At 40.1% G+C, this 57,671-nt stretch carries 47 protein-coding genes and 1 pseudogene (1 of these 48 running past the window's edge); 17 read left to right on the top strand and 31 right to left on the bottom strand.

What is annotated here, in order from left to right; genetic code table 11:
• The 3 genes in view from rsmG to B5X70_RS11250 are tightly spaced (at most 42 nt apart) and all read right to left on the bottom strand, a layout consistent with a single transcriptional unit that may run on beyond the window.
• Positions 1-30, bottom strand: the 5' portion of a protein-coding gene (rsmG, locus tag B5X70_RS11260; protein WP_079558005.1) for a 16S rRNA (guanine(527)-N(7))-methyltransferase RsmG. 594 nt of this gene lie to the left of the window's left edge; 30 of the gene's 624 nt are visible here — the first part of the coding sequence; the start codon lies at positions 28-30; the stop codon falls past the left edge of the window.
• Between the two features lie 42 nt (positions 31-72).
• Positions 73-681, bottom strand: coding sequence for an RNA polymerase sigma factor (locus tag B5X70_RS11255; RefSeq protein ID WP_079558004.1), 609 nt, complete (start codon positions 679-681; stop codon positions 73-75).
• Complete coding sequence (locus B5X70_RS11250) at positions 672-1,811, bottom strand: glycosyltransferase (RefSeq protein ID WP_079558003.1); 1,140 nt, start codon at positions 1,809-1,811, stop codon at positions 672-674. Before B5X70_RS11250 ends, B5X70_RS11255 begins: the two co-directional genes overlap by 10 nt.
• A 111-nt stretch (positions 1,812-1,922) precedes the next feature.
• On the opposite strand from B5X70_RS11250, the gene tgt reads away from it, so the two are divergent.
• The 4 genes from tgt (at position 1,923) to B5X70_RS11230 (ending at position 6,583) form a co-directional block, all read left to right on the top strand.
• On the top strand, positions 1,923-3,053 hold the full coding sequence (tgt, locus tag B5X70_RS11245; protein WP_079558002.1) for a tRNA guanosine(34) transglycosylase Tgt: 1,131 nt from the start codon (positions 1,923-1,925) through the stop codon (positions 3,051-3,053).
• A 270-nt stretch (positions 3,054-3,323) separates the two neighbouring features.
• Entirely contained in the window at positions 3,324-4,433 is a 1,110-nt protein-coding gene (locus tag B5X70_RS11240; protein ID WP_079558001.1) for an LptF/LptG family permease, read from the top strand.
• 273 nt (positions 4,434-4,706) lie between these two features.
• The gene (locus tag B5X70_RS11235) at positions 4,707-6,251 is read left to right on the top strand and encodes an acyl-CoA carboxylase subunit beta (RefSeq protein ID WP_079558000.1); all 1,545 of its coding nucleotides are present in this window, start codon (positions 4,707-4,709) and stop codon (positions 6,249-6,251) included.
• Positions 6,252-6,262: 11 nt separating this feature from the next.
• Positions 6,263-6,583, top strand: a complete 321-nt coding sequence (locus tag B5X70_RS11230; RefSeq protein WP_079557999.1) for an acyl-CoA carboxylase biotin carboxyl carrier protein subunit — start codon at positions 6,263-6,265, stop codon at positions 6,581-6,583.
• 31 nt (positions 6,584-6,614) lie between these two features.
• On the opposite strand, the gene B5X70_RS11225 is transcribed toward B5X70_RS11230, so the two are convergent.
• Positions 6,615-8,636 carry a S9 family peptidase gene (locus tag B5X70_RS11225; protein ID WP_079557998.1) on the bottom strand — a complete coding sequence of 674 codons (2,022 nt, stop codon included), beginning with the start codon at positions 8,634-8,636 and terminating at the stop codon, positions 6,615-6,617.
• A 300-nt stretch (positions 8,637-8,936) separates the two neighbouring features.
• Between B5X70_RS11225 and asnS the strand changes: the two genes are divergently transcribed.
• Together asnS and B5X70_RS11210 are read left to right on the top strand one after the other, a co-directional pair.
• Positions 8,937-10,376: an asparagine--tRNA ligase gene (gene asnS / locus B5X70_RS11215; RefSeq protein ID WP_079557996.1), complete on the top strand. Its 1,440-nt coding sequence runs from the start codon at positions 8,937-8,939 to the stop codon at positions 10,374-10,376.
• Positions 10,377-10,776: 400 nt separating this feature from the next.
• Positions 10,777-14,115, top strand: coding sequence for a sensor histidine kinase (locus tag B5X70_RS11210; RefSeq protein WP_143255070.1), 3,339 nt, complete (start codon positions 10,777-10,779; stop codon positions 14,113-14,115).
• Between the two features lie 96 nt (positions 14,116-14,211).
• Here B5X70_RS11210 and ispE read toward each other — a convergent pair whose 3' ends face one another.
• Positions 14,212-15,027, bottom strand: a complete 816-nt coding sequence (gene ispE / locus B5X70_RS11205; protein WP_079558073.1) for a 4-(cytidine 5'-diphospho)-2-C-methyl-D-erythritol kinase — start codon at positions 15,025-15,027, stop codon at positions 14,212-14,214.
• 170 nt (positions 15,028-15,197) lie between these two features.
• Between ispE and dnaB the strand changes: the two genes are divergently transcribed.
• A complete protein-coding gene (dnaB, locus tag B5X70_RS11200) occupies positions 15,198-16,742 on the top strand; it encodes a replicative DNA helicase (RefSeq protein WP_079557994.1) in 1,545 nt (514 codons plus the stop codon).
• Between the two features lie 2 nt (positions 16,743-16,744).
• Here the strand turns inward: dnaB and B5X70_RS11195 are convergent, their stop codons facing one another.
• From B5X70_RS11195 to B5X70_RS11180, 4 genes are read right to left on the bottom strand one after another with little or no spacing between them, the layout of a single operon-like run.
• Complete coding sequence (locus B5X70_RS11195; RefSeq protein ID WP_079557993.1) at positions 16,745-17,443, bottom strand: YjjG family noncanonical pyrimidine nucleotidase; 699 nt, start codon at positions 17,441-17,443, stop codon at positions 16,745-16,747.
• Between the two features lie 22 nt (positions 17,444-17,465).
• Positions 17,466-18,335: a Cbp1 family collagen-binding glycoprotein adhesin gene (locus B5X70_RS11190; protein WP_079557992.1), complete on the bottom strand. Its 870-nt coding sequence runs from the start codon at positions 18,333-18,335 to the stop codon at positions 17,466-17,468.
• A gap of 26 nt (positions 18,336-18,361) precedes the next feature.
• Complete coding sequence (gene rsmI, locus B5X70_RS11185; RefSeq protein ID WP_079557991.1) at positions 18,362-19,039, bottom strand: 16S rRNA (cytidine(1402)-2'-O)-methyltransferase; 678 nt, start codon at positions 19,037-19,039, stop codon at positions 18,362-18,364.
• A 7-nt stretch (positions 19,040-19,046) separates the two neighbouring features.
• Entirely contained in the window at positions 19,047-19,826 is a 780-nt protein-coding gene (locus tag B5X70_RS11180) for a hypothetical protein (protein WP_079557990.1), read from the bottom strand.
• A 92-nt stretch (positions 19,827-19,918) separates the two neighbouring features.
• On the opposite strand from B5X70_RS11180, the gene B5X70_RS11175 reads away from it, so the two are divergent.
• Together B5X70_RS11175 and B5X70_RS11170 are read left to right on the top strand one after the other, a co-directional pair.
• Positions 19,919-20,503, top strand: a complete 585-nt coding sequence (locus B5X70_RS11175; protein ID WP_079557989.1) for a thymidine kinase — start codon at positions 19,919-19,921, stop codon at positions 20,501-20,503.
• Positions 20,500-22,971, top strand: a complete 2,472-nt coding sequence (locus B5X70_RS11170) for a bifunctional UDP-N-acetylmuramoyl-tripeptide:D-alanyl-D-alanine ligase/alanine racemase (protein ID WP_232468379.1) — start codon at positions 20,500-20,502, stop codon at positions 22,969-22,971. Before B5X70_RS11175 ends, B5X70_RS11170 begins: the two co-directional genes overlap by 4 nt.
• Before the next feature lie 211 nt (positions 22,972-23,182).
• Here the strand turns inward: B5X70_RS11170 and B5X70_RS11165 are convergent, their stop codons facing one another.
• The 3 genes from B5X70_RS11165 to B5X70_RS11155 all read right to left on the bottom strand — a co-directional run bounded on the left by B5X70_RS11165 (position 23,183) and on the right by B5X70_RS11155 (position 26,315).
• Positions 23,183-23,890, bottom strand: coding sequence for a Crp/Fnr family transcriptional regulator (locus B5X70_RS11165; protein WP_079557988.1), 708 nt, complete (start codon positions 23,888-23,890; stop codon positions 23,183-23,185).
• 127 nt (positions 23,891-24,017) lie between these two features.
• Positions 24,018-25,676, bottom strand: a complete 1,659-nt coding sequence (locus B5X70_RS11160) for an NAD+ synthase (RefSeq protein WP_232468378.1) — start codon at positions 25,674-25,676, stop codon at positions 24,018-24,020.
• 24 nt (positions 25,677-25,700) lie between these two features.
• Positions 25,701-26,315, bottom strand: coding sequence for a porin family protein (locus B5X70_RS11155; RefSeq protein WP_079557987.1), 615 nt, complete (start codon positions 26,313-26,315; stop codon positions 25,701-25,703).
• A gap of 241 nt (positions 26,316-26,556) precedes the next feature.
• Here B5X70_RS11155 and gldB point away from each other — a divergent pair, with 241 nt between their 5' ends.
• Genes gldB through B5X70_RS18330 form a run of 3 tightly spaced genes read left to right on the top strand, consistent with a single transcriptional unit; the run spans position 26,557 to position 28,960 of the window.
• Entirely contained in the window at positions 26,557-27,582 is a 1,026-nt protein-coding gene (gene gldB, locus B5X70_RS11150) for a gliding motility lipoprotein GldB (RefSeq protein ID WP_079557986.1), read from the top strand.
• Positions 27,583-27,617: 35 nt separating this feature from the next.
• A complete protein-coding gene (locus B5X70_RS18335; protein ID WP_232468377.1) occupies positions 27,618-28,403 on the top strand; it encodes a nitrilase-related carbon-nitrogen hydrolase in 786 nt (261 codons plus the stop codon).
• Between the two features lie 8 nt (positions 28,404-28,411).
• A complete protein-coding gene (locus B5X70_RS18330) occupies positions 28,412-28,960 on the top strand; it encodes a 5-formyltetrahydrofolate cyclo-ligase (protein WP_234995080.1) in 549 nt (182 codons plus the stop codon).
• 44 nt (positions 28,961-29,004) lie between these two features.
• Here the strand turns inward: B5X70_RS18330 and B5X70_RS11140 are convergent, their stop codons facing one another.
• The 5 genes from B5X70_RS11140 to B5X70_RS11120 all read right to left on the bottom strand — a co-directional run bounded on the left by B5X70_RS11140 (position 29,005) and on the right by B5X70_RS11120 (position 34,032).
• Positions 29,005-29,172 (bottom strand): DUF362 domain-containing protein, encoded by a 168-nt coding sequence (locus B5X70_RS11140; protein WP_079557985.1) that lies wholly within the window; start codon positions 29,170-29,172, stop codon positions 29,005-29,007.
• A 128-nt stretch (positions 29,173-29,300) separates the two neighbouring features.
• A complete protein-coding gene (locus B5X70_RS11135; protein WP_079557984.1) occupies positions 29,301-30,500 on the bottom strand; it encodes a M20 metallopeptidase family protein in 1,200 nt (399 codons plus the stop codon).
• Positions 30,501-30,598: 98 nt separating this feature from the next.
• Positions 30,599-31,699 carry a TlpA disulfide reductase family protein gene (locus tag B5X70_RS11130; RefSeq protein ID WP_232468375.1) on the bottom strand — a complete coding sequence of 367 codons (1,101 nt, stop codon included), beginning with the start codon at positions 31,697-31,699 and terminating at the stop codon, positions 30,599-30,601.
• A 66-nt stretch (positions 31,700-31,765) separates the two neighbouring features.
• A complete protein-coding gene (gene meaB / locus B5X70_RS11125) occupies positions 31,766-32,881 on the bottom strand; it encodes a methylmalonyl Co-A mutase-associated GTPase MeaB (RefSeq protein WP_079557983.1) in 1,116 nt (371 codons plus the stop codon).
• Between the two features lie 68 nt (positions 32,882-32,949).
• Positions 32,950-34,032 (bottom strand): DUF1573 domain-containing protein, encoded by a 1,083-nt coding sequence (locus tag B5X70_RS11120; RefSeq protein WP_079557982.1) that lies wholly within the window; start codon positions 34,030-34,032, stop codon positions 32,950-32,952.
• Between the two features lie 297 nt (positions 34,033-34,329).
• Here B5X70_RS11120 and B5X70_RS11115 point away from each other — a divergent pair, with 297 nt between their 5' ends.
• Positions 34,330-34,920 carry an LPP20 family lipoprotein gene (locus B5X70_RS11115; protein WP_079557981.1) on the top strand — a complete coding sequence of 197 codons (591 nt, stop codon included), beginning with the start codon at positions 34,330-34,332 and terminating at the stop codon, positions 34,918-34,920.
• Between the two features lie 65 nt (positions 34,921-34,985).
• On the opposite strand, the gene B5X70_RS11110 is transcribed toward B5X70_RS11115, so the two are convergent.
• From B5X70_RS11110 to B5X70_RS11085, 6 genes are all read right to left on the bottom strand, one after another.
• On the bottom strand, positions 34,986-36,269 hold the full coding sequence (locus tag B5X70_RS11110) for a DUF2851 family protein (protein WP_079557980.1): 1,284 nt from the start codon (positions 36,267-36,269) through the stop codon (positions 34,986-34,988).
• A 264-nt stretch (positions 36,270-36,533) separates the two neighbouring features.
• Complete coding sequence (locus tag B5X70_RS11105) at positions 36,534-36,686, bottom strand: type II toxin-antitoxin system YoeB family toxin (RefSeq protein ID WP_079558069.1); 153 nt, start codon at positions 36,684-36,686, stop codon at positions 36,534-36,536.
• Positions 36,686-37,132 (bottom strand): hypothetical protein, encoded by a 447-nt coding sequence (locus B5X70_RS11100; RefSeq protein WP_079557979.1) that lies wholly within the window; start codon positions 37,130-37,132, stop codon positions 36,686-36,688. Before B5X70_RS11100 ends, B5X70_RS11105 begins: the two co-directional genes overlap by 1 nt.
• 47 nt (positions 37,133-37,179) lie before the next feature.
• A complete protein-coding gene (locus tag B5X70_RS11095) occupies positions 37,180-38,178 on the bottom strand; it encodes a TolB family protein (protein WP_159450003.1) in 999 nt (332 codons plus the stop codon).
• A 48-nt stretch (positions 38,179-38,226) separates the two neighbouring features.
• A complete protein-coding gene (locus B5X70_RS11090; protein ID WP_079557977.1) occupies positions 38,227-39,081 on the bottom strand; it encodes a TraB/GumN family protein in 855 nt (284 codons plus the stop codon).
• Positions 39,082-39,120: 39 nt separating this feature from the next.
• A complete protein-coding gene (locus tag B5X70_RS11085) occupies positions 39,121-39,804 on the bottom strand; it encodes a hypothetical protein (protein ID WP_079557976.1) in 684 nt (227 codons plus the stop codon).
• A gap of 336 nt (positions 39,805-40,140) precedes the next feature.
• On the opposite strand from B5X70_RS11085, the gene B5X70_RS11080 reads away from it, so the two are divergent.
• The 4 genes from B5X70_RS11080 to B5X70_RS11065 all read left to right on the top strand — a co-directional run bounded on the left by B5X70_RS11080 (position 40,141) and on the right by B5X70_RS11065 (position 48,085).
• Positions 40,141-41,418, top strand: a complete 1,278-nt coding sequence (locus tag B5X70_RS11080) for a KamA family radical SAM protein (protein ID WP_079557975.1) — start codon at positions 40,141-40,143, stop codon at positions 41,416-41,418.
• A gap of 36 nt (positions 41,419-41,454) precedes the next feature.
• Positions 41,455-43,149: a diflavin oxidoreductase gene (locus B5X70_RS11075; protein ID WP_079557974.1), complete on the top strand. Its 1,695-nt coding sequence runs from the start codon at positions 41,455-41,457 to the stop codon at positions 43,147-43,149.
• Between the two features lie 220 nt (positions 43,150-43,369).
• Positions 43,370-45,472 (top strand): M3 family metallopeptidase, encoded by a 2,103-nt coding sequence (locus B5X70_RS11070; protein WP_079557973.1) that lies wholly within the window; start codon positions 43,370-43,372, stop codon positions 45,470-45,472.
• 675 nt (positions 45,473-46,147) lie between these two features.
• Positions 46,148-48,085 (top strand): TlpA family protein disulfide reductase, encoded by a 1,938-nt coding sequence (locus tag B5X70_RS11065; RefSeq protein ID WP_079557972.1) that lies wholly within the window; start codon positions 46,148-46,150, stop codon positions 48,083-48,085.
• Between the two features lie 246 nt (positions 48,086-48,331).
• On the opposite strand, the gene pyrF is transcribed toward B5X70_RS11065, so the two are convergent.
• From pyrF to B5X70_RS18620, 8 genes and pseudogenes are all read right to left on the bottom strand, one after another.
• Positions 48,332-49,153, bottom strand: coding sequence for an orotidine-5'-phosphate decarboxylase (gene pyrF / locus B5X70_RS11060; RefSeq protein ID WP_079557971.1), 822 nt, complete (start codon positions 49,151-49,153; stop codon positions 48,332-48,334).
• Positions 49,154-49,313: 160 nt separating this feature from the next.
• Positions 49,314-50,402 (bottom strand): peptide chain release factor 1, encoded by a 1,089-nt coding sequence (gene prfA, locus B5X70_RS11055; protein WP_079557970.1) that lies wholly within the window; start codon positions 50,400-50,402, stop codon positions 49,314-49,316.
• A 119-nt stretch (positions 50,403-50,521) separates the two neighbouring features.
• Positions 50,522-51,691, bottom strand: a complete 1,170-nt coding sequence (locus B5X70_RS11050) for an AIR synthase related protein (RefSeq protein WP_088328839.1) — start codon at positions 51,689-51,691, stop codon at positions 50,522-50,524.
• A 63-nt stretch (positions 51,692-51,754) separates the two neighbouring features.
• On the bottom strand, positions 51,755-53,719 hold the full coding sequence (gene porE, locus B5X70_RS11045) for a PorE family type IX secretion system protein (protein WP_079557969.1): 1,965 nt from the start codon (positions 53,717-53,719) through the stop codon (positions 51,755-51,757).
• A gap of 157 nt (positions 53,720-53,876) precedes the next feature.
• Complete coding sequence (gene lpdA / locus B5X70_RS11040; protein WP_079557968.1) at positions 53,877-55,271, bottom strand: dihydrolipoyl dehydrogenase; 1,395 nt, start codon at positions 55,269-55,271, stop codon at positions 53,877-53,879.
• A 122-nt stretch (positions 55,272-55,393) separates the two neighbouring features.
• Positions 55,394-56,536, bottom strand: a complete 1,143-nt coding sequence (locus B5X70_RS11035) for an AI-2E family transporter (protein WP_079557967.1) — start codon at positions 56,534-56,536, stop codon at positions 55,394-55,396.
• A 56-nt stretch (positions 56,537-56,592) separates the two neighbouring features.
• Positions 56,593-57,246, bottom strand: coding sequence for a 3-keto-disaccharide hydrolase (locus B5X70_RS11030; protein WP_079557966.1), 654 nt, complete (start codon positions 57,244-57,246; stop codon positions 56,593-56,595).
• A 163-nt stretch (positions 57,247-57,409) separates the two neighbouring features.
• A pseudogene (locus B5X70_RS18620) lies at positions 57,410-57,671 on the bottom strand (hypothetical protein); the annotation flags it as partial.

The following is a 57,671-nucleotide window of genomic DNA, read 5'->3' as shown; positions in this document are numbered from 1 at the left end:
GGAGAAGTATTGATAAAGAGGATTTGTCATTCTGCGTTAAAATCTTGTATATTGCTGTCTTGAGGGGATATGCTATTTTTTTACTTCAGTGTTTTTGAGAGTGTTGAAAAGGAGTTCCCGCGCTCTGAATAACTGAGCTTTGACTGTTCCTAATGGCAAGTCCAGCTCTTCTGATATCTCTTCGTATGAGTATTCTTTAAAATAGCGAAGTTCAATCAGGGTTCTGTATCGCGGTTTCAGTTTTTTTACCACTGTACGCATCAATACAGCTTTTTGTGCACGTATGAGATTCTCTTCCGGGTCGGGGGTTTCATCCTTTAAATGGATATGTGTATCCATTTCCTTTTCTTCAGAGAATGATCCGTCTATGGAGATATGATTAGAGCGTTTCTTTCTTAGATAATCAATGCAGTTGTTTGATGCTATTTTAAATAACCAGGTACTAAAGGCATAACTGGGTGAGTATTGGCTGAGATTCTTGAATGCTTTTCCAAATGCTTCGATTGTAAGATCTTCTGCATCTGTTTTGTTGTTGATCATCTTCAGGAGCATAAAGTATATAGCATCTCTGTAGCGAGCCATTAACTCAGCATAGGCCTTTTGATCACCACTTTCAGCTCTTTTTACCAGATCAAGGTCATACCTGGCCTTTTCCGACAGATTGGGATTTATTACTTCCATTTACTTTTCTTTCTACTGAACAGGTTAGCTAACTGCGCCCATAGCAAATACCAGGGATGAATAAATTCAAAAATCAGCATCCACCAGTGCAGTCTTCCCTGTGCAAGTTTAATAGAAATATTTCTATTAAACAATAACCTGATAACGAACATGAACAGGAATAGCCCTGCTGCTATTATTGCAAAAGTATTAAAAATTATTAAAAGAATAGTGAAGGCGATCAATATTTGTCTTGTAATAAGGTCACTAAAAAGTGCTCGTTTAATGCTGCCTTTGTAATAAGGAGCTGTTGTGAGATGACGCGCTTTTTGCCTCCGCCACCCACTCAGGTTCCCGGGAGGAGTGGAAATGGTCTGTGCCTCAGGGTTTATGATGATCTCAGTGTTGTGTTTATTCGCAACAGATTGAACAAAGAGATCATCATCCCCTGATAATATGTGACTATGGCTCTTTACTCCATTGTTTTTCACAAACAATTCCTTTTTATATGCCAGATTTCTTCCAACCCCCATATATGGTTTTTTACTTAATGCATAACCCAAATATTGAATGGCGGTAACAAAGGTGTCGTATCTGGTTAAAAGGTTGGCGAAACCGGATTGTTTTTCATATGTACCAACTCCTAAAACAATTTCCTTGCCTTCCTTAAAGCCTTGCATCATGCCAGAAAGCCATTTCTCGGAAGTTGGGTAACAATCTGCATCGGTTAAAACCAGGTGATTGTTTTTTGCCGCTTTAACCCCAATTGTGAGTGCCAGCTTTTTACCATGAGAGAATTTTCTGTCAACTGGGATATTGGTATAGTAAAGGTGAGGATATTTTTCTTTTAACCTTGCCAGTACCATTTCAGAATCGTCCTCGGAACAGTCGTTAACCACAATTACTTCAAACTCGGGATATTCTTGTGTGAGAACTTTGGGTAAAAATTTCTCCAGGTTTTCAGATTCATTTTTTGCACAAATGATAACTGATACAGGTTTCGTGTTCGTTGCCTCTGTTTGTATAGCTGGTAATGAATGAAATGCGAGTGGTCTAATTCGAACCAATAGAAACCACAACTGTATGAACCAGCTAATAACGAAGAGACCCGATATAATCAGTTCAGTTGTTGATGCGGATGAAAAGTCCATATAACGTTACAATTTTAGCCAAAAATGCGATTTTTTTCTCTCGCAGACAAATTAAAATTATGTCATTGGCAAATTGTATCTTTGCGCTTCTTATAATAGAAATATATTCGAATGGACTTTGTATTGCACAAAAAAGATGCTTTCTCGAAAGCACGTGCCGGAGAAATAACAACTGATCATGGAAAAATTGAAACTCCGGTTTTTATGCCTGTCGGGACTGTTGGATCGGTTAAGGGGATTCATGTACGTGATCTGGAGCAGGAGGTAAGGGCACGGATTATTCTTGGAAATACTTATCACCTATATTTGCGTCCTGGAATTGATGTTTTGAGAAAAGCCGGAGGGTTACATAAATTCAATGGCTGGGGAAAGCCGATTCTTACTGATAGTGGGGGATTTCAGGTGTTCTCGTTAAGCCATCGCAGAAAATTGAAGGAAGAGGGAGCTGAATTTCAAAGTCACATAGATGGCTCGAAGCACATTTTTACACCTGAAAATGTGGTTGATATCCAAAGGGTAATCGGAGCAGACATAATCATGGCGTTTGATGAGTGCCCGCCTGGAGACAGCGATTTCAATTATGCCAAAAAATCGATGGAATTAACACACCGATGGCTATTGAGAGGGATTGAACGTTTTGACTCAACTGAGCCGCTTTATGATTATGGACAGACTTTTTTCCCGATCGTTCAGGGAGCAGGGTTTCCTGATTTAAGGCGTCAATCTGCAGAGTTTATAGCAAATCAGAATCGCGAGGGAAATGCCATTGGCGGTTTGGCGGTTGGAGAACCCGAAGAGGTGATGTATGAAATGATACAGGTTGTCAATGAAATCCTTCCCGAAGATAAACCACGATATTTAATGGGGGTAGGCACTCCGGCCAATATACTTGAAGCCATCAGTCTGGGAGTGGATATGTTTGATTGTGTGATGCCAACACGAAATGGACGAAACGGAATGCTATTTACGTCAAAGGGAATCATAAACATCAGAAATGAGAAGTGGAAGGATGATTTTTCGCCCATCGACCCGGATGGCAACTCTGCTTTCGATTTGATTTATTCGAAAGCTTATTTGCGTCACCTTTTTATTGCTGGAGAGATGCTTGGTCCCCAAATTGCTTCAATCCATAATTTGTCATTTTATATGTGGTTGGTTGATGAGGCCAGAAGGCAAATCAACCAAGGCACGTTTTTTGAATGGAAAGAACAAATGGTAAAGCAATTAAAGGTAAGATTGTAGTTTGTAATATTTAGTTTTTGGTTCTGTTTATCAGAACCAAACTATATCATTAATCTGTTTTTTAGATATCGGTTTGTTAAGATTTTTTATTTGCCTGTTTGTCAGATGTGTGAACTGAATAATAGTTGTTCAATTTATAGATTATAAAGGGTTTGAGCACATCTAATATCTAGTAATCTAAAAGTCTTGCGCTCTATTGATTCGGAGATTGTTCATTTTTTTGTTCCTTTGTAAATCCTTGTTCAAAAAGGTAAATTATAACAACTGCTGATGGAGAGTTGGTACACTAAGTTATTTGGCTTAAAAAAACTGGATGTTTATATACTCCGGAAATTCCTTGGTACATTTTTCTTTGCTATTTTATTAATCATTAGCATATCGGTTGTATTCGATTTGGCGGAGAAGATTGATGATTTTCTTGAAAATGCTGCACCTTTGAATGCCATTGTGTTTGATTATTACGCAAACTTTGTCCCCTACTTCGCCAATTTGTTTACGCCACTGTTTGTTTTTATTGCGGTAATTTTCTTCACTTCAAAAATGGCTTACCAAACCGAAATCATCGCCATTCTTTCAAGTGGGGTAAGTTTTAGGCGTTTAATGGTGCCATATATTGTCGGGGCTTTTATTATTGGAGCATTCTCTTTTGTTTTGGGGTCATATGTGATTCCTCCGGCCAATAAGGTTCGCCTGGATTTTGAAAGCACCTATGTGCGTAAAAGGCGCGAAACCGGGATGAATAATATACACATGCAGATTGAACCAAACGTTTACGTGTACGTGCGGAGATACTCCTCTTTGCGTGAGGTGGGTGATGATTTCAGTCTGGAGGTCTTCGACGGAAAACAGTTAAGAAAGAAAATTACAGCACAATCTGCTGTTTATGATACAGCGACCTCTGGATGGTCTCTGAGGAATTATGTGAAAAGAGAATACATCTCTCGCGAAAAGCAGATCATTACCGAAGGTAGGGAGATGGATACCATCCTGAACATGCGTCCAGCCGATTTGAAAGAGGAACGCAAGTTTTTTGAAACCATGACCACGCCTGAACTGACAACATACATCGAAGAACAACAGCAGCGCGGGGTAGGTAATGTGGAAGAATTTCTGATTGAAAAGCATCGACGACAAGCATCTCCTTTCTCGGCTTTTATTTTATCCATTATGGGATTGTCGCTTGCTTCACGGAAGGTGCGAGGAGGGATGGGGCTTCATATTGGGATTGGTATTGCTCTGAGTTTTGGATACATTTTATTTATGACGGTGAGCACCACTTTTGCCATCAATGGCAATATGAGCCCCTGGCTTGCTGTGTGGATTCCTAATTTTGTTTTTGCTTTGGTCGCTGCCTATCTTTATCGCCGTGCACCCAAATAGTTAACTCTGAATCATTACATGGAGTTCTATTTATTGAAGTAGATAATAAATTTTATTAAATTTATTATCTCATGAGAAATCTTGCCTTTCCCATGTATTAAAAATGTCTTTTGTATTTTTCTGAATATTAACGGTTTGTTGTTTATCTGTGAAAAAAAGTCAATAAAAATGCAGCCTGTTGGGGTTAAAATTTGTAATTATGCACCTTCAATTGGTTTGTCAGTTTTAGTGTATTTTGCTGATAAACATTAAATTAACCAAAACTAATTGAGTATGTCATTGAAAAAGCACATCCTTGATCTTCGTAAAAGAAGAGAAAAGGTTCAGTTGGGAGGTGGCGAAAAAGCCATTGAGAAGCAGATGGCGATGGGTAAAATGACCGCCCGCTCGCGTATTTTAGCTCTACTCGACAATGAATCTTTCACTGAGTATGACCTTTTTGTTGAGCACGAAGCCCGTGACTTCGGAATGGACAAGAAGCAGTTGCATGGTGACGGTGTGATTATAGGAACCGGAACCATTTATGGAGCACCGGTTTGTATTTTTGCACAGGACTTTACTGTTGCCGGTGGATCTTTGGGCTTAATGCACGCCCGTAAGATTACAAAAATTATGGATCACGCATTGAAAATGCGGGTTCCTTTGATTGGAATCAACGACTCTGGTGGAGCCCGTATTCAGGAAGGAGTAAATTCTCTTGCGGGATATGGTGAGATCTTCTATCGCAATACCATTGCTTCCGGAGTTATTCCACAGATTTCTGTAATATTAGGACCATGTGCAGGTGGAGCAGTTTATTCACCTGCGTTAACGGACTTTGTCTTCGTGGTTGATCAGATTTCTAAAATGTTTATTACCGGGCCAAGCGTTATTAAAACGGTACTTGGTGAAGAAATTTCCATGGAAGAACTGGGTGGTGCGCGAGTGCACGCGGAAATTACAGGTAATGCTCATTTCTTTGCCGGAAGCGAAATGGAGTGTTTTGAACAGATTAAAAAGCTCATCACCTTTATTCCCTGGAACAACACACAAAAGGCGAGAGCATTTCCTCCAAAAGAGCCTAAGTTTAAAGGAAATATTGAGGACATTATTCCAGCCGATCCAAAGCAGCCTTATGATGTAAGGGATGTTATTAAAGCCATTGTTGACGACTCTGATTTCTTCGAAATTCAGGAGTTTTTTGCTCCCAACATTGTTATCGGATTTGGCCGTATGAACGGACAAACCACCGGTTTTGTAGCAAACCAGCCATTGGTTTTGGCAGGGGTGCTCGACTGCGACAGTTCCGATAAAGCTGCCCGTTTCATTCGTTACTGTAACGCATTTAACATTCCGATCATTACCCTTGAAGATATGCCGGGATATTTGCCGGGTGTTGATCAAGAGCATGCCGGAGTTATTCGCCATGGAGCAAAAGTGCTTTATGCTTATTCTGAGGCTACTGTACCAAAAATTACAGTGATATTGCGAAAAGCATATGGGGGAGGTTATATTGCCATGAACTCACGTCACTTGGGAGCAGACTTTATGTTTGCCTGGCCAATGGCTGAAATTGCAGTAATGGGACCTGAAGGAGCTGCTAACATTATCTTTAAGAAAGAGATTGAAGAGGCAGAAGATCCCGATGCAATGCGTGAAGTAAAAGTTCAGGAGTACATTGAGCGTTTTGCAAATCCATATGTAGCGGCAGCTAAAGGGTACATCGATTCCGTAATTGAGCCATCAGAAACCAGACATTTGCTGTTACATGCCATTGAAGTGTCCAGCAACAAGAATGATCAGAGACCATACAAAAAGCACGGAATTCCACCATTTTAATATGCACAATCATGGAAGATAAAAAGCTTGAGCTGGTCGATTTTGCCGTGACTGCGCGTAAATACAAGACCTTGCTTACCATTAAATATGCAACCAGAAAACCTTATAAAGCTCCCGATCCGAAAGAGATTAAATCTTACATACCGGGAACTATTATCGATATTAAGGTTAAGCCCGGTGCTAAAGTAAAAGAAGGCCAAATCCTTTTAATACTTGAAGCTATGAAGATGATGAATAAGGTGTTGATGCCTTTTGACGGAAAGATTAAGAATATTCATGTTTCCAAGGGAGAAAAGATACCTAAGAATCACTTGATGATTGAATTGGAATAAAAAAATGCCCCGCAATTGCGGGGCATTTTTTTTACTTTAAATATCTCTCCAACCAGTTGTGAAGCTCTTCATACCAGAAAATTGAATTTTGAGGATTTAAAATCCAGTGATTCTCATCAGGATAATAGACCAATCTGGCATCCAATCCCATCGATTTGTAAATCCCATATATTAAAAAGCCATGAGCCACTGGCACCCTGTAGTCCAGCTCTCCATGAATAACCAGCATCGGGGTTTTAAAATTGTGTGCAAATTGCGCAGGGTTGTTTGCATTAAGCTGATCAAAGTTTTCCCAGGGAGAGCCGCTGTATTGATAGGCTCTGTTTCCGGAGTAGTCTGATGCAAATTGCAAATGCAGATCGTAAACTCCTGCATGATTAACCAGTGCGGCAAATCGATCGGTATGACCAGCGATCCAGCTTACCATATATCCTCCATAACTGCCTCCGGTGGCAGCCATTCTGGTTTCATCAACAATGCCGCGTTCAATCAGGTAATCGGTCGCTTTCATGATGTCCTCAAAAGGCTTAGGAGCATGTTCTCCGTGTATGCTGATGGCAAAGTCCTGACCAAAACTGGTGGAGCCATGAAAATTTGGCATGGCCACTATGTATCCGGGGGCTGCAAATAATTGGCTGTTCCACCGGAAATGAAATGAATCGCCAAAAATACTGTGGGGGCCACCATGGATCATCAATACCAAAGGATATTTTTTATTTGGGTCGTAATCGGGTGGGTAGTTGATGAACATTTGCACATCGCGGTCTTCTGCACCCTTATAGGTTACATTCTCAATAGAACCCCAATTTATGGTTGCAACTAAATCATCGTTAAACCCGGTCATTTTCTCTGTCTGTCTGTTGCGCAGATTTAACCTGTATAGTTCTGGTGCCGCGCTTAGGTTGTGATGATTAAAGATAAGATGCCGGTTTCCTGCCAAAGCTGCCCCACTGTTGGTGCCTGAGCCGAATAACTCTGTGTGTTGTCCACCATTTGCAGGGATGCTGAAGATGGAGGTCATTGAATTATCTTGTGCATGAAAGTAAATGGTGCGTCCGTTTTCGCTAAAAAACCAATTTTCACAGGATAGATCTATGTGATCGGTTAGCCTTTGTTTGTTTCCGGTTGCAACGTCGTAAAGAACCATGACGGTTTTATCCGCATAGAAATGGTAGATTTCTTTCGCTCCGTAAAGAATTTTTTTCCCGTCGGGCGAAAATACGGGATTCATATCGTCAGCAGGATTGTCTGCCGTAATATTGGTTAATTCTCCTGATCCATTAGTTGGAACCAAGTACAGATCGTAATTTAATCTTTCATAGGGAGGTTCGGTTGAGTTCATGCTTACCACAATGGTTTTTCCGTCAGGGGCAATATCGTAATTTACCCCACCCATCATATTGAAAAAGTTGTTGGTACCGGGCATCAGGTCAGTAACAGTTTCCGAATTCAAATCAACGGTAAAAAGTCGTGGATAAAATCCGTCGGTAATCCATCTGTCCCAAAACCGATACATAACATTTTCGGTTACTTTTGCGGTTACTTTGTTCTCTCTGCTTTGTTTCTGGATCTCCTTTAGCTGATCCCAATCTCCATCATAGTCGGGATGGATGTTGGCCCCAAATGCAAGTTTTTTTCCATTGGGGAACCACTTAGGGGCAAATACTCCAACAGGGAGATCTGTAATTTTTCTGGGTTCACCGCCGTATAGCGGCAGAATAAAAAGTTGTGCGGGGTTATTGTTTCGACGCGAAACAAATGCAATATATTGACCATCCGGCGACCATGCAGGAGAGTTTTCACTTCCATTAAAGGTTAACTGTCGGTAATTCCCATTCTCATTGTTCATCAGATAGAGATGAGTTTTGGAATTGTTCTCTTCAATGCAATAGGTCGATACAGGAAAGACTGTTTGTTTTCCGTCTGGTGAAACTGTTGGGCTGCCAACCCGGGCAAATTCCCAGAGATTTTCGGCAGTAATCGGGCTCTTTTCTGCAATGGAGTGAATTAACAATCCAAACATCATTGCAGCCATCATGCTTAATACCTTCATTTTTTTGTAAGTTTTAAATGATTTTGATGCACAATATAAAAAAGCAGGGGCATTTATTCAATGACAGGCCTTTGGTTTTGGGTATTTTAACATCAAAGCGTATATTTTTATTCTATTCTCTCTTTTCTCTGTATCTAATTGATTATTTTTACAGTCCGAAAAGTTTTGTTTACATCCCCTTTAATAGTTTTTTTATTAGAAGAGATCTGTGCAAATTCATTTTCATGAATCCGCACATGGAAAAAGAGATGTTTTAAATTTTCAGAATTTATTTAACTTATAGTAATAACCTGACTGAATATGCGACGCACAAAAATTGTTGAGGTACTTAAAAGTGAAGAAACTGGTAAGGAGTTTTTAGTAAAAGGCTGGGTCAGAACCAGAAGAGGAAATAAGCAGGTGAGCTTTATTGCAATGAATGATGGATCAACTATTCATAACCTTCAGATTGTAGCCGATGTTGAATTGTTTGGAGAAGAGTTGTTGCGTCGTGCAAATACCGGAGCTTCACTGGCTGTTGTGGGAGAGTTGAATCAATCGCAGGGAACCGGACAAAATGTTGAGCTGCTGGCAAAGAAAATAGAAGTCATTGGCGACTGTGATGTGAATGAGTATCCTCTGCAACCTAAAAAGCATTCGCTGGAATTCCTTCGTGAGAAAGCGCATTTGCGCTTTCGAACCAATACTTTCAGTGCCATTGCAAGAGTTCGCCATGCCATGATATTTGCTGTTCATAGCTTTTTTTCATTAAAAGGTTTTGTGAATATTCATACACCCATCATCACATCTTCTGATGCAGAAGGAGCAGGTGAGATGTTTCAGGTTACAACACTCAATCTTGATAACATTCCTAAGAATGATGATGGAGCCATAGATTTCTCCAAAGATTTTTTTGGTCGTCCCACTAATTTGACGGTTTCCGGACAGTTAGAGGGAGAGTTGGCTGCCATGGGATTAGCTGATATATACACCTTTGGCCCCACATTCAGAGCTGAGAATTCAAATACAACGCGTCACCTGGCTGAGTTTTGGATGATTGAGCCGGAGATGGCTTTTTACGATTTGAATGACAACATGGATTTGGCTGAGGAGTTTCTGAAATACCTGATTAGATATGCTTTGGATAATTGTGCTGACGATTTAAATTTTCTCAGCAATAGGCTTAAAGAGGAGGAGAAGAATAAAAAAGCCGATGAGAAAAGCATGGAATTGATTGAAAAATTAAAATTCGTGCTGGAAGATGATTTTGTGCGATTGACCTATACGGAAGCTATCGAGATACTGCGTAACAGCAAACCCAATAAAAAGGGACAATTCAAATATCCAATTGAAGGATATGGAGCCGATCTGCAAAGTGAGCATGAGCGTTACCTTGTTGAACGTCATTTTAAGAAACCTGTTATTCTTACCGATTATCCCAAGGAGATCAAAGCTTTTTACATGAAGTTAAATGAGGAAAACAAAACGGTTAGAGCCATGGATGTTTTATTTCCACAAATAGGGGAGATCATCGGAGGTTCGCAACGGGAAGAAAACTACGACAAACTGGTGGCAAGAATGGAGGAAATGGATATTCCTGTTGAGGAGATGTGGTGGTATCTGGAAACCCGCAAATTTGGAACCGTACCACATAGTGGATTTGGTCTTGGATTTGAAAGACTGATGCTGTTTGTTACCGGGATGGGTAATATTCGGGATGTCATTCCGTTCCCAAGGACTCCAAAAAATGCTGAGTTTTAATTTCGTCTTTAGAGAACTTTATAATATGTAAACAGTCTGTTCGTAATACGAACAGGCTGTTTTTGTTTAAAATAGGCATTCAGCTTTATAGAATCTAATAATCAGTTTTCAAAAAAAAGCAATTATTTGAAAAAAAATAACTGTTTTTCAAATAATAATATGTTAAGCTACTTGGATAGATGATGCTATTTAGTTTGTTATTTAAAAACAGACATTTCAGTTTATTGTGTGTTTTTTACACCGTCGGAATTGATTAGGAAAAATCTATTGTTTACAAGGGAGTCGCTTAATTAATATTTATGCATGACTTGGGGCTGATTATGAATAGATAAAGGATTAAAAAAATGATAACATTTTTTAATTTAATCACGTATAATGCAGTAATGATTAAAGGTGAGATGTGAAAAGATTACTCAAAAGTGTGGTAGTTATTTGGTTGGTGTTGAGTGTCCAAATTGGGTTTGCTCAGTACCCCGATCTGTATTTTAAGCGATTACCCGACTACGTAAATCTTTCAAGCCATTATGTAACACATATGGCTCAGGACGATGACGGGTACATTTGGATAGGCACCAGGGATGGCTTAAATCGATTTGATGGTCATGAGATACGGGTTTATCGGGCAGTTGATAATCAATTGAACGCTGGATTAGCAGGTAATCAGATTGAGCATCTGTTGGTTGACTCGGCTAACAGGTTATGGGTTGTATCTTCTGACGTAATATCGGTTTACAACCGAGAGTATGATCGTTTCGATATAGTAGCGAGTCCACATCATCCTGCAGGATTAGAAGAATTCTACTTCAATCATATGGAGATTGATTTGTATGGGCGCCTTACACTCTGCACCGGTAATGATTTATTCTACTTTGATGACGCAACAAAGAGTTTTCAACATCTCCTATCAACCGCTTTAGGTTATATTTATTCTTATGCATTCGACAAACAGGGCGGAATATGGATTGGTCATTACAACTCTGGCGGAGTTTCGTATTACTCCGACTATGAAGCAGATGTGCCTTTATTTGTTTTGGAAGCCACTCTTCATCCAAGCCGGGATCAGATTTCAGTAATCGATCTTGAAGTTGATGACCAATTTCTTTGGGTTGGAATTGAGCACGGTGGAATTGCCCGTGTAGATAGAGAGACAGGAGCTATTCAAAATTATTTCCATGATACTTCGGAAAGGTTTGTTACCCGATTTTTTACTGATGCAACGGGTACATTGTGGTCGGTAGATTATAGCGGAATGAAGGTATACGTTGAAGAGGAAGATCGTTTTCATGGGTATTATCACGATTCTCATATGCCCGGATCAATCAGGCCAAACCTTAATGGTGTTTTTCAGGACATTCAAGGAAATTATTACACTTATTATAATGGAGAGGGAGTTTATACGAGTTCTGTTGCCAGAGGATTTCAATTGTATAATGAGAGTGATTATTACTATTGGCATGTAAGACAAAGCAACATCAGTGCTGTTCATGAAGATGTTTATGGTAATTTGTGGCTTGGCGGATTTAGTGGAGGACTTACAGTTTTTAATTGGGGAAGCGGTGAAATTCTCTGGTATCCTTCTACAGAAAACATTCCCGGTAAGATTGGACGAGGAAGTGTTTTGTCTATTTTTCAGGACTCCAAATCCCGGATGTGGCTGGGAACGCACAATGGCGGGTTACATTTGTATGATGAAAGCAGCAACCGGTTTGAGGCTTGGAGAGCCGATGGTAGCAACGGCAGTTTAAGTAATAACGATGTAAGAGCAATAGCCGAAGACTCGCGAGGAAACCTCTGGATTGGAACCCATGGAGGAGGTGTTAACCAGTTTTTAGTAGATGAGAATATTTTTGTTCTCTATAATGAGTTAAACAGTACTTTAAATTCCGAATGGATTCACTATTTAATGGTTGACCGAGATGATAAGCTTTGGATCGGGACAGCTTATGGTTTATGTGTTATGGATATAGAATCTCAAGAATTCAGGAGTTTTTATGCAGAACCTGGGAATCCCGAAGCAATACATGGTAATCAGGTTATCACCATTCTTGAGTCGGGTAATGGAACCATTTGGATTGGAACCAATAACGGATTATTCCGTTTTAATAAGACCAATGAAACTTTTATCCGTTGTGATCAGGATTTCAGAAATAGTTATATTACCAGCATTGAAGAAGACCAGAACGGAGAATTGTGGGTTGGGACTCTTTTTGGTTTACACCGATACAATCCTGAAACCGGTGATTTGTTCCATTTTGATGAAAATGATGGAATACAGGGCCCCGGGTTTAATAATAATGCTTCTTATTTTAATGGTGAAGATATTCTCTTTTTCGCCGGAAGTGGCGGTGTCAACGCATTTAATCCTGATAATCTTCACTATAACAGCACTCCTCCAGAATTAAAATTTTCGAAATTTTTGTTATTTAATAGGGAAGTTACAGATTATGAGTCGAGTTCGGTTCTCAATAAAGAGATCAACTGGGTGGATGAAATAGTTCTTGACCATACTCAGAATTTTTTCAGTTTCGAGTTTGTTGCGCTTAATATGATTAACTCTCATCGCAATGAGTATGCAGTTATGATGGAAGGTTTTGATGATGGGTGGGTTTATATTGGTTCTCGACGTCAGGTGTCATACACCAATCTCAGCCCGGGAAGGTATGTTTTTCGTGTAAAGGCCGCAAATAATGACGGAATATGGAATGAAGAAGGCATTTCAGTGAAAGTTAGAATTCTACCCCCATGGTATAAAACCGTTTGGTTTTATACAGCTATTACTCTGGTGATTTTAATCCTTATCATTTCAATATTTCGAATACGTACAGCCAATTTAATAAAGCAGAAAAAAAGATTAGCACGCATAGTTTCAGAGCAAACGCGGAAATTGCGAAAAAGCAATCGCGAATTAATGCATCGGGCAACAGAGTTAAACAGGATTAACAAGATTCTGGAGGAACGGCAAAAACTGATAACAGATCAGCGTGAAGAACTGGAGAGTCAGGCTGATCACCTACAAAAAAGCAACAGGGAGTTAATTAAACTGATCAACACCAAGGATAAGCTCTTTTCAATTATTGCACACGATTTAAGGTCTCCTTTCAACACCATTCTTGGGTTTTCATCACTTCTTTCCGAATTCAGCGATCAGGATGACAGAGAGCAGGTGAGGGAGCATGCCCGCATAATTCATGATTCATCTTTGGTGGTGTTTAACCTGTTGGAAAACCTGCTTTACTGGGCGCGTACCCAGACCAACGACATACAATTTTCTCCTGTTCATACAGATTTAAATGAAATTGTAAACGAAAATTTCATTCTGATTGATGATGGTGCAAAAAAGAAAGAGATTGAGGTTGATGTTTCGGATTATCAAAATCTTCCAGTGTTTGCCGACATCAATATGATGCGAACGGTGATTCGAAATTTATTAATTAATGCTGTGAAGTTTACACCGCGGGGTGGAAAGATTTCTGTGTCATCGGAGGAGATCAATGATCGTGTATTTATATATATAAAGGATACGGGAGTAGGTTTGGGTCCTTCTGATATAGATCAAATTCTGACATTGGGAGCCTCTTCGAGCACAAAAGGTACCGAAGGGGAGAAAGGCTCTGGTTTAGGTTTGGTTTTGTGTAATGAGTTTATACAGAAAAATGGAGGCAAATTGCTGATTGAAAGTAAACCCGGCTTAGGCAGTAGTTTTGGTTTTTCACTACCGAGGGGAGTGAAAAAAATCTAGAGTCAAGTCTGAATTGTCTCCAGCGCTCACCCCTAGCCCCCAAGTGGGAACGCCAAACACACCATACAACTCCGTCATATTCTGGTTTATATGATGCTAGCTGATTTCCTCCAGATGAGTAACATATGAAGATGACCAGATGATTTCAGGTTTATCTTTGAATAATCCATAAACCGCAGAACCGCTTCCTGACATGGAAGCGTAAATGGCTCCATTTCGGTAGAGATTTTCTTTAATGTCGGCTATTGCTGGATATTTTCGAAATACAGTATCCTCAAAGTCGTTTTTGAGAAACTTTCTCCACTCTTCAACAGGTTTGGTTATAATTGCATTTATTGGGATGGATGGAGATTTTGGTATAATTCCACCATATGCTTCGGCAGTTGATACATGAATGCCCGGAGCTACAATTAAAAGCCAAAGGCTTTTTAATTGAAGTGAAATTTCTGAGAATTCATTGCCTATTCCTCTTGCCATGACTGCCTGGTTTTTAATGAAAAAAGGACAGTCAGCTCCCAAGGTAGCAGCCATCTTTTCCAGAACAGAATAAGAAAAGTTTTTCTGGAACTGCTCGTTCAGCAGTTTCAGCATGAATGCAGCATCTGCTGAACCGCCACCAAGTCCGGCCCCAAAGGGAATAACCTTGTGAAGGTGTATTTTAAGCGGAGGAATTGATGTGTGTTGGCGCATGTATTCTAAAGCCTTTAAGCAGAGATTGTTGTTCGCTGCACCATCAATTTTTAATCCTGAAACGGAAAACTCATCAGTGTTTTGAGTTGATGGAATGACTTCCAGAACGTCATTCCATTTATTTACTGGAAAAAAAATGGTTTCCAAATTGTGGTATCCATCGTTTCTTTTGGAAACGATGTTCAAACCCAGATTTATTTTAGCATTGGGAAACACTATCATCCTTGAGATTTTTATAAAACATCCAAAAACAAAAGTAGTTATTTTTAAATCAAATGCTCCGATTGTTAATAACTCTGTTAACCTGTTGTTGATATGAATTTCTGAAATGGTTTTTATCCCCATTCACTTTTTCATACCTTTGTAATCCTTTTCAAAAAATATTTTTATCAATGGCCGAGAAACGTTATAACAATAAAAAGAAGTCCCCCGATTTGATGGATTTAGGCATAGGAAAAATGCCGCCACAGGCCATTGAACTTGAAGAAGCCGTATTGGGAGCCATGCTTCTTGAGAAAGATGCATTTACCAATGTGTCTGAGATTTTAAAGACCGATTGCTTCTATAAGGAAGCTCATCAGCATATTTATGAGGCCATAACAAGCCTTTTTGCCCGTCAGGAACCGGCCGATTTGCTCACCGTAACCGAAGAGTTACGCCGAATGGCAAAACTGGAAGAGGTGGGTGGAGCTTTTTATATAACCCAGCTTACCGGAAGGGTTGCCTCTGCGGCCCATATTGAATATCACTCCCGAATCATCTATCAGAAATATCTGCAACGTGAAATGATTCGCATTTCCGGTGTTATTCAAACCAAGGCTTTTGATGAGTCTGAGGATGTGAATGACTTGCTGGAAGAGGCAGAAAATTCGCTTTTTATGCTTTCTCAGGGAAGCATGAAGCGTGATGCAACGCAAATTAGTCCGGTGATTAACGAGGCCATTGAGATGATTCAGGTGGCCAGTAAGCGGACAGATGGTTTGAGTGGTGTTCCCAGTGGATTTACCGAACTTGACAGAATGACATCAGGTTGGCAGAATTCCGATATGGTTGTAATTGCTGCGCGTCCTGCCATGGGAAAAACTGCATTTGTTCTGTCGATGGCACGAAACATGGCAGTGAAATACAATCAGGCTGTGGCTGTGTTTTCTCTTGAGATGTCAAATGTACAGCTTGTTAACCGTTTAATAGTTGCAGAAACCGAATTAGCAGCTGAGAAAATTAAAACAGGGAAACTTGAGCCATACGAATGGGAGCAATTGGATCATAAAATTAAATCTCTGGTAGATGCACCGATATTTGTGGATGACACAGCTGGTTTGTCAGTATTTGAACTGAGAGCAAAGTGCCGCAGGTTAAAGAAGCAGCATGATCTGAAAATCATCATTATTGATTACCTTCAGTTGATGAATGCCAGCGGGATGAACCCAGGCAACCGTCAGGAAGAAGTGAGTATGATTTCTCGTTCATTAAAAGGTCTTGCCAAGGAACTGAATGTTCCAATTCTAGCACTTTCGCAGTTAAACAGGGGTGTTGAAAGCCGAACCGGGGAGGGGAAGCGTCCGCAACTTTCCGATCTTCGTGAATCGGGAGCCATCGAACAGGATGCGGATATGGTTCTTTTCATCCACCGCCCTGAGTATTATAAAATTACCGAGGATGAAAACGGTAATTCACTAATCGGAATGGCCGAAATTATAATTGCCAAGCATCGTAACGGAGCCACAGGTGATGTTCGTTTGAGATTCCGTCCGGAAGTAATTCGTTTCGAGGATGTTGATGTCGATGGATTTGGTGGAGGATTCGGGGCTGAATCAGACTCCATGCAGGTTTTCAGCTCGAAAATGAATGAAACCATCTCCACAGGCAGTCCTGCACCCGGCTCCAAACCCGACTTTGGCTTTGGGGGTAATTTTGAGAGGGATGCTGAGTTTTAATTTTACAAACAATCTAATAGTTCCCGCAGCGATCTGATCTCCATAAAAACCACCTCATTATGAGGTGTTCCAGCAGGGTTAAAATATACGTGATCCAATCCGAAGTTTTTGGCTCCGGCGATGTCGGTTTCAAGACTGTCGCCTATTACCAAACTCTCTTTTTTCTTTGCGTTACAGCTTCGTATGGCATGTTCAAAGAATTCTTGTTTAGGTTTTGGTGCACCAATTTCTTCCGAAATGAATATTTTTTGAAAGAAGGGTTTTAGTCCGCTCTTTTCCATCTTAACATGCTGTGCCTCTATGAATCCGTTGGTAATGATGTGAAGATTGTATTTTGGATGCAGATACTCCAGAAGTTCAATTGCACCGGGAATAAGTGCTGTTTTTTTAGAGTTTTCCGCCACAAAATCAAAAGAGAATTTTCGTGCCATTTCAAAATCGTCAAGACCGGAGGTTAAAAACGTATTATGGAACCTCCCTATGGCAACTTCCGGTTTTCTGATTTCTCCATGTCTGTATTTAAGCCATAAATCGGCATTTATTGGCTCGTAGGTGTTGAAAAAAATGTCAAAACTGTCAAAGTGTTTATCCAGATTGTACCGCATAAACAACTCTGACAGTGTATGTTTTTCGTTTGTGTTAAAGTCCCAAAGGGTGTGATCAAGATCAAAAAAAAGATGTTGATACTGCTGAATGTACATTACTATGTATTAAACTCCTGTGTTAATTTACCTGAATGACCAGATAACGCGTTATACTCCAGAAAAGTTCCGGATCTTCTATTACCAAAATCAGATTTCCTTCCTCTCCGGTAACCATTTGGAATGACCCTGACGGATGATTTGAAAGCACTTCAGCTTTTGATGTGTAAAGCTGTATTGTGTCTTTTTCCCTGATGTCAATTTGCTGGAAATAACTTTTATCGAAATCTTCCTTCAGTATTCTGGTGCTTCCAAAAAACAGGAATCCTTCACGGGTTAAAATGTTTTGGTCACGAAGTTCACGACGGGTTCCCATGGTGTACCAGGCCCGGTTATAGTGATCAGTGGTTTGATCGAGGCGTTGACGGGTGGCTTCGCCGGCCTTGCGGATGGAGTCCATCTCGAAACTGAGATCCATGATCTCCAGATTCAGATGGTCAATGACAAGTTCTCTTTGTTGAAGTTGCTCCTGAAGCAAAACAATTTGTGCTGATTTTTCCTGAAGTTGCTCATTTAATCCGGCAATCAGACGGTTTACTCTATTGTTCTCAACACCTGAGTTTCTGAGTTGCGCTTCTAGTTGCTGAATTCGATCCTTGTTTTGAACCATCAACTCATATATGAGTTGAATGTCTTCGTTGATTTGTTCACCGGTTCGACCACGCATATCTCCGGATTCAGCCTGAACCGATATAATTTGTTCCTTCTCTTTAATCAGGCGAAGGTTTTCATCAATATCACCGAGTGTCTCAACCAACTGGTTTAATTGGATCTCTTTTTTGGCTGTTTCCACCAAAAGAGAGTCGTTCATCTGCATCAGCTCGGTACGGGAGGGGCCCGATGTGCATTGCCATAAGAACGGCATCAGCATGAGTAAAATTAAATTTCTCATATTCTTAGATTTATGGGTGTAAATTGTTATTGTTCTCTGTTTCCTTCAATGACCAGCACGATTTCCCCCTTGGGAGGATGATCGGTATAATATTTTATTAATTCTTCCAGGCTTCCTCGTTTAATTTCTTCATAAAATTTTGACAACTCTCTGCATACAGCTGCTTTTCTTTCCAATCCAAAAAACTCGGCAGATTGATTCAGCGTTTTTACCAATCGGTGTGGTGACTCGTAAAACACCATGGTTCTTTCTTCCTGCTGCAGTGCCGTTAGTTTTTTTTGGCGTCCTTTTTTGGGAGGAAGGAATCCTTCAAAGCAAAATCTGTCGTTTGGTAATCCTGCCATCACGATGGCAGGAATAAGCGCCGTTGCTCCGGGTAAGCATTCAACTTCTATGCCATTGGTAATACAATGATTTACCAGAAGGTAGCCGGGGTCTGAAATGCCTGGTGTTCCGGCGTCTGAGACCATTGCAGCAGTTTCCCCACCTTTGATGCGCTGTGTAATTTTTTCTACAGTATTGTGTTCATTGAATTTATGATGAGAAAACATTTTGCTCTCGATCTGGTAATGCTTTAGAAGCATTCCTGTTGTGCGTGTATCTTCCGCGAGAATGAAGTCGGCTTCCTTTAAAACACGTAAAGCCCGGAGAGTAATGTCTTCCAGATTGCCGATGGGAGTAGGTACGAGAATTAATTTGGCCATTTCAGGATTATTTGGGGAATCTTCTTTTTATCAGTTCTCTAAAAGATACCACTGCTTCATTGTTTTGGTCCCAGTTAAAGTTTCCGGATAAAAAAGAGACAGCAGATTCAAATGTGGCCATTTGATTGATCTGATCAATGGTTTGGTTAAACAGTTCGGAATTATTCCCGAAAAGTTCTCTTTGAAAGAAAAACCGGTCGTTTATGCCGATTGCTTTTCGCAGATCAACAATGGGTTGTTGAAACTTTGGAAGTGTTCCGGAATCGTGGCCAGTTCCCAATTTCTCATTGAAGGATTGTTTGTCTTTACCTAATATTTCACCAAGTACAGTTCCTTGTGTTGATGGCTCATTTTTCTGTGTCACTTTTGCCGTTTCCTGTTTGGACGGTTCAGCCGGTTTAGGAGAGAGTTCGGGTGATTTAGTTTTTTCTGGAGTGGGTGCAGGTGGCGAAGGTTTTTCTTTATGCTGGATTTCAGGCTCAGGAGATGGAGTTGTTTTAACTTCCTCTGCAGGTTCATTGATGATCTCCAGCACAGGATTTTCCTCTTTCGTTGGTTTGGGTTCTTCTTTAACAGGAGCGGGTTGCGGAGTTTTTGGCAGATCTATTTTTTGAGGCGCATTAAGTCCTTCAAAGAGTGCAATTTCATCCAGAATTCCTTGGGTTTTACTCTTTGTCAATTGTATGTATACGGCAGGGACGTCCTCTTTTCCGGAAAAGGTATTCAGCAATGTTTCCAGCTCTTTTATGTCCTGAAGAATTATTTTAAGCAGTGCTTCTTTTTCCATATTATCTTGTTGACAATCATTTTTCTTTACCTTTGCAAAGGTAGTAATTGAATTTTTGTGAATCTACTATTCTTAACAATATTTCAAATCAGATGTTTCTCGAAAACCGTCAAAATAACAGGAATAAGCGGCATGGATGGATCGAAGTCATTTGTGGTTCCATGTTCTCCGGAAAAACTGAGGAGTTGTTGCGCCGATTGCGCCGTGCACGTATTGCACGGCAAAATGTGGAGATTTTTAAGCCTTTGGTTGACAGGCGATACAGCGAGGAAGAAGTTGTTTCGCACGATGCTAACAGCATCCGATGCACACCTGTTGAAAGCTCCGGAAACATACTGTTGTTAAGTGGTAATACCGATGTCATTGGGATTGATGAAGCACAGTTTTTTGATAATGGATTGGTTGATGTTTGCAACACATTGGCCGGCCAGGGAATACGTGTAATTATTGCGGGACTGGATATGGATTTCAAAGGAAAACCTTTTGGACCCATGCCGGGTTTAATGGCTTGCGCCGAATATGTAACTAAAGTTCATGCCATCTGCATGCAATGTGGTGATTTGGCACATTTCTCCTACAGGTTTAAAGCCAGTGATAGACTGGTGGAAGTAGGCGCCGCCGAATCATACGAAGCTGTTTGCCGCAATTGCTACCATCAGTTAAACCGAAGCAAATGACTCTGACTTCTTACTCCATACAACAAATAGCTCAAATGGCATCCGGACGCCTGTTTGGAAACATCACCACCGTTGTGACCAAATTAGCGTATGACAGCCGTCTGGTTTTTAACCCGGCAGGGGTGCTTTTTTTTGCAATTAAAAGTGGCCATTTAAATGGAAATACATTTGTAAATGCTCTATACCAACGAGGAGTGAGAGCGTTTGTCGTTGAAAAGGAGTATGAAATTCCTAATGAAATGAACGATGCTTCATTCATAGTTGTGGAGAATTCTCTACAGGCGCTACAGCGAATCGCATCAACTCATCGATCGGTTTTTAATTTGCCTGTATTGGCCATTACCGGTAGCAACGGGAAAACCATCGTAAAGGAGTGGTTGGGTCAGGTTTTAGGGGATTCTTTAAAGGTGACTCGTTCGCCGCGAAGTTTTAACAGCCAGATTGGAGTACCCTTATCGGTATGGCAATTAAATGATGAGAGTGAATTTGGGATTTTTGAAGCCGGCATCAGTAAACCCGGTGAAATGGACTCTTTGAGAGAAATTTTGAAACCCACTTTAGGACTTATAACCAATATTGGTGCCGCTCATCAGGAGAATTTTTCGTCATTGGACGAAAAATTAAGGGAAAAGCTGATTCTTTTCAAAGATGTTGATACTGTTTTCTACAAACTGGATGATGAATTGATTCATCATTCCATCATGAAGTTATATCCCCAAAAGGAGAAGTTGACTTGGGGTATTCATCCCGATTCAAATCTACGGTTATTATCCAGTGAAGCAGATAACGGACAGTTGCAAATGACTCTACAATGGCAGAAAAAATCTTTTAACGTGATACTGCCTTTTTCTGATAAAATAAGTCAGGAAAATGCACTGCCGGTTATTTTGTTGATGCTTTATAAAGGGTTTGGTTTTGATGGCATCAGCCGTTTTATGTTGCAGTTGCAACCAGTTGCCATGCGAATGGAGCAGATAGAAGGAATCGACGGTTCTCTAATCATTAACGACAGTTACAACTCTGACTTTACATCTTTGGAAGTGGCACTTGATTTTCTGGAGCAACAGGGTCGTAAAAAAGGACGACAACGCACCCTTATTTTGTCAGATTTATTACAAACAGGCATAGAGCCGAAAATACTTTATCCGCGCATTGCAGATTTAATCAAAATCCGTGGAGTTGAGCGTCTCATAGGGGTGGGGAGCGAAATAGCCGGATATGCATCCTGTTTTCGTCCGAACGATTCCTTCTACAAAACCACAGAAGAATTGCTTACTGCCATACCCCGCCTTTCATTCCGCAACGAGGCCATCCTGATAAAGGGTGCCAGATCATTTGAGTTTGAAAGAATCAGTGAGCAACTTGAGCAAAAACAGCACAGTACCTGCTTGGAAATCAATCTTAATGCACTTATTTATAATTTCAAGACGTTTAAAAGCCGCTTAAATCCTCAAACAAGGCTTCTTGCCATGGTAAAGGCATCCGGTTATGGAAGCGGAGCTTTTGAGATTGCTTCGGCTTTACAACATCATAAGGTCGATTATTTAGGTGTGGCTTTCGCCGATGAAGGGATGGAATTGCGAAAAGCAGGGATTCAAACACCGATTATGGTTATGAGTCCTGAGGTGAAGAGCTTTAACCAGATGCTTCAGTATAAGCTGGAGCCTGAAATATATGGATTTCGCATACTGGAAGCTTTTTGCCAACACGTGGCAAAAAGCGGTGAAGAGGAGACAGGAATTCACCTTAAGGTGGATACAGGAATGCATCGATTGGGATTCTACCCCGAAGATGCCGAAGAGTTGGTTGTTTATTTAAAAAAAAGGAACAAAATCAGAGTATTGTCGGTGTTTACTCATTTGGCCGGAACCGATGATTCAGTTTATGATGCCTTTACATCTCAACAGATTGGCCGGTTCTCCACTTTTGCTGACATCATTGAGAAGGGTTTGGGATATCGAGTTTGGCGGCATGCGCTCAATTCTGCCGGTATAGAACGTTTTCCACAGTATCAGTTTGATATGGTACGTTTGGGAATTGGTTTGTACGGCGTGAGCAGTTTGCCTGAAAATCCTTTATTGAATGTGGTTACACTCAAAACCTATGTTTCTCAGATTAAAACGGTAAAAACCGGTGAAACCATCGGATACAGTCGGCGTGGAAGTGTTTCAGCAAACGGCAGAATTGCCGTATTGCCAATTGGTTATGCCGATGGTTTAAACAGACGTCTGAGCAACGGTGTTGGTCAGGTTTTAGTGCGCGGAAAGCTTTGTCCTATAGTCGGGAATATTTGTATGGACATGTGTATGATTGATGTTTCGGGAATGGATATACCCGAAGGTGAAGAGGTCGTTGTTTTTGGCGATGAGCATCCGTTAACACAGATGGCCGAAAAACTGGACACCATTCCTTACGAAGTTTTAACCAGTATAAGCCAACGTGTTAAGCGTGTTTATTTTAAAGAATAAACCAGCCTTAGTTCCTGTTTAAATTTAATTTATAAATATTTTATAGACTCGAAGACTGTTATCCCGAGGCATTCGGGATTAGACAGATAGAGTAGTTGAGAAAGATGATTGGATTGATCTTATTATCTGTTTAATCTTGTCTATCAGTCTAAATGTCTAACATCTAATAATCTTCAATATAGATTTATTAAAATTTTAAACAAGCTCTTAATTATCCTAAACGAGAAATGCGCTCCAGCATATCCTCATCCAGAATTTTAATGATGCGGCCATCAACTGCAATCAGCTTCTCTTTCATAAAGGTGGTGAGGGTGCGGATGGCATTTGAAGTGGTCATGTTTGAAAAATTGGCCAAATCCTCACGGGATAAATATATGTTGAGCGTGCAGCCATCTTCTTCGTAACCGTAGATTTCTTTCAGCAGTATCAAACTTTCTGCCAATCGACCTCTGATGTGTTTTTGAGTGAGTGTAACTGTCCTAAAACGAGAAAATCCAAGCTCCGAGGCAAAGGATTTGATGATGTTGATGCAAAGTTTATTGTTGCTGGCCATTAGGTTGTCAACAACTTCCTTGTTGATGTGAAAAATGGTGCAGGGTTCAATAACCACTGCAGAGGCCACATGGTTTTCACCGGCAAAGAGTGCTCTGTAACCTATAAGACCGGGTGCCTTTGCCAGTCGTACAATTTGATCACGTCCACCAACGCCTTCCTTAAAAATTTTGACTTTCCCTGATCCGAGACAAAGCAAACCGGTTGGCATTTCGCCTTCCTGGTATATGATTTGGTTTTTGCGGTACTTGAGCGTTCTGTGGTTTTTTTCCAAATACTCTTTTTCAGCGTCAGTCAGAACGCTGAAAATTAACTGTATATCTTTAATTGAGGGGTCATTTGTTCCCGCTTTTTTTGTTGATGTCATACGCCCTGTGTTCTAAAACACTGTTCTAAAACACCAAAATTAGCAAAAAAACAGAATGAATTCAAATAAATAGAAGCTAATGGAACGAAATGGTTAAAAATATGACCAAAGTGTTCGTTTGGTTGGATTAATATCTTGCCACCAGTGGCATTCTTCGGCCAAATCCAAATGCTTTGCCGGAAACACGTAAAACCGGTGGTGCCTGAAACCGTTTATGTTCATTACGGTTAACCATCTGTATTGTTTTCAACACCGTATTCTGGTCAAAACCTTCTGAAACAATCTCTTTTGCCGATCTGTTTTGTTCGATGTATCTGAACAGAATCGCATCCAGCAGATCGTATTCAGGAAGAGAATCGGAGTCTTTTTGATCGGGTCGCAACTCTGCCGATGGTGGTTTGCTGATGGTGTTTTCGGGGATTATTTCTTCATTTCGGTTCAGAAACCGGCACATTTCGAATACACGGGTTTTATATACATCGCCTAAAACACTGAGGCCGCCGTTCATATCGCCATAGAGGGTGCCATAACCAACAGCTGCCTCGCTTTTGTTGGATGTGTTCAGCAGAATGTTTCCAAATTTATTTGAGTATGCCATTAGTAACGTTCCACGTATTCGAGCCTGGATGTTCTCTTCGGTTATATCACTTTCCCTACCGGAAAAGGAGTTTTGTAGTGCAAAATCAAATTGGAGTACAATATCTTTTATGGGAATAATTTCATAACTCATGCCAAGGTTCTCTGCTAAATCGCGTGCATCAGTTACACTGTGATCGCTGGAATATTGTGATGGCATTAAAATTCCATGTACGTTTTCTTTTCCCAATGCGGCAACAGCAATGGCAGCAGTAAGTGCAGAATCAATTCCACCCGATAATCCTACCAAGGCTTTTTTCAAGCTACTTTTGTTGAAATAGTCGCGAACACCTGTCACCAAAGCCTGGTAAATTAATTCAATTTCTGAAGGCTTCTCTTCTGATTTATTGGGAGTGGCTGGTTCGTTAAATTTTGTGTAAAAGGTCTCTTCTTTAAAAAAGCCTAATCTGTGCATTACTTCCCCGGCGGGAGAAATAACCATGGAGCCTCCGTCGAAAATTAGTTCTGTATTGGCTCCGGTTTGGTTTACATAGAAAACGGGGATTTGATATTGGGCTGCTTTTTTACATACCACCTGTTTTCTGATTTCGTGCTGATGGTATGAGAAGGGTGATGCGGCAATGTTGATGGCAAAAGTTGGTCGCAACGCGGCCAGCTTTTGCATGGGCGACAGGGTGTATAGATGGTTCCTGTCAAAGGCATTTTCTATTGGCCGGTCATCCCAGATATCTTCACAAATTGTGATGGCAATCCTGTGTCCTTTAAAGCTTATGACATTAAAATCCTGGTTGGGCTGAAAATAGCGATATTCATCAAATACATCGTAAGTAGGCAAAAGTGTTTTGTGTACTACCGGACGGGCATCGCCATCACTTAAAAGCCAGGCGGAGTTAAAGAGTTGTTTTCCTTTCGATCCCGGATTGATAGAGGGCCCGCCAACAATTGCCGTGACGGTTTGGCAGTGTTTTGCAATTTCATGCATGCAGTCAATGGCTTTCCGGACAAATTCTTCACGTGTTAGCATGTCCAAAGGTGGGTATCCACAAATGGCCAATTCGGAAAAGATGATGAGGTCAACGTGGTTTTCCGCGGCTTTTTTTATTTCATTAATGATTTTTGCCTTATTGGCGTCAAAGTCGCCTATTTTGTAGTTGAGTTGCGAAAGTGCCAGTTTAATTGGTGCCTGCATGATCTTTTTCTGATTTTTTCTGTATTAGAAGATAAAGCCAAACTCGAAGACGAATCTGTTCAGGATGGATTTGTCACTAAAACCTGATTTATTCGTAATATCTGTAAATCCGTTGTTGAATAACAGACCTATCATTAAGGCATTTCGTCCACCTACGGAATATTCAATACCGCCTCCAAGATGGTATCCTAAATCGAAGAATCGGACTTCGTTGCTTATGCTGTTCCCGTTGCCATCCTGTGCCTGGATATTTATCTGAGGCGATAGCCCAAATCTTCCGTAAATATTGGTTCGTCTGATGTCTTCTGACCTCAGCCTTAATCCCAGTGGAACCTCTAAATATTTCAAGTTGTATCGTTGACTGAAAACCTCTTCCCCGGTATCGTACGAAAGTTTTCCGCCTGTTGTGTTGATTGTGAGTCCAGTGGCAAATGCGTAATTATGGCCAAAAAATCTATCCATGAGTACCCCAAAATTGTATCCGGCTCGGGAACCTTTGTCTTCTACATTCTGATGATCAGATTTCATCCATGACACCTGGGGCGTAAGAACAAAAGAAAACCTGAAATCGCCACTGTGTTGAGCCGATAATTGGGTTATCGAAATCAGAATTATAAATAGAGAAAATAGCTTTTTCATTTCTTAAAGTGTTGAATGTTAAGGTGTATTTCAGTTAATGACTAAATGTTCTCAAAATTTTGTACAAACTTAATGAAATCAACGTGTGTTTTGGTACATATAAAGCAATAAATTGCTTTATATGTATTCTTTTGGGAATAATTATTGTTAATGATATTACCGATTTATGCCGGCTTTTATTGCAAAATCAAGGCCATGTTTCTATTATTGCAATTATATTTTTAATTTAATCTGATTTACTATGTCTGAAAATCGATCATTTTGGTTTCGATTATTGGTACTCTCACCTGTTGCTTTTGTGCTTTTGTTTAATTCATGTTCCTGTGAGCGACCACCAAGGGTCGATCACATAGAAGTTGATATAAATTTGATTCCATTCTATGAAGATTTGTTTTCCATCAATCCCGACAGTTTTCATCTGGAATTAGATCGATTGAAAAAAACTTATGGAAAGTATCTTGAAGCTTATAGTTTAGGGGTGATCGGAGCGGGGCACCCAGATGATTCTGATTACGTGGAAAATATGAGGTTCTTCCTTGACTATGAACCCAATCAAGAGGTTTTGGATACTGTTCGGCATGTTTTTCATGATAAGGATGCGTTAAAACGGGAGTTGACCAAAGCATTTCAATACTATTTGTATTACTTTCCCGACGAGCCTGTTCCAGATATTTACTTGCACATCTCCGGATTTAATCAGAATATGGTTGTTGATTCAACATGGCTTTCAATCAGTGTTGAGCAATACCTCGGCGCCGATTGTATTTTTTATGAGTGGTTATCGGTTCCCATGTATTTGAGACGTACCAAAGCTACCGAAAAAGTAGTGCCGGATGTGATGAAAGCAATCGCCATGAGCAGATATTTGTACAACGATTCCATTGATGATTTGGCCAATCAGATGATTTATAATGGAAAACTGCTTTGGTTTGTAAAGCATATGGTTCCGGATATTCCTGATACATTGCTGTTTGATTTTTCCAAAGAAGAGATGGCTTGGGTTAAAGGATTTGAAAAGGATATGTGGGCTGTTGTAGTTGAACAAAAACATCTCTTCTCCACAGACAGGATGACACTTCAGCGTTATATTGGTAAGAGTCCGTTTACGTTTTTCTTTGGGCAGGACTCTCCTGGTCGAACGGGTCATTATATTGGATACAGAATCATACAATCGTTTATGAGAAGAAATCCGGATGTTACTTTGCGGGAACTTATGGAGATGGATAACGGCCATGAGATTTTCGCTGCTGCCAGGTACAGACCATAATTATTGAATCACAGTCATTCACGAATAAGTTTGCTATGCGGGTTGGGTTGTTACAATACGCTCCGGTTATAGGAGATATAGACAAAAACATCAGGATTATTGAGAAATCTCTCGAAAAATCGGATAGTGCCGATTTATGGGTTTTACCAGAGTTGGCTTCCTCAGGCTATGCGTTTGCTTCCCGCGAAGAGGCTGTTTTATTATCTGAAAAGCTTAGTGACAGTAAATTCGTCAGATTTTTGATGTCTCAGGCGCAAAAACATCGTTGCTGGTTTGTAAGCGGGATTAATGAACGAGAGGGGGACAAGCTATATAACAGTTCCGTTTTGGTAAATGAAGAGGGTGTTCTTGGGGTTTACCGAAAACTGCATCTTTTTAAAAACGAAAAAAATATTTTTGAACCCGGAAATCTGGGGTTACCGGTGTTTGAAACACCTTTGGGGAAAATAGCAATGTTGATCTGTTTCGATTGGATGTTTCCTGAAGTATGGCGAATAATGGGGCTAAAGGGAGTTCAGTTGGTTTGTCATCCGTCTAATTTGGTTTTACCCTGGTGCCAGACTGCCATTCCTGGATATGCACTTACCAATAGATTTTATGTTGCCACCACCAATCGAGTGGGTACTGAGCGGGGTTTAAAATTTACCGGTTGTTCAGTTTTGGTTTCTCCAACAGGTGAGTATTTGCTGCAAGGAAAAAGAAAGAAAGAGCAATCTTTGGTAGCTGATGTCGATCTTAAGAAATCGACAGATAAACAAATAACAGAGGAGAACCATGCGTTTGAAGACCGCCGAATAGATGTATACGAAGTAAATCAGTGATGAAGAGTATGGCAGTCGTTGAAAAAAAGAGAGCGCTGAGAAAAGAGATCGCCGGTTATAAGCGGTTGATGACTCAGGAGGCGAAACATGCCGAATGCATGATTTGTGTCAAAGAGATTGAAGAAGCTGAAGCTTTTTTAGAGTCAAAAATAATATTGGCTTATTGGCCATTGTATGATGAGATTGATTTACGTCCCTTAATTTTGAAATGGCATCCTGAAAAAACTTTTTTGTTGCCTCAAGTGGCTGGCGAAAAGTTGGAATTAAGATATTTCAAAGGTGAAGATTCGCTGGTTCCGCAAGGGAAGTACGGAATTATGGAACCGCGTACAGAAATTTTTACGAAGTACGATAAGGTTGATCTTGTGCTGGTTCCCGGGCTGGCCTTTGACCATTTGGGATACAGATTGGGACGAGGAGCGGGTTATTACGATAAATTACTGCCAAAATTGTATAAAGCAGTTAAGATTGGGGTTGGATTCAGGTTTCAGATGGTAAAAGAAGTGCCGGTTGAACCTCATGATGAAGTACTTGATATTGTAATTGTTCCCAAATAAAAAAGACTGCCTAAGGCAGCCTTTTTAATGCATTTCAGTGCTTATTATGCGGGATGGATTGCCTCAGTAGGACAAACATCAGCACAAGCGCCACAATCGGTGCAAGCTTCGGGATCAATTACATAAATATCGCCCTCTGCGATGGCATCTACGGGGCACTCATCTAAACAGGAACCGCAAGCAATGCAATCTTCATTAATAACGTAAGCCATTTTATTAGATTTTAGGATTTACTTACAGGCAAAATTATTGGGTTTTTTTATTAAAAAAAATCATTTGGCGTTAAAAGCGTTTATTTTTATAGGTTATAAATTGTGTTTAGGGTCTAAAGTTCAGAATATCATGATTGTGTGTTTAAGAAGCCGATGGCAATAAATGCCATGAGTCCCGATGCTGTTTTTAATGATTCCTCGTTTAAATTAAACTGTGGTGTGTGCAGAGCACCGGTAATGTCATGTTTTTGTTTCACTCCAAAACGGTAAAATGTGCAGGGGAATTCTTGGCTATAGTACCCGAAATCTTCAGCAGTCATGCGGGTATCCATCACTTCAACCTGATCTTGACCAAGGTATACAGAAGCCATCTCTAATGCCTTTTGTGTAACCAACTCATTGTTGAAAACCATTGGATACCCATCTTTTATGTCAATGGTGCATTCACATCCGTAGGCAGAAGCTGTGTGTTTGGCAATTTCCCTGATTTTTGTTTTTATTTTTTCGCGCCACTCCTCGTTCATGGTTCTCAGGGTTCCAGCCAGATAAACTGTTTCCGGAATGATATTGGTCGCTCCCTTTCCTTCAATGTGTCCAAATGAAAGCACGGTCGGGATTGTTGCCGGCACAATTCGGCTAACCACCTGCTGAAGTGCAACAACTATTTGCGATGCAGCTAAAACAGTATCGTTCAGGGTGTGTGGCATGGCCGCATGTCCACCTTTCCCTTTCACAGTGATGTGAACTTCGTCGCCCGAGGCCATATACATCCCCGGTTTAAATCCAACATTCCCGCTCTCCATTTCCGGAAGAACATGTTGACCAATTATGATGTCTGGTTTCGGATCATTTAATGCACCTTCTTTTAATATTAATGACGCACCACCCGGGAATTTCTCTTCGCCTGGCTGAAATATTAATAGGGCGGTACCTTCCCAAGAATCTTTTATTTGCGTAAGTATTTTTGCGACACCCAATAATGATGCACTGTGTGCATCATGTCCACACGCGTGCATCACACCTTCTTTTTTAGAACTGAATTCCAATCCCGAATTCTCCTGAATGGGTAAAGCATCCATATCGGCTCTGAGACCAACCACCGGTCCATTTGTGGATTTGCCTTCGATGGTTGCAATGATTCCGGTACCGGCAATCCCTTTTTTGAAAGGGATTTTGAGTTTGTTAAGTTCATTGGCGATGTACTCTGAAGTCTGAACTTCTTCGAACGATAATTCCGGATTTTGGTGCAGCCATCGACGATGATTGATTATTTCAGGATAAATCTGATCTGAAAGTTGTCGGATTCTTTCTAAAAGTGATTGACGCATGAAGGTTTTATTTTGTTTGATGACAAATTTACAAAAAAAGAAAAGGCCATCCGGTATTTTTTGCGGATGACCTTTTCTATAATATTGTCAAATTCGATTTAGTTTAGAAGTCCTTCTAATACTTCAATCAGTTCCTCACCTCTTAATTGCTTGTGCATGATGTTTCCATCTCTGTCAAGCAACCATGTGTTAGGAATGGATTGAACGGCATAGGTTTGAGCCACGCTTCCCATCGGGTCGTGCAGAAGAACCCAGTTTAGCTGATCTTCTTCTACAGCCTTTTTCCATGCTTCAGTGGTTTCGTCCAATGAAACACTCACGATTTCAAATTCATCTCCACCAAAGCGATCATACGCTCTCTTTAAAATTGGATTTTCGATGCGGCATGGACGACACCATGCTGCCCAGAAATCAAGAAAAACATATTTCCCGCGGTATTGATCAAGGCTTACGGCGTTCCCTTCAATGTCTTTAAGAGTAAAAACCGGTGCTTCATTTCCAACCGAAAGCGCCGCTTCAGCTGCTCTTTGGGTTTGCATAGGAGTTAAAAATTCCTGTAGTTGAACTACGTATGGATGACCCGAAAGATTGGCTTCAAGTTTCTCAAGAATCTCTTCCAGCTCTTCCACTTCAAGACCCTGTGCCATGTTTAAGGCAAGAAAAGCACCAACAACATTGTTACTGTTCTCTTTAACAAAATTACGATAGTAATTTTGCTGCTCTTCGATAATGACCTGCATGTCGGCCATTATACTCTCCATGGTTGATTGATCGCCGCTGCTTTGAGCCATGAAAAATTCCTCCCTCATTCTCTCTACTTTTTCACTATGAGGAATTTCATCATTGAATTTTTTGAAGAGATTATTAAGACGTGAACCTTTAATTTCAACTGCTTCCATTTCAGCAGTGCTTCCTGTTATGGTAATGTTGGTGTTTTCCAAAAACAGTGCAATCGGAACCCTGTTAGTCCCATGAAATATCAAGTAGAGTTCAGGGTGTTCAACTGACCCTTCAAAAGTAAAGGCTCCATTTACCAATTCAGTGGTATCAACATCTTCAATACCAAACTCTGTAATTTTTTTCAAATATACAGTACCGGTTGTTACATCATTAAATTTACCTGACAACTTATAGCTGTCGGATGAACAGGCAGCCAAAATTATCGTAAGTGCCAGTGCAAAAAATACTTTTTTCATCATAAAAATAAAGTTGTTTAAATTATAAGTGTTTATTAAAATGCAGTCAAACTGCATTTTATTTCATTGTTATACCTGTTTGTTGTACAATTCAAGCAGTTCTCTGGCAGCTTCAAACGAACTGATTTGTCCGCTGTTTACCAGGGGTTCAATTTCGGCAATTTTATTCTTTATTAACGCATTATGGTAAAAATTATTTTTTAATTTTTCGTTGATGGATTCATACATCCAATATTGGGCTTGTTCCCGACGGTTTTGGTTGAAAAAATCGTTGCTTTTGGTTTTATGCATATACTCTTCAACCATATCCCAAATATTAGAAATACCTTCAGATAGGATGGATGAGCAGGTTTCTACCCGTGGTATCCATCCCGAACGGGTTGGCGGAAATAGGTGTAGGGCATTGGAATATTGTGTTTTTGCTAATTGAGCTTTTTGTATATTCTGGCCATCTGCTTTATTAACTGCAATTCCGTCGGCCATTTCCATAATGCCTCGTTTTATTCCCTGGAGTTCGTCTCCGGCACCTGCTATCAGTATTAACAGGAAAAAATCGACCATAGAATGAACAGCAGTTTCACTCTGTCCCACACCTACAGTTTCAATAAAGATGGTGTTGTAACCTGCTGCTTCACAAAGAATGATTGTTTCTCTGGTTTTTCGGGCTACACCTCCCAGTGATCCCGCCGAGGGAGAAGGTCTTATGTAGGCGTTGGGTGTCGATGAGAGACTCTCCATTCGTGTTTTGTCTCCCAATATGCTCCCTTTGGATCGTTCACTGCTGGGATCAATGGCTAAAACGGCCAGTTTGGCACCTTTTTCTATCAAGTGCAAACCCAGAGCTTCAATAAAGGTGCTTTTCCCGGCGCCCGGAACGCCAGTAATACCAAGTCTTACTGAACTCCCTGAATGTGGCAGACATTTAAGGATAATCTGCTGAGCCAACTCCTGGTGTTTGGGAAGAGAACTTTCGATGAGTGTTACGGCACGACTCAAAATTGTTATGTCGCCTGCCAGAATTCCATCCACATACTGTGCCAAAGTCAATTCCTGTGGTCTTTTTTGCAGGAATCGTCTGGCTGCATCGGGGTTAACCGATGGTGGTTGTTCAACTCCTTTGTTTACAATGAGTCCTTTATAGTTGGGATCGTTTTCGATATGACTGTGTTCTTTTCCCAGGTGCATGTTCTGTTAAAAATTATTTTGACAAACAAAGATAAAGGATATTTTAACCAATCCCGAATATTTGACCCTTATTGTATTACAACACCCGAAAGTCTTAATATTGATGCACTTCTGTCAGGGTCGTTGGTGTAAATTGTAATGGATTGATTTTGTCTTCCACTTCGTCCGCGTGAATTAAAAGTTACCGGAACTGAGGTGGATTGTCCCGGAGGGATAATGCTGCGATCGGGGTTGGATGCTGTGCAGCCGCAAGAGGTTCTGACGCGGCGCAAAATTAAATCACTTTTGCCGGAGTTTGTAACAATAAATGAGTGGTTGATTATTTCTCCCTGTTTTATCTCTCCAAAATCGAATGTGGTTTGGCTAAACTCTATTTTTGGTGCATTTGCAAGTGCTTCTTCATTCCATGAGGAGAAATCCTCTTCAACGGTTGCAGTGGAGCTGATGCGATTATTGCTTATTTGTTCACCGTTAATCAGAACCTGCATATGCGTATTGACAAATCCCCATTCATCTGTTTTCTCACTATTAAAAATGCCTCTGATAATACCCTCTTGTCCTGGTTGGAGCCTTTGGGGATATGCCTCCATGGTAATATGATCAGGCACTCTGGCAAATGTTATGGTTACAGGATTTTGTGATGTGTTTATGATTTCAACAGAATTTTCTTTTTGTGTACCTTTTGGTACTCTTCCGAAAGATAAATTTGTGTGTTTAAGACGTATAGGTCCAATCTCCCGCCGGTAGATTTCTTCAATTGGCCGGGCTCCCTGGGTAACAGTGCCAATAATTCTTAGTATTTCCTGACCTTGTTCGGCATTGCTGGCAATTGTAATGGATTGATTAAAGTTACCGGGTCTGTTACGTGGGTCGTATGTTATTTTTATAGTGCCTTGACGTTTTGGTTGAACGGGTGTTCTAGTCCATTCCGGTGCAGCACATCCACAGGATGTGCGGACGTTATGAATAACAAGAGGTTGTTCCCCATTATTGGTAAACTCAAAAACATGGCTTACCACCCCGTTTTCTTCAAGGATTTCACCAAAATCATGAACCTTATTCTCAAAATGAATAGTTGGTTTTGAACGTTGGCTCATGCCGGTAATTGAAAATGCCAATATTAAAATGACTATGGTTGAAAACTGTTTCATTCGTCTGTGATTTAATTTATCAATTAATCAGGCTGTATTTTAACTATGTAAAACTAGTGAAATAATTTTTACGCGTAAAATGAAAACCTGTCTGATCATTCTTTCGTACACACTGTGTTGTGAACTTCAAAAGTTATACCAGAAGCTGATGTCCAAGATTTGTGTAATCGTTTTAAATGGCCAGGAAATGAAGCGGTTGCAGTTTTTGTTTTTTGTATAGCCAATTGTGGTTCGGTTTTTGAATAGCATGTAATAAATTTATATAAAAACTGTTTATTTAATTTAAAGCTTGATATTATGAAGAAGTTTACTTACCTCTTATCTTTATTAATGGTTGGTACCGTTTTGATGTTTACTCAGTGCCGATCGAAAAAAGAGACTGCAACTGTAACTCCTCCTCCGGGAGAGACTCGTGTTGAAGTTTTATGCAGCGGTCCTGATTATTTTTCCAATTCAGAATTTTTTAGAGCAAACAGTGTAGCAGAAAGTCCAAACCAAGCCAACTCTAAACGTATGGCTCTGAGTAATGCCAGAGCTGAATTGGCTGCTCAAATTGAGGTTACTGTTAAATCAGTGATCGATAATTATGTACAGGATATTACAGTAGGCAATCGTCAGGAGTTTACTCAACGTTATGAAGGCCTTACGCGCGAAGTAATTAATCAGCGTTTAACCGGTACACGGGTAATTTGCGAGGAACTTACCAGAACTCCAGAGGGACGTTATAAAACCTATATTGCCATTGAGTTAAGTGGTGAAGAACTGGTAAATGCAATGAATGATCGCATTTCAAGAGATGAAAGACTTCGCTTAGATTATGATTATGAAAGGTTTAAAGATACCTTTAATCAGGAAATGGAGCAAATGAGACAGGATAGAGGTTACTAAGAAAATATTTGTTCTGAACAACGAAAATAAGGTTCAATGAGACACGTCTCGTTGAACCTTATTTTTTATTGAGGGTTCGTTTTTCCTGAAATAATCAGATGCCCAATTCTGCACATCAGACATTTCTTTTCTCTGCAATATCGTTTTTTTAAATGAACCAGTGCCTGAGATTGAGCCGCATTCCTGGCCTGAATGCCAGTCTCCTCCCATTTCTCGATAATGGTATTCGATTCAGGTTTTAAGGACTCCAGCCATCCTGTGCTTTTACTACAGAACTCCTCGTTTCCTCTAAGTTTACCATAAGCAAATGCTAAAGGAACAAAAGTGTTAATGATGATGAGTTCACGGGAGTTTTGTCCTATGGCTTTGCTTTTTACAGGAGACTCAGCTCCGGGACGGTAATGATTCATCCAATAACCCGATGGTGAAATATTAAGCAATGCGATAAGTTGTTGTGTGGTCTCAGCTTTTAAAACCTTACTAAGTGACAATCTACCTTTGTTAAATAATTCAGCCAACTGCACCAGTCTGATGGTTGGAAAATTGGATGGTCTTAACCGAAGAAATTTCCATGTGTGACTTTCAATGGGGGTTAATCCATATTTGGCGGAAAGAAGTTTATATTCTTTCTGAAGTTTTTGGATGTATTCATCTTCCGGGAGCAAATCTGAAAGAAACCCTCCCTGACCAAGAAAAATGGCCTCCAAACGTTCAATGTTATCAGCATTTTTTAATATCGTTCTCCATGGAGTTCGTCGGGCAAGCATTTCAAAAGGATCTCCATTTAATCCAAAGCCAAAATTACGAACCAGCAGAACATAAAAAACTTCGTCCCAATCGTTGTTGTATTGGGAAAGTAGCTTAATTACAGAATCAACTTTCATTTCCAGTTTTTCAATGGTCATCCTTTCCAGCCATTGTCCTAAATGAAATTCATCAATCTGTTTTATATCTTCAGCGCATGGAACCCATAACTGATTCTGCTGAAGTTCCATGTATTTATGCGTGAGAGCCGTTTCAATGGGGATTTCCCAAACAGGAATTTCTCTTTGAGATGCATTGAAACATGTTGAATTATTTTCAGCAACCACATGAAGTATAACATTGTTGTATGCTTCATCCTGATGATGCCCATGTTTGAACCAATCTGAGGCTTTTAGATGGATTTCAATGTTTCCGGCCCACATGGTGTCACCGATTTTTATTTTTGCGTTGAAAAAATCGGGACCTGCATCGCTGTTCAGAAGTCCGGGATTGATGATCTCCAATTGCTCTCCCTGATTGGAGAAATACTGTCCCGGCTTGTAAAGCCTGTGTTTCCAAATGTAATGAAGAAAATCTTCGGTCATATTCTCGGGAATTGGTTATTAGGTTTATCCCTAAAATACGATATTTATTTTAATTCAGGAGATATTTGATAACCGTTTTTTTGAATGAGATCCCCGGGCGTTCTAGAGCTAATGCCATATGTAGTATATTTGTACACACGGTGCTGTCGAATGGGAGATGAGTGGTGTTGTTTGAGTTTATATGCAAAATAATTGAAACAAGTGTCGTGACATTTTTTTACAGATGCCTAATGCATGTAATATAAAGCTTGGCTCTGATAAACCTTATAGTGTGGTGGAGGTTAAAAGTTTTTTATCACCGTAATGACCCCAAAGGCTTAGTGCTTGAACAGTAATAACATCTTCTTTTATTGAGTATACAAGTCGGTGCTTATGATTTAGTCTGCATGAATATTTCCCCGCAAGACGATATTTGATTACCTCCTAACTCGTCTTGTCATTCGAAGGGTTGATAAAATAATATTGAATTTCTCTATGTCTTGTGGCAGTACATTGATATATCCAACTACAACATTACTTTCCTTTTTTTCTCTCCAATACCTTCCCATATATTCTCCGTTTAAATCCAATGTTTCATTTAGCAATATCTTCAAAGAAACATCTTTACCGTATTTTTTTTCTTTAAATATGTTTATTGCTCCACCTGATTTATCATCATTAGTGATATATATGATTGATGAGTCATTATAAGCTAATCTATACTCTATATAATGTTCATCATCAATAATTTTGTAGCAGATAAATCCTTTCGATACATCTAAAAAATAATGTTGATCCCCTAACGAAAACTTCCTAGTTTTTTGCGACATGCCAGGAACACAAGCTATAGTTAAAATATAGATTAACAATACTTTCATAATCATTTATATACATGAATTTTTAACCGCTCGGAAGCTCTCATTGAAAACAATTACTCAATTCCAACAAAATATAGATCAAACCCACCCAGTCCTCCGGGGCGATTGGATGAGAATATCATCATTGATTGAGTCTCTGAAACCCTCTCATCAAATACTATAGGTCTGAATTCATCGTATTCTGAATTAATTGTTGATCCAAAATTGACAGGATCACTCCATTGGTTGTTTTCCCAAAGGCTGTAATATAGATCAAAACCTCCATTTCCACCTTCCCGGTTTGAAGCAAACACTATTTTGTTATCAAAAATATAGGGACATTTATCATCCGACAGGCTTGATAGTGATTCTTCAAGAAAAACTTCATACGGTGAATCATCTGACAGTAATGACTCAATGTCCGTTTCTGCATTAACATCTACGTAGTAGATGTTAAAACTGTTGCCATCTCTGTTAGAACAAAAATAGATTCTCGATTTATCCGAATTAAATGTGGGGTACATGTTATCGTTCCCGGAATTCAAAAACATCACCTCTCTGGGGTCTGAAAATTCTGTGTTATTCTTATTTGAAATGTAGTTTATTTTGGAATTTCCGGTAATGTCAGTTGAATACAATAAGATGAAATTCATTTTGTTTGAATTATGTTCTATTATCAGATTAGGCCCCAGTTCATTTCCGGATGTTTTAATTTTATTCAGCCCATCTTTTATTACTTCAAAATATTCCTCATAACTGCCCCAGACTCCGTATTCATTTTTTATCGTGAGGATTTCAGTTGTTCTATCAAAGCTTATATCCATAGGCTTAAAAATGATATCAAATTCGTCTCCATTACTATTCCTGTTAGACGAGAAGCAAAAGGGTATCAACTCTCCCAGTGTTGGTGCTGTCATATTGAAATCATCATGCTCTGTATTGAAATCAGACAAGTTGACAGGCGTTCTAGGCAATCTGCCTTCATTATACTTATATTCATTATTTGATTTTTCGCACGAAGAAGTTAAGCCTATGAAAATGGTGAAAAATATGATTGTAAGTACATTTTTCATAACCATGGTTTCTTTTGTCTTTGATTAGGACGTGGGTTTTTGTTTCTTTTACTTTATTGCCTCAACCGTATAACCAGCTTTTTTAAGCAGATTAAGCAGACCCTTTTCCCCCGGAAGATGTCCTGCACCCACAGCGATAAAGGACTGGTGGCTTGCCATGGTTTTCTCTAATATCGGAACCCAGTTTTTGTTTCGTTCGGTAAGAAGTATCTCTTCAAAATCTCTTATATAACTGTCAGATTCTTTTATGGCTTCGTAAAGGCAGTTTATATCCTGATTTTTATAGCAGTGAACGAGTTGCTCAAATTCTGCCAAACCTTTTTCAGGATCATTTATCATGGTAACCAGCTCTTTTACTTGAAGTTCGTATGGTATATTGTCGAATATGCCTGTCTGGAACTCAATGGTTTCCAGTCCTTTTATTGTCAGTTCGTTTTGTATTGCATAAGTTAAGAAATAGTTTTCATAGGATTCTATTCTGTCGCAGTTAATCTGTGTCATCACAAGCATCGATGCTATCACAAATGGTTTCATCATGCCAATCTGCTCCAGTCCTGCACCAAATCGGCTGGTCAGATAGTTGTTGAATGCTTCAATTTCTTCGGGAGTCATAGCATCTGAGATGTTTTTCATTTCCGGATGCATGGCCAGGCTTTGCATTTTTTGCATCATTTGAGGATCGCTCATGTCCAGTTCCATCACCATTTTTTGGCTGTTTTTTAGTGCTTCGGTAACTGACTCCGACACAAAGAAATCATCGGCACAAATCATATGGATGGTTCCATAAATCCATGAAGGCTGTTCCAGACCGTTACCGGAAACACGATAAAGAAGGCTGTTGTTTTGTGCCATACAAACAACCATAGTACAAAAGAACAAGGAAAGAACGAATACTCGTTTCATTTTTTTTGTATTAGAGGTTTAGTAATTGCTTAAATTGTTTTAATAGAGAGATTTGTCGGCTCTGATTTTTTCAATGTCTTTGTCATTGAAAGTTCTTATGCTATATTTAAACCCCGCGTAAAGAGCTAATCCATAGAATAAGATGTCCATAAAGCTGAAGGTTGCTGACATTAGCTGTGGCAGCAGACGATAATCGAAGCCAAATATTAAATCTAAAACATTTACATCCTGCATCTTTGCAATTATCGCCATTAAAGCAAAGAATTTTCCCAGAAAAACACTGAACAGAGAGATGATGGCTCCAACCGCACCAAATACTGGCTCAATACCGTTTCCGAAAGTTCTTACGCCAAAACCTACACCGAAACCAATCCCAAGAGCAAGCCATCCAATCTGGAAGCCTGTGGCAGCTGCTATTGCCCCCCAAACCACAGCACCAAGAAAACCGGCAATAATGCCTGCATAAATTCCAAATGCCAGATTTTGTTCACTTTTTAATCTTGCATATTGTTCTGGTGTAATCCTGTGAATCACATCGCCCGGGGTTAATGGTTCCAATTCAACCTGAGGTGTTGTTTTTATTTTCTCGTCCAGATTAAAGTGTTCGCATGCTGAAGTAAAAGTAGCGATGTTGCCTGTCAGACTGCATACAAGTCCCTGTTTCATGTCCATTTGCCTAAGCTGGCATACTTTGCAAAACTGAAGTTGTTCGTTTCTTGTCATTTTAATAAGGTTAGGATTAATGGTTTCAATAATTCAAAAGTAGTAATTTTTCACAAATTCACATTATTTAACGTTCGTTTTTTGCGCTATTTGTTTCTTTTACCCTTAAAGCCTGATTCATCAGGCTTTAAAATCATCGGCCTGTTCTCTTAATGTGCGAACGACCGCTTGAAATGACGCATTTGCAAGTTGCTGTTTATGGCAGAGTTTAAAAATAAATTACTATATTTGGATAAAAGGATATAAAAATCCAGAAAACAACTCATGTCCCTGATTCTCATCTCTGAGAGTTCAAATCTGCTAAACTTCTAATTTTTAATATAAAACTACACAAAAATGAGGTTTATAACTATCAATGCAAGAAATTACAGAGAAGTTGAATACATCAGGTATTTGCCTGAGGAGGTTAAAAGAGAAATTGATATTGTGTCAAGTGTAATACCTTTCAAAACCAATAATTACGTTGTAGATTACCTTATTGACTGGGAGAATTACGAAAATGATCCAATTTACATACTCAACTTTCCTAATAAGAACATGATGAAACGGCATCAATACGAAAAGCTTAAGGATGCCTACGATCGAAATCTTCCAAAGGCTGAGATTGACAAATTGATTTTTAATATTCGCATGGACATGAATCCTCACCCGGCTCAGCAAATGACGAATGTGCCAAATTTGAATGGGGAAGAGTTGAAAGGTGTTCAGCACAAATACCGCGATATTGTGCTGTTCTTCCCAAGTCAGGGGCAAACCTGCCATGCACATTGTACATTTTGTTTCAGGTGGCCTCAATTTGTAAAGGATATGGATTTGAAATTTTCCATGAGGGAAATTGAAAAGGTGATTGATTACATCAGGATAAATCCTGATGTAAATGAAATCCTATTTACCGGAGGCGATCCCATGGTGATGGATCCGGCAACCATTCGTAAATATTTTGAGGCCATAAAGGCCGCTCGTCCCGGTAATTTGAAGCACATCCGTTTTGGAACAAAATCACTTTCCTATTGGCCATTTGCATTTATTCCTCAGCTGAGTGAAGAGGGACAAGAGATGCTTGATTTGTTGAAAGATATTGCTGATAGTGGTTTTCATCTGGCATTTATGGCACACTTTAATCATCCGAACGAGCTGGATAACGAAATTGTGCAGGAGGCCATTTACAACATCCGTCAGGCTGGAGCAGAAATTCGTACTCAGGCTCCAATTCTCCGGCATATCAATGACGACAGTGAGGTTTGGTCTCAAATGTGGAAAAAGCAGGTAGGCCTGGGTCTTATCCCTTATTACATGTTTATAGAGCGCGAAACCGGTCCGTATAACTATTTTCAGATACCGTTGGCCAGGGTTTATGAGTTGTATCGCAACGCCATCAGGGAATCGGGAAGTTTTGCGAAAACCATTACCGGCCCGGTAATGTCCGCTTCAAAAGGGAAAGCCCATATTATGGGGGTGATGGATAACCCTGTCGATGGAGAAAAATACTTCATGATGCAATATGTACGTCACAGAGATTATAAGCAGACCTATAAGCCATTCTTTATGGAATATGACGAAAAAGCCACATGGATTGACCAACTTAATGAAGTCTCAGTGGGAAGTATGGTGTAAGGAATTTAAAAATTTGAAAAGTAATATCGCTAGAATATGCAAACCAGAACAGATAAAACCGTTGGCGAAATTCAGTTAAAGGGTAAAAGAAATATAGCTGAAAAATGCGATAACTCAAAAACATTGTATGTAGTATATGGAAGCCGCACAGGTAATTCCCGAGCAGCTGCCGAACTGGCCTTTGAGTACGGAAAGCACCTGGGTTTGGAATGTGAGTTGTTGGATATGAAAGATTTTCCATATAATGAACTTCAATTTATTCGCCATTTGTTGATTGCGGTAAGTACTCATGGTGAAGGAGATCCTCCCGCGGTGGTTGAGGCATTTTATCATTTTATGCATAGCGATGAGGTTCCAGCAATGAAAGGTGTTAGATTTAGCATTCTGGCTCTTGGCGACAGCAGTTATAATGATTTTTGTAAAACAGGTCATGATTTTCGTAAGCGACTGGTTACTTTGGGAGCTGAGGAGGCTTACCCAATAATTGAATGTGATATTGATTATGAGGAAAATGCCAAAAGGTGGGTCGCCCAATCTGTAGGAGTTTTTGAAGAGATTCTTCCAAAAATCAATCAAAGGCAAAACAAAGAGTTTGCCTTTGAATTAAACAAACGGGAGCTGGACGACGACAACGCATTTTATGCCAGAGTTAAGGAAAAAGTGCTGTTAACCGCTGAGGGTTATAATAAAAGAACTTATCATATAACCCTTGATATGAAAGGGTATAAAGGTGAATACCATCCCGGTGATTCATTTGGTGTATATGCAATTAATTCACGTTTGCTGGTGGATAAAATTCTGCGAAAAATGAACTTTGATGGTACGCACCGTGTTTTGGTGGACAACAAGTCAAAAATGTTGAAAGAGACCTTGGTACATGATTATGAAATCACCATGGTCACTCCGATTGTTGTTAAGAAGTATGCTGAGTTATCCGGCCATCAGGATCTTATAAAACTTGTTGAAAATGAGCAACAGTTGATCGCGTTTTGTGAGTTCCATGATGTTCTGGATATGGTTTCCATATTTCCGGCAAGTATAGATGAGCAGGAATTTCTTTCTACCCTGCGTAAATTAAATCCCAGATTATACTCGGTGGCAGCCAGTTCTTTGACTCATCCCGAGGAGTTACATCTAACGACGGGTATTATTGAGTATCCTCTATACAATAGAAAGCACTCCGGGGTATGTTCCTCAATGTTTTCCGACCGCTTAGCTGAGGGAGATACTCTTGCAATTTTTCATGAGCCCAACGAAGCTTTCAGACTTCCGATGGATGATTCGACACCCGTGATAATGGTAGCCACCGGAACAGGTATCGCGCCATTTAGAGGCTTTTTGCAGGAACGCAACTGGCTAAAAGCCAAAGGAGACAACTGGCTCTTCTTTGGAGATCGGTACTCTTCCAGCGATTTCCTTTATGGAAAAGAGTTGGAAGAATATTTCGATTCAGGTTTACTAACCCGTTTGAATTTGGCATTTTCGCGTGATAATCAAGAGAAAATATACGTTCAAAATTTAATGGAGAAAAACGGAAAAGAGCTTTTTAATTGGATTGATGAACGTAATGCCATCGTTTATCTGTGTGGCAACAAACGCACGATGGGACAGGATGTGAAAGAGAGCTTGAAACGAATCATTTCTACATATAGAGACATTGACGATCCAACGCCGGAAGAATATATCCTTAAGATGATTCATGAAAAAAGACTAAGAACTGATTTGTATTGAGCTCTGTGTATTTAAACAGTGACTTAGGTTAGATGGTGTTTTGGATACTCGCTTATTGTTATGGAAATCATATAGTACATCCTTTTTCCCTGATACTTATCGTTGTTGTATTGCGATACAATTCTTATATTTGAGCAGTTGAACAAACCACATGGTTTGTTCATTTGTTCGTATTCTATTTCCGGTAAACCTAATTGTAACGCATTAACACATTAGTAAAATGAAAAAATTATTTGGTTTTATTTTAACACTCGTTTTTATGGCATCGTTTGCTACAACGGATGAAAATCCGTTTTTTTCTGATTATGAGACTCCTTTCGGAGTTCCTCCGTTTCATTTAATTGAAAACTCTCATTTTATCCCTGCCTTTGAAGAGGGAGTTCGTCAGCAGGAAGCAGAAATTGCTGCAATTATTAATAATCCTGCTCTGCCTGATTTTGATAATACCGTGGCAGCTCTGGACTATAGTGGAGAACTTTTAAATCGGGTAGCTTCTGTTTTTTATAACTATAACTCATCCAATACATCAGATGAAATTCAGGCTTTGGCTCAGGAAGTGGCGCCAATGATGTCGTCTCACCGCGATAATATCAGTTTAAATCCTGCGTTGTTTGCCCGCATTCAGACTGTTTACAACCAAAAAGATGAACTGGGTTTAACTGAAGAGCAAGCCATGCTTTTGGAGGAAACCTACCAAAGCTTTGTTCGCAATGGAGCAGCGCTTCCGGCAGAGCAGCAGGAACGTTTTCGTGAAATAAATCAGGAATTATCAGTATTAACATTACAATTTGGCCAAAATGTTTTAGCAGATGTAAACGGTTTCAAACTTTGGGTTGACGATGAGGCTGACCTTGCAGGTTTGCCAGGCTCAGTGGTTGATGCTGCTGCCGAAGCAGCAGCTGCTGATGGTCAGGAAGGCAAGTGGTTGTTTACTCTTCATAACCCTAGCGTTATGCCATTTCTCACTTATGCAGACAACCGCGATCTTCGTGAAAAAATGAACCGTGCTTATGTACTTCGTGGGAATAACGATAATGACAATAATAACCAGGAAATCATTAATCGTTTGACAGAACTGCGTCTTGAGCGCTCAAATATGCTTGGATTCGATACTTATGCCGATTTTGCATTGCAAAACCGAATGGCTGGAAATGTGGAAACTGTTGAAACTTTCCTGAAAGATTTGTGGACAGCAGCTCTTCCTATTGCACGCGACGAAGCTGTTGAACTGCAAAAGATGATAACCAGTGAAGGAGGAGATTATGAGCTTGCATACTGGGACTGGCGTTACTACGCTGAAAAAGTGCGCAAGGCTAAATACGACCTGGACGAGGGAGAAATCAGTCAGTACTTTGAAATCAACAATGTTCGCGATGGTATTTTCATGATTGTGAATAAGTTATGGGGTCTGGAGTTTGTTGAGCGCGCAGATGTTCCTGTTTACCATCCTGATGCCACAGCCTGGGAAGTATTGGAAGCCGACGGCTCACATCTTGGAATTCTATACATGGATATGCACCCACGTGCGAGCAAGAGAGGTGGAGCATGGATGAGTAGCTATCGCAGACAACAAGTTTCTCAGGACGGAGAGTTTGTACACCCCATCATCACCATTGTTTGCAACTTTACTGCGCCCAGTGGAAACCAGCCTGCATTGCTTACATTTGATGAAATGACCACATTCTTTCACGAATTTGGACATGCCATTCACGGCCTGATGTCTGATGTTATTTATCCCGGATTAGCCGGAACTTCTGTACCTCGCGATTTTGTTGAATTGCCTTCACAAGTACTTGAGAACTGGGCAAAACATCCTGAAGTTTTAAAGATGTTTGCAAAGCATTATGAAACAGGCGAAACCATTCCTGATGAACTCATTGATAGAATTATGGCCAGTGCCAATTTCAACCAGGGATTTGCAACGGTTGAGTTTCTTGCATCGGCTTTACTTGATATGGATTATCACACCAAAACAGTGTTTGAGCCATTTGATGTAAACGAGTTTGAAAGTGGTGTTCAGAATCGATATGATATGATGGATGAAATCTATTTCCGTCATGGAAGCACTCACTTCCAGCATATATTCTCAGGAGGTTACTCTGCTGGTTACTACAGCTACATTTGGGCAGGTGTTCTTGATGCCGATGCTTTTGAGGCATTTGTTGAAACCGGCGATCTGTTCCATCAGGAAACAGCACGTAAATTCCGTGAAGAGATTCTTGAGCGTGGCGGTACACGTGATGCTATGGAGATGTATAAATCTTTCCGTGGTAAGGAACCAGGAATTGAACCCCTTCTAAGACAACGTGGTTTAGTTAGATAAGGATTTTTATAATTCAATACTATGAATGAGGACTTCACAAAAGATGAAGTCCTCATTTTTTTTTATAAATTTCTTTCAACTAGTTCTACTTTGACAGATTATAATTGTCCTTTGAGTTATTTCGTAAAATGACCATGCTTTAAAAAATGAAGGTTTGTATAGCCCCAACGGGGCGACATCATCAGCATCGGGCAACGTCCTATGAAAATGTATGTAAATCGAATTTAGCCCTGAAAGGGCGTAAGCAATATTGATCAATACAAATAACATAATCAAAACATCTTTTTTCAATATAAGTGTTTAGATTAAAAAGAAATTATCCCGGGGCTGTACCCCGGGTTATTGATTAAACCCTTTCAGGGTTAGCGATAACTTTTTTGGGCAAAAACAAATAATATCGAATGTGTCAAATTAGAACTAGAAAGAGTCCTATTTTATTGCGCAATGAAATTTACATATGGTTGTTTTCGAATTTAGTATATATTGCCTTTTTGTTTAACGCAATCTTTTTATTAAACTTAGGTATTGTAAATACAGGTACTATTTGTTAAATTGAGACAGATTATTGTACAAAATTCACAGATTTTCAGAGTTGAAAAGGATGGTTGGTGCTGAATTTTGAAGGCTCTGACATATTTTAGTCGAGAAAACTATTTTTAACTCAAATATTTATTTATGAAAAAGTTAACCTTAGCCCTTTTTGCGGCACTTATCCTGTTTGGATGCAGTGAACAGCGTCCGGATGTTATTGAAAGACCCGTTTTTGAGGTTTGGAACAGTACAACCCTCGAAATTGACAAAATTGAAATGAACGACAGTGCCACCATCTTTCATTTCGATGCATTTTTTACTCCCGGATGGTGGATTAGAATTGATTCTGAGACTTATATTCGCGAAACCGGGACCGACAACAGACTTATTCTCACCCATGCAGAAGGCATTCCTATTGACGAACATTACTACATGCCTGAATCAGGTGAAACCTCATTTAAGCTGTTTTTTCCTCCTTTACCAAAGAACGTTACAAAAATAGACTTTATAGAAAGTGATTGTCCTGACTGTTTTAAAATCTGGGGAATATCTCTACTGCCAAATAAGCAAGTATCAGTAAGGAATTTAGCGAAGAGTTCATCAAAAAAGAAGGGAGATGGTTTGCCTCCTGTTGAATTTAGTACGGAGCCTGCGATTATAAAGGGACAGTTAATAGGTTTTCAGAATGGAATGAGACCTCATATTCATTTTTACTATAATAATATATTAAGTGGTGAGGGTAATGATATCAAAATTGAAATAGAGGAGGATGGCAGCTTCGTTGGTGAATTATTCACAGGAATACCTACCATTGCAAGAAGCTCTGTCATAGGTCCGGTATTGTTAGCACCGGGAGAGGTTACGGAGGTGACTGTTGACTTAATGAGAAAAAGTCGGTTTGAATCGCGTTACCGTGAGGACAAGGAACCACTTGATTCAGTATACCGATATCAAAATGCGTGGGGTCTTAACTCCTCCGAAATTCAAGTTTTATCAGATTGTATTAATTCCGGGGTCAATTACGATGAAATCTTTTTAGAAGTTGCCGGAATGATACCTGATGAACTAAAGGTTCATCTATATGAAAAGCTGGACTTGTTAAAATCTGAATTGGCGGATAAAAACCTGAGTGAGGACATAGAAAATCTTATCATTTCAAGTATCTCTACGAGCTTTTTTTCTATGTTGATAAATTATGAAGGATTTCTTAGACAGGCATATTTCGTGGCCAATAAGATCTCTTTTGATGAGTGGAGAACTTATGATTTTCAACTTGAAGAACCAAGTGATAATTATTTCAGCTTCATTAATGAATTGTGGACAGACCATATGGCTTATCAATCAGATTTTCCGTTTGTTGTTATGTCACTTCGCGATGCAAAGGGGAATCGTTTGTTAATCGATGACTTCTCTTATGAAAACATGTTTGTTAAGCTAGATAGCATGGTTTCTGAGATATTTGGTCAAGAAAATAAAATAGTCTCAGATATTGCAAAAGGCCAGCGGATTATGTCTCGTATAAGTAATGCCTCTTTTTTGAGTGATGACGATAAAGAAATTATGAGAACGAAACTCTCAAATCCAGGCATGGCTGATTATATTATTGCTGAGAACAATAAACTTTTCGGTATTGTTGAAGCCAACAGGAATAATACCGATGGATATTTTGTCATTCATGAGTTACCGGACACCGATCCGTCGAGTCTGTTTGACGCAATAAAGGACAAATATAGAGGGAAGGTGGTAGTTGTCGATTTCTGGGCAACCTGGTGTGGCCCTTGTATTCATGCCAATGAACAACTTAAGCCATTAAAAGATGAGTTAACAGATGCCGAAGTTGAATTTGTTTATCTTGCCGGAGAAAACTCTCCAATTGGTGCATGGAACCGGATGATACAGGATATTGCAGGGCAGCATTACCGGGTATCAGACCAGCAATGGCAGTTTTGGTACGAAGACCTGTCAATACAGGGGGTTCCTACTATTATGATATTTGATAAAAATGGTGAGAAAATATCCAGGTTTACCGGATTTCCGGGGGTTCATACCATTAAAGAGTCAATTGAGAAAGGTTTGCTCTAAAACTAATTTGGAATTATGCACAAGAGGCTGTCTAAAAAGTCTGTTAATAATATTCAACACTTACAATTAGTAAAACAACCTTGCTTTTACCCCTCCAAACCTCCCCCAAGTGGGAGGCTTAAAGTCCCCCTTGGGGGATTTAGGGGTGAATTATTAACGTGTAATTTACGATTTGAAAGTTAAGGAAAATTTAAAATTACTTTTTGGACAGCCTCTTTATATTTAAACTACTAAAAGAAATCTACTTTATAGATATTTCTCCAGAAGACCAGCCATTTCATCTCTCACTTCTAAAGCTGCTTCGCGAGCCTTTTCAGCGAATTTTTCATCCTTCCCGGCATATATTATCTGACGCGAAGAATTCACCAGTAAACCGCACTGTTTGTTTAAACCGTTTTTGGCTACCTCTTCGAGACTTCCGCCTTGGGCTCCAACGCCCGGCACCAACAAGAAATGGTTGGGAATTATTTTCCTGATATCTGCCAGCATTTCTGCACGGGTTGCACCTACCACATACATCATATTGTCTTCATTACCCCATTTTGCTGATGTTTTGATTACGCGTTCAAAAAGCTTTTCATTGTTTTCGGTCATGTATTGAAAATCATCAGCTCCCTTATTGGAGGTAAGTGCCAGTAGAATCACCCATTTTCCTACATAAGTAAAGAATGGAGTAACAGAGTCTTCACCCATGTATGGTGCCACCGTCACAGCATCAAAATCCATGGCATCAAAAAAGGCACGAGCATAAAGGTTCGAGGTGTTGCCAATATCACCACGTTTGGCATCGGCAATGATGAACAGATCGGGGTAGTTGTAGCGAATGTAGTTCACCGTTTTTTCCAGACTGTTCCATCCATTTACTCCCAGGCTTTCGTAAAAGGCAAGATTTGGTTTGTAGGCCACAGCAAGGTCGTGAGTTGCATCAATAATTTCTTTGTTAAAGGCGAAAATTGGGTCGGTTGTATCCAGTAATTGGCGTGGGATTTTTTGGATATCCGTGTCCAGCCCAATACATAAAAAGCTTTTCTTAGCTTTTATCTGGTTGAAAAGTTCTGCTGATGTCATAACTATTGTATTTTAATTCCGGATTACAATATATGGTTAATGGTAAGCGTTTTTTTCGCACGGAAAAAACGCAAAATGTAAATAGCCTATCCCGCCAAATGGCAATACTCTTCGAAAACTCAAACTTCAAACTTTAAACTTTAAACTATCAACTTCGAACTTACATCTCACTCTCCTTCAACCTTTCCGCGTTCTCTTCCATTTGAAGTCTATCTATCAATCCTTCAATATCTCCATCCATCACCACCGGAAGGTTGTACATGGTATAGTTAATGCGGTGGTCGGTCACTCGTCCCTGTGGATAGTTGTAGGTGCGGATTTTAGCCGAACGGTCTCCGGTTGATACCATTGTTTTTCGCTTGGAAGAGATTTCATCCAGATATTTTTGGTATTCCAGATTGTAAATTCTTGTTCGGAGCTCTGTCATCGCCTTATCCAGGTTTTTGAGCTGCGATTTCTGATCCTGACAGGTCACAACAATCCCCGTTGGAATGTGCGTTAACCGGATGGCCGAATAAGTGGTATTAACCGACTGCCCACCTGGACCTGAAGAACAGTATGTGTCTTTTCGGATATCCTCCTGTTTAAGGTGGATGTCAAATTCATCTGCTTCAGGGAGAACTGCCACCGACGCCGCAGAAGTATGTACGCGACCCTGGGTTTCGGTCTGAGGTACTCTCTGCACACGGTGAACGCCCGATTCATACTTTAGAATGCCATAAACACCGGCTCCGGTCACATTGAACACAACCTCTTTGTAACCTCCCGAGGTTCCTTCCGAAATATGAGTTACTTCAGTTTTCCAGCCTTTGCGTTCACAAAATTTGGTATACATTCTGAATAAATCGCCGGCAAAAATAGCCGCTTCGTCACCTCCGGTTCCACCTCTAATCTCTACTACCGCATTTTTAGCATCCTGAGGATCCGATGGCAACAAAAGAACTTTTATCTGTTCTTCCATCTCAGGAAGTTTTTCTTCCATCTCTTCAAGCTCTGCTTTGGCCATTTCGCGCATCTCTTCATCGCTCTCCTCTTTCAGCATCTGTTTTGTGCTGGCAATGTTTTCAATGATGTTCTTGTACTCTTTGGATACACTTACCAGTTCTTCCAGTTCTTTGTACTCTTTATTGAGTTTGATGTATCTTTTTGTGTCTGAAATGACTTCCGGATCGGTTATTTGTTGTCCGATTTCCTCAAAACGAAGGCGAATGGCCTCCAGTTTTTCTAATAGTGAATTATTATTTGCCATGATTAAATTTCTGTTGTTGAATGATTAGATAATTACAGGGGTTCGCTTAAGTGAAGTTTACAACAAGCGGGATGTTTCTTGCATCATGATGCAAGAAACGTTGTCAATCCTCTGTCCATCTAATAGAAGAATTCACCAAAACCACTTCTAATGGTAAGTTTTGGCTTTTCTGATGCCTCGCATCTTCCCACAATTTTCGCATCAATGTTAAATGCCTTTGAAACAGCTATGATTTCTTCGGCTATTTCAGGTTTCACATATAGCTCCATGCGGTGTCCCATGTTAAATACTTTATACATTTCGGCCCACGGGGTTCCGGATTGTTCCTGAATGATTTCGAATAATGGAGGTACCTCGAACAAATTGTCTTTAATGATGTGCAGGTTGTCGACAAAATGAAGCACTTTTGTTTGTGCTCCACCCGAACAATGAACCATCCCATGAATTTCACTGCGCAGATTTTTCAAAATCTGCTTTATAACCGGAGCATAGGTACGGGTGGGGGATAACACCAGCTTTCCCGCATCAATTCCCAGGTTCTCTATCTCCTGTGTAAGAGAATAGTTTCCGGAATATACCAACTCATCAGGCACTTGCGGATCGAAGCTTTCGGGATATTTTTTTGCCAGATATTTATTGAAAACATCGTGTCTGGCAGATGTCAGTCCATTGCTGCCCATTCCGCCGTTGTATTCCGTTTCGTAGCTGGCCTGTCCGTATGAGGAAAGCCCAACAATGACATCACCTGCTGATATTTTTCTATTGCAAATGACATCTTTTCGTGGCATCCTGCAGGTCACTGTTGAATCAACTATGATGGTTCTAACCAGATCTCCAACATCAGCGGTTTCGCCGCCTGTTGAGTAAATGGAAACATCGGCATCACGCAATTGTTGAAGTATCTCTTCGGTTCCGTTGATGATGGCTGAAATAACCTCTCCCGGAATAAGATTTTTGTTGCGTCCAATGGTGGAAGAAAGCAGGATGTTGTCTGTGGCTCCTACACACAGCAAGTCGTCAACGTTCATAATGATGGCATCCTGTGCAATGCCTTTCCAAACGGAGATGTCGCCGGTTTCTTTCCAATACATGTATGCCAGCGACGATTTTGTTCCGGCTCCATCGGCATGCATAATGTTGCAAAAGTCGGGGTCACCGGCCAGAATATCCGGAACAATTTTACAAAAGGCTTTTGGAAAAAGACCTTTATCTATGTTTTTGATGGCTTTATGCACATCTTCTTTCGACGCGGAAACGCCTCTTTGATTATATCTGGATTCAATACTCACAGCAACTGTTTTTGTTGAAATTTGTGACCGCAAAATTAATACAATCTTTTGGGATCATCAACATTAACGTACAATACTAAATTCCACCCGGTTGTTTAATGCTCTTACATTGCTCTGGTATTGCCGGTTGAGACGTTGTATGTAAGCTTCATTAAGTTCTTCTCCTGCGCGTAAATAGTTGTATCTTGCTGCCAGACTATCTGTTACTTTAAGTGGTTGTGCGCCCCCAACACCTCTGGCAGAGAGTCTTTCATGTGCGATTCCCCGGGAGGTTAAAAATTCCATGACTTTTTCAGCGCGTTGTTGCGACAGAATCACCAAATTCGTTAAATCTCCATTTGCATCGGTGTGTGCTGTGATGTTGATTTCAATGTTGGCATTGTCGTTCAGCATGGAAGCCAGGCGTTCCAGTTCCCTTATGGCATTGCCATTAAGGTTGTAAGATCCTGGTTCAAACTGAAGGTTTTCGAATACCAAAGGTTGTTGAGCGCTGGTAAGTTGTACGTTTAGTTCAAATTGACGGCTGGCAGTTAAGTTCCTGGTGTCAACTCTTTCCCGGTGATTGAAATAGCCCGGTGCTGAGATTAAGATGGTATATTCATTACCCGGTTCCAGCAACGCATTGAATGTACCGGCTGGTTCAACATTTATGCGCATATTGGAACCATCGGTTCCAATGATTCTGACTCTGGTGTTTTGGGGAATGGGTTCATTATTCGGCAGGGTAATTTCACCGGCCATCACTGCCTGAATCACCGGTAGTCTGAATTGATAGATGTTGTCAAAACCTCTTGGATTGTCTCTTGAACTGGAAAAATATCCCACTTCCCTGCCACGGTGAAACGTAATCCCAAAATCATCTGATTCTGAATTGATGGGACGTCCCATGTTTGTAACTGTCCATCTCTCTTCGTCTCTCTTTTCTGCTCTGAAAATATCCAGCCCTCCAAATCCGGGATGCCCATCGGAACTAAAATAGAGGTTTCCATTAGCTCGGACATAGGGAAATTTTTCGTTTCCGGCGGTATTTATATCTGCTCCAAGATTTATGGGCATACTCCACTGATCACCCATCTTTTCAACCTTCCAAATATCCAGTCCTCCAAATCCACCAGGCAAATCAGAAACAAAGTATAGAGTATTGCCATCGGGAGATATAGCCGGATGTGCAAAAATTAAACTGTCCGGACCTAATTCAACCTTGGAGGGTTCACCCCAACGTCCGCCCATTCTTTGAGTTTGCCATATTTCGGTGCCCATGGGGCCTGTGTTTTCGTATCTGGCACGTGTAAAATAAGCAGTTCTGCCATCTTCAGTAATTGAGATGGATCCATCTTCCCAATCTTGTGTGGGGTCGTTCTCAAAAAGTAGCTGAGCATCCATCCAGTCACCTCTGGAATCTTCACGGGCAGTGTAGATTCTGGAAGGTGCCTGACCGGTAATTCGGCTGGTTTGTTGCCGGCGTGTACCGGGCAACTGTCTCATTGATGAGAAGAAGATTTGTGAAGGATCGTCTGGTGCGATAAATGGCGAATAGTCGCTGTTTCGGGAGTTTAATGCTCGTATGGCCGTAATCTCGTAGCGTGTTTTTTGTTCGTCCCGTAGTGCTTTTCTTGATGCGGCAAGTCCATTGTGTGCCAAAGGGTCACCGGCAACTTCTTCCAGATATTCCTCATACAAAACGATGGCTTCTTCGTAATTGCCTATTTTTTGAAGCGATTGAGCCTGATACAGCTTTGCTTTTCTTTCGGGATAACCGAATCGAATGGCTCTTCCGTAAATAGGTGCCGCTCTGCGGGGTTGATTGGTTTTTCGGTAGCTCTCTGCGAGGTAGTATGAAATTTTACCTCGATAATAGCGATTGCTCTCACGCCTGTAAGCGCGTTGAAGTGCAGTTATGGCACGATCATATTCTCCAACTTCATAAAGACTTTGTGCACGACCCAATCGTTTGGATCCGGAGCAACCTGTCAGAAAAAGTGAAGCAATAAATGCTGTAAATATGATGTATAAGAAAAATCTGTTCATATGACAAAGATATATTGCATCATTGTAAAAGGATGCATCTTCATCATGAAAAACGAAATTAGATGATTATTATTTTGTGAATTCAGAGGAATTTGAAAGTACTCACCCGATGACTTTAATCTAATAATTCAACTCATCGGGTGAGGTTTTTAATATTCTAAATATGAATAACTTCATCATATGCAGCAGCTGCGGCTTCCATAATGGCTTCCGACATGGTTGGGTGGGGGTGAACTGCTTTTATGATTTCGTGTCCGGTTGTTTCCAGTTTTCTTGCAGTAACAAGTTCAGCAATCATCTCGGTAACGTTGGCTCCAATGAGGTGAGCTCCAAGTAATTCCCCATATTTGGCATCAAAAATGAGTTTCACAAACCCTTCTTTGTGACCTGCAGCACTGGCTTTACCAGATGCTGAGAATGGGAATTTCCCGATTTTTAGCTCGTATCCGGCTTCTTTGGCTGCTTTTTCTGTGAATCCAACAGAGGCCACTTCCGGATTGGTGTAGGTACATCCGGGGATGTTGTTGTAATTGATTGGTTCCGGATGGTGTCCTGCAATTTTTTCCACACACAAAATTCCTTCAGCACTTGCCACATGAGCAAGTGCCTGTCCGGGAACTATATCGCCAATAGCATATACTCCTTTTACCGAAGTTTGATAGTATTCATCAACTTTAATACGACCGTTTTCCACCTCCACGCCGGCTTCTTCCAAACCAATGTTTTCGATATTGGGCGTAATTCCCACGGCAGATAATACAATTTCGGCCTCAACGGTCTCTTCTTTTCCTTTTTTGTTCTTAATGTTCACCTTCACACTTTTTCCTGAAGTGTCAACAGAAGTTACTTCTGAGCTCACTTTAACATCAATACCTGCTTTTTTAAACGAGCGCCCAAGTTGTTTGGAAACCTCCTCATCTTCAAGAGGTACGATGTTGTCAAGATATTCAACCAGGGTAACTTTGGTTCCAATGGTATTGTAAAAATATGCGAACTCGCTACCTATGGCTCCCGAACCAACTACCACCATTGATTTTGGCTGTTTTTCAAGTGTTAAGGCCTTGCGATAGCCAATGACTTTCTCGCCATCCTGAGGAAGGTTTGGCAATTGTCTGCTTCTTGCACCTGTTGCAAGAAGCACGTGTTTAGCTTCGTAAACGCTCTTTTTATCCTTGCTGTCAGTTACTTCAACCTTTTTGTCTTTGGTAAGTTTTCCGGTACCTTGTATAACCTCAATTTTGTTCTTTTTTAATAGATACTGAACCCCTTTGCTCATGCCATCAGCCACACCGCGGCTGCGTTCTACCATGGCTTTGAAGTCGGGTTTTGCATTTCCTTCAATGGAAATGCCATAGTCGGATGCATGTGTTAGATATTCAAAAACCTGGGCACTTTTTAGAAGTGATTTTGTTGGAATACACCCCCAATTGAGACATACGCCGCCAAGCTCATCACGTTCAACAATGGCTGTTTTCAATCCGAGTTGTGAAGCTCTGATGGCTGCAACATATCCGCCGGGACCGCTTCCTATTACAATTAAATCGTATTGCATAGTTTTAACGTGTTATTGAATTTTAAATGATTAAAACAGAATGGGAGAATGCTGTTCTTCCTATTCAACAATTTAACAAAGAAGTTCAAAGTTGGTTCATAACCAACTTTTCAAATGCTGAGTTAACGTTTCTTCTTTATGTTTTTAATTTTCTTAATCACTTTATCAGCAGCAGTGTTCATATTGCTGTCGGGACTTTTGCTTTTTACCGCTCCCAGGAGAAATCCATATGCTTCCATGCCATCAATCTCATCAAATATGACTTTTAATATGGCAATTCCTGGAATAAACAGAATCATACCGGCCAATCCCCAAATGTAATTTCCTATAAACAGAGCAATGATGGTCATCAAAGGATTCATTGATACTTTGCTGCCAACAATTTTTGGTGTGAATAGATTGCTTTCGAACAACTGGATTACGTAAAATGCCAGAAAAACTCCAAACGGATACCAGAGTGAATCTTTGGTAAGAAGTGCAAATAGGATGGGAAATGTAGCTCCCAAAAACGGCCCCAGAAATGGGATTACATTTAAAAAAGCGGCAAATACCGCGAAAAGAAGTGCGTGTTTTATACCCAAACTATATAGCGCTATGCTGTTTAATACTGCCAGAATACAAATAACAATGAACGCTCCCTTAATGTAATTCTGAACGACTCCTTTTACTTTGGTTATTCCGTGGTTTACCTTGTCTTCGTACTTTTCGCTGAATGCTTTTTTTACAAACTCAATGAGAAAGCTCCGGAAATACAGAAAAAGGAAAATGTAAACCGGTATAATGAAAATCATTGTAACTGTGCCAGCCGTGGCGATAATTCCTTGGGTCAGTGTATTGACATTGTCTGACAGCTGTTGAAAAAGAACATCTTTGATGTTATCCATTGAAATGGGTACGGCGCCCTCGAAGTTGGCCGTGATAAAATCATTTATTTGTCCAACCAGCTCTCCAAATCTTCGTTCCAGACCATCTAAATCTCCGGCAAAACCAATAATCTGATTGTAAAAGAAGTAAATCACAGCAGATAAAATTACCAAAAGACCAATTAAACTTGAGATACAGGCCAGTGCCGAAGGGATACCTTTTTTTTCCATCCAGGATGTAAAGGGACTGATAAGGATAGCCAGAAAACCGGCTATTAGAATAGGAACCAGTACGCTCTTGGCTTGTTTCATGACAATCACAACCAGTACTATGCCAAAAAGCACGGCTATCAATTTAAGGTATGGAGGCAGTTTTATCTGGATTTTTTCTGCTTTACTCATTTCAATGAATCGTTTTTTGAATTTTCTGATTAGCAGTTTTTACAGCTCTAAATGGCTCAGTTGCCGAGTGGTGTCAGGGTTATGTTTCTGAATTGAATCCATGACCCTTCACTTTGCAAGCCAATATATCCTTTGGTTGGGTGAACCTGTGATGCGGACATTTGGAGAATTCCATTTACCCATAGTTTTAGATCTCCGTTATAAAATCTGATGCGATAATGATTCCACTCTCCATGGTCTTTTTCTGATGCCTCTTCGAACTTTTCAACTACTGAAACCCATCTTAAATCTGGGTTGACTTGATGACGAACCCCATTTACAGTAGCTTTTGCTCCTTCGTGCATAAGCACGAGGTCTCCCGCACTTTGATCGCGCAGTTGAGCTTCAATGCAATGGGGCCAAACAGTATCTTCACCTGTAATTGCCAGCAAAACGCCACTGTTGGTGGCGTTTTCTACCCAAAGCCACTCAAGATTCAGTTCGTAGTTTTCATGTTTTTCGGTGGTTCTGATGTAGCCAAAGGGATCTCCTTTGGCGTTCAGGATGCCATCGCTGAAAAAGAAAACTGTGTCCGGACTAGCTTCTGATTGTAGAACCTTGTGCCAGTCTGATGAAGTGTCTTCATTAAATAAACTGATGGAAGTTTGAGCATATAAGGAGCTGTTAATTAATAACAAAATTGCGATAATAGAAATCTTCTGAGTTTTCATAACATGTATGGTTTGTTTGTCAATAAATATAGTAATTATCCGCGTTATAAATATTAACTTAATGTGAAACTCTTTTGTTTAAAAACAATACTGTCCTAAATAATCTTCAGTAGAATTTATTGCTCTTTAAAAATAGTAGTTTTAGCCAGAAACATCTACAATTTCAGAATAAAACCCCCTGTATGTATTTTTGAACTGGTTCAGGAGGTTCATCAAAGGGTTTATCCAACCACTTTTGCAAGTGAATTTTCACAAACATATTCAACCTGATAAACGCAACTAAATTTGACAACCTCCAGCCATATTGGGCTAATGCTTTTAAGTATTTTAGGACAAGTATAGTTATCAAAGCAGTCCATATTTGTATCATTACAGCATTTTCGCTAGTTCCGATGAAAGATTTAATATGAAGGAGTTGCTTTATC

This window comes from Alkalitalea saponilacus (assembly GCF_900168165.1).
Taxonomy (GTDB): Bacteria; Bacteroidota; Bacteroidia; order Bacteroidales; family Marinilabiliaceae; genus Natronoflexus; species Natronoflexus saponilacus.
The sequence above is the reverse complement of the archived record's forward strand: the minus strand, read 5'-3'. Positions and strand labels throughout refer to the sequence as shown.

Excerpts from the sequence above, each read along its gene's own strand:
- B5X70_RS11255 (WP_079558004.1), bottom strand. The coding sequence starts at position 681 with ATGGAAGTAATAAATCCCAATCTGTCGGAAAAGGCCAGGTATGACCTT.
- B5X70_RS11250 (WP_079558003.1), bottom strand. The coding sequence starts at position 1,811 with ATGGACTTTTCATCCGCATCAACAACTGAACTGATTATATCGGGTCTC.
- tgt (WP_079558002.1), top strand. The coding sequence starts at position 1,923 with ATGGACTTTGTATTGCACAAAAAAGATGCTTTCTCGAAAGCACGTGCC.
- B5X70_RS11240 (WP_079558001.1), top strand. The coding sequence starts at position 3,324 with ATGGAGAGTTGGTACACTAAGTTATTTGGCTTAAAAAAACTGGATGTT.
- B5X70_RS11235 (WP_079558000.1), top strand. The coding sequence starts at position 4,707 with ATGTCATTGAAAAAGCACATCCTTGATCTTCGTAAAAGAAGAGAAAAG.
- B5X70_RS11230 (WP_079557999.1), top strand. The coding sequence starts at position 6,263 with ATGGAAGATAAAAAGCTTGAGCTGGTCGATTTTGCCGTGACTGCGCGT.
- B5X70_RS11225 (WP_079557998.1), bottom strand. The coding sequence starts at position 8,636 with ATGAAGGTATTAAGCATGATGGCTGCAATGATGTTTGGATTGTTAATT.
- asnS (WP_079557996.1), top strand. The coding sequence starts at position 8,937 with ATGCGACGCACAAAAATTGTTGAGGTACTTAAAAGTGAAGAAACTGGT.
- ispE (WP_079558073.1), bottom strand. The coding sequence starts at position 15,027 with ATGATAGTGTTTCCCAATGCTAAAATAAATCTGGGTTTGAACATCGTT.
- dnaB (WP_079557994.1), top strand. The coding sequence starts at position 15,198 with ATGGCCGAGAAACGTTATAACAATAAAAAGAAGTCCCCCGATTTGATG.
- B5X70_RS11195 (WP_079557993.1), bottom strand. The coding sequence starts at position 17,443 with ATGTACATTCAGCAGTATCAACATCTTTTTTTTGATCTTGATCACACC.
- B5X70_RS11190 (WP_079557992.1), bottom strand. The coding sequence starts at position 18,335 with ATGAGAAATTTAATTTTACTCATGCTGATGCCGTTCTTATGGCAATGC.
- rsmI (WP_079557991.1), bottom strand. The coding sequence starts at position 19,039 with ATGGCCAAATTAATTCTCGTACCTACTCCCATCGGCAATCTGGAAGAC.
- B5X70_RS11180 (WP_079557990.1), bottom strand. The coding sequence starts at position 19,826 with ATGGAAAAAGAAGCACTGCTTAAAATAATTCTTCAGGACATAAAAGAG.
- B5X70_RS11175 (WP_079557989.1), top strand. The coding sequence starts at position 19,919 with ATGTTTCTCGAAAACCGTCAAAATAACAGGAATAAGCGGCATGGATGG.
- B5X70_RS11170 (WP_232468379.1), top strand. The coding sequence starts at position 20,500 with ATGACTCTGACTTCTTACTCCATACAACAAATAGCTCAAATGGCATCC.
- B5X70_RS11165 (WP_079557988.1), bottom strand. The coding sequence starts at position 23,890 with ATGACATCAACAAAAAAAGCGGGAACAAATGACCCCTCAATTAAAGAT.
- B5X70_RS11160 (WP_232468378.1), bottom strand. The coding sequence starts at position 25,676 with ATGCAGGCACCAATTAAACTGGCACTTTCGCAACTCAACTACAAAATA.
- B5X70_RS11155 (WP_079557987.1), bottom strand. The coding sequence starts at position 26,315 with ATGAAAAAGCTATTTTCTCTATTTATAATTCTGATTTCGATAACCCAA.
- gldB (WP_079557986.1), top strand. The coding sequence starts at position 26,557 with ATGTCTGAAAATCGATCATTTTGGTTTCGATTATTGGTACTCTCACCT.
- B5X70_RS18335 (WP_232468377.1), top strand. The coding sequence starts at position 27,618 with ATGCGGGTTGGGTTGTTACAATACGCTCCGGTTATAGGAGATATAGAC.
- B5X70_RS18330 (WP_234995080.1), top strand. The coding sequence starts at position 28,412 with ATGGCAGTCGTTGAAAAAAAGAGAGCGCTGAGAAAAGAGATCGCCGGT.
- B5X70_RS11140 (WP_079557985.1), bottom strand. The coding sequence starts at position 29,172 with ATGGCTTACGTTATTAATGAAGATTGCATTGCTTGCGGTTCCTGTTTA.
- B5X70_RS11135 (WP_079557984.1), bottom strand. The coding sequence starts at position 30,500 with ATGCGTCAATCACTTTTAGAAAGAATCCGACAACTTTCAGATCAGATT.
- B5X70_RS11130 (WP_232468375.1), bottom strand. The coding sequence starts at position 31,699 with ATGATGAAAAAAGTATTTTTTGCACTGGCACTTACGATAATTTTGGCT.
- meaB (WP_079557983.1), bottom strand. The coding sequence starts at position 32,881 with ATGCACCTGGGAAAAGAACACAGTCATATCGAAAACGATCCCAACTAT.
- B5X70_RS11120 (WP_079557982.1), bottom strand. The coding sequence starts at position 34,032 with ATGAAACAGTTTTCAACCATAGTCATTTTAATATTGGCATTTTCAATT.
- B5X70_RS11115 (WP_079557981.1), top strand. The coding sequence starts at position 34,330 with ATGAAGAAGTTTACTTACCTCTTATCTTTATTAATGGTTGGTACCGTT.
- B5X70_RS11110 (WP_079557980.1), bottom strand. The coding sequence starts at position 36,269 with ATGACCGAAGATTTTCTTCATTACATTTGGAAACACAGGCTTTACAAG.
- B5X70_RS11100 (WP_079557979.1), bottom strand. The coding sequence starts at position 37,132 with ATGATTATGAAAGTATTGTTAATCTATATTTTAACTATAGCTTGTGTT.
- B5X70_RS11095 (WP_159450003.1), bottom strand. The coding sequence starts at position 38,178 with ATGAAAAATGTACTTACAATCATATTTTTCACCATTTTCATAGGCTTA.
- B5X70_RS11090 (WP_079557977.1), bottom strand. The coding sequence starts at position 39,081 with ATGAAACGAGTATTCGTTCTTTCCTTGTTCTTTTGTACTATGGTTGTT.
- B5X70_RS11085 (WP_079557976.1), bottom strand. The coding sequence starts at position 39,804 with ATGACAAGAAACGAACAACTTCAGTTTTGCAAAGTATGCCAGCTTAGG.
- B5X70_RS11080 (WP_079557975.1), top strand. The coding sequence starts at position 40,141 with ATGAGGTTTATAACTATCAATGCAAGAAATTACAGAGAAGTTGAATAC.
- B5X70_RS11075 (WP_079557974.1), top strand. The coding sequence starts at position 41,455 with ATGCAAACCAGAACAGATAAAACCGTTGGCGAAATTCAGTTAAAGGGT.
- B5X70_RS11070 (WP_079557973.1), top strand. The coding sequence starts at position 43,370 with ATGAAAAAATTATTTGGTTTTATTTTAACACTCGTTTTTATGGCATCG.
- B5X70_RS11065 (WP_079557972.1), top strand. The coding sequence starts at position 46,148 with ATGAAAAAGTTAACCTTAGCCCTTTTTGCGGCACTTATCCTGTTTGGA.
- pyrF (WP_079557971.1), bottom strand. The coding sequence starts at position 49,153 with ATGACATCAGCAGAACTTTTCAACCAGATAAAAGCTAAGAAAAGCTTT.
- prfA (WP_079557970.1), bottom strand. The coding sequence starts at position 50,402 with ATGGCAAATAATAATTCACTATTAGAAAAACTGGAGGCCATTCGCCTT.
- porE (WP_079557969.1), bottom strand. The coding sequence starts at position 53,719 with ATGAACAGATTTTTCTTATACATCATATTTACAGCATTTATTGCTTCA.
- lpdA (WP_079557968.1), bottom strand. The coding sequence starts at position 55,271 with ATGCAATACGATTTAATTGTAATAGGAAGCGGTCCCGGCGGATATGTT.
- B5X70_RS11035 (WP_079557967.1), bottom strand. The coding sequence starts at position 56,536 with ATGAGTAAAGCAGAAAAAATCCAGATAAAACTGCCTCCATACCTTAAA.
- B5X70_RS11030 (WP_079557966.1), bottom strand. The coding sequence starts at position 57,246 with ATGAAAACTCAGAAGATTTCTATTATCGCAATTTTGTTATTAATTAAC.